Raw genomic sequence first — 56,170 nt, forward strand, 5'->3', positions numbered from 1 at the left:
CGCGATGATCGTGATCGCGAGGAGGTCGTCGACCACCGCCAGCGTGAGCAGGAAGGTCCGCAGCGCGTCGGGCAGGCACGACCCGATCAGCGCGAGCACCGAGAGGGCGAAGGCGATGTCGGTGGCGGTGGGGATCGCCCAGCCCGCGAGCCCGTCGCCGCCGGCGTTGATCGCGGTGTAGATCAGCGCGGGTGCGATCATGCCGCCGACCGCCGCCGCCACCGGCAGCAGGGCGCGCGAGGGGGACCGCAGGTCGCCGGCCACGAACTCGCGCTTGAGCTCGAGCCCCGCCACGAAGAAGAAGATCGCGAGCAGGCCGTCGGCGGCCCACGTCGCGAGCGTGAGGTCGAGGTGCAGGGACGCCGGCCCGACAGTGAGGTCCGACAGCGCCGTGTAGGCCTCGCGCCAGGGGGAGTTCGCCCAGAGCAGGGCGATCGCGGCCGCGCCGACGAGCAGGACCCCGCCGACCGTCTCGCGGCGCAGGATGTCGGCGATCCGCGCGGTCTCCGGCCACGAACGGCGGGCGAAGAGGCGGGGCGTCGACCGGGTCACGGCTCCTCCGGGGGGCAGGCGTCAACGACTGCCGACCAGACTTCCCGGCGCACCGGCGACGACCCTACGTCACCCCGGTCGTCGAGCGCTCCGTGATCGAAGTCCCGATACGGACGCTGAGTGTCTGCGACGGCACTTCGCTGACAACCCGCGCGCTAACAGGTCGTGTTCGGGGGCGGCAGGGTGCCGTCGACGAGGTAGCGGTTCACGGCGTCGTCCACGCACGGGACGCCGTTGGTGTAGACGGTGTGGCCGTCGCCCCGGTAGGTCAGCAGCGCCGAGCCCGGGAGGCGACCCGCCAGCGCGACGCTGTTCTGGTACGGCGTCGCCGGGTCGTTGGTGGTGCCCAGGATGAGCATCGGCGGGCCCGCGTAGTTCTCGAGCGGCGTGAGCGGCTCCTGCGGGGCCGGCCAGTCGGCGCAGGTCAGGCCGCTGACGAGCACGTTGCCCGAGAAGTGCGGCGCCCGCGCCTCGGTGGCGCGGGCGGACGCGAACACCTGGTCGTCCTCCGTGGGCCACGCGTTGTCCAGGCACGTCACGGCGTTGTACGTGTCGGAGTTGCTGCCGCGGAAGTAGGCGTCGGCGAGGCGGCGCATCGGGCCGGCGTCGCCCCGGTCGGCGGCCGCGATGGCCTGCGCCAGCTGCGGCCAGCTGGACTTGCTGTAGAGCGGGTAGACCACGCCGATCTCGAGCAGGCCCGCCGAGAGCGGGGTCGTGCCCGCGACGGGCATGGGCGCGGCGGTCACGCGGGCCCGCACGCGGTCGAGGGCGCCGATCGGGTCGGTGCGCACGGGGCAGGTCGGGTCGACGCGGCACGCGGTGTCGAACTGCCGCAGCGAGTTCTCGAAGCTCTCCGCCTGCGCCGAGTCGAGGCCGGGCTTGGTCACGTCGACGACCCCGTCGAGCACGATCGTGCGCAGCCGGTCGGGGAAGAGCTGCGCGTAGGTCTGGCCGATCGACGTGCCGTAGGAGAAGCCCAGGTAGCTGATGCGGTCCTGGCCCAGCGCCTCGCGGATGCGGTCCATGTCGCGGGCGACGTTGCGGGTGCCGAGGTGCGGCAGGAGGTCGGGGTAGCGCTGCCCGCACGCCGCGTCGTAGGTGTCGACCGCGGTGTTCGTGGCGGCCTCGTCGGCCGGGTCACCGGGGTCGGGGTCGCCGAGGTACGGGGTGTCGGGCCCGAGCGGGCAGTCGAGCCCCGCGCTCTGGCCGACGCCGCGCGGGTCGAAGCCGATGACGTCGAAGCGGTCGGTGACCTCGCGGGGCAGGACGCCCGCCTGCACCAGCTCGATGCCCGACCCGCCGGGTCCTCCGGGGTTCACGAGCAGCACGCCGGCCTTCGCGGCCTGGTTCGTGGCGGGGCGGCGGGCGATCGAGATCGGGATGGTGGGGCCGGCGGGGTTCGCGTAGTCGACCGGCACGGTCACCGATGCGCACTCCAGCCCGCCCTGGCAGGGGCGGAACGCCGGCCCGCCCCCGGGCCCGGACGGGGCGACGGACGGCGCCGCGGGCGTCTCCGAGCTCATCGGGATCGGCGGCACGGTCGGCTCCGGGCGCTGCGTGCAGGCGGAGAACGCCAGCAGCGCCGCGCCCAGGACGAGCACGTGACGGGCCCGGCGCCCGGCGCGGGCGGAGCGCTCCCTGCCGGGTCGCGCCCGCCGGTCGTCCCGCTGCGCCATGAGCTCTCCTGCCGTCCGCGGTCGCCCCCGGCTGCGCCGGGCGGCCCATCATGCCCGCCCGCTCGTCGCAGTCGCGCAGGGCTCCACCGGCACGCTCCGTGAACCCGGATCACACGGTCCATCTGGGTGCCGCGGGATTGGCCCGCGGTCGGGGCGACGACCCGGGGGCCATGGACGCGGGTGGGGGCTCGGGCGCCGAGCGGTCCGGGACCGCGCCGTGTCCCCGCCGCATCGTGCACGAGGTGACCCGGGATGTCGTCCGCCCCGAGGACCTGCGTGCGCTGCGCACCGAGCTCATGACCCACGTCCGCGCGGCGGCAGGGGACCCGGACGACCCGGCGGAGCGCGACGACCCCGCCCTCGCCGATCAGCTCGCCGACGTCGCGACCGCGCTGTACGAGGCGCTGACCAACGTCGTGGACCACGCCTACCCGGGCGGGGCCGGGCCCGTGCGCGTGACCGCCCGCGTCGCGGCCGGCCGGCCGGGCCGGGAGCCGGCGCGCGGGCCGGGCCCGCCGTGGCTCGAGATCGAGGTCGCCGACCACGGCGACTGGCGTCCCGCGCCGACCGATCCCGGGCACCGCGGGCGCGGCCTCGTGCTGCTCGCCCGGCTGGCCGACGGCCACGACCTGCGTACCGGACCCGCGGGCACCCGCGTGCGGCTGTGGTGGCACCGCCCGCCGTGAGCTGGCTACGGTCCCCGGCATGAGGACACCCGAGCTGGTGCTCGTGCCCGCGCTGGTCGGGCTCCCGGCGGCGCAGGCGCACGAGGTCGCCATGGCCGCGCGGGTGGTGGCCGTCGATCCCGACCCGGACACCCCGGCGACCGTCGAGGGCACGGTGACGGCGCAGCAGCCCGAGGCGGGCACGCGGGTGCCCGCCGGCGAGGCCGTGACGATCTGGGTGGAGCCCGACTCGGGCGGAGGAGGAGGCGGCGGGGGCGGCGGCAACATGCCGCGCGTCCAGCCCGACAAGCCGCTCGACGGCGCCGGGGCCAACTGAGGGCCGCACCGGCGGGGCGGTGAAGGCCGCGGGGCCGACGGGTCGGGGGTCCGCCAGCCCCGCGGGCCACCCGTGTGTCGTCCGCCGCGGCCGCGGCGTTACGCCCGCCCCGGATCGAGGGGCGCCCCGGCTGCGTCCCACGCAGCGAGGGTGACCCTCGCTCCCCGTGGGGCGGCCGGGCGCCGCCGTGGCCTCCCGTCACCGGGCCGTACCCTCGGATCACGGGGCGTGTGGGTGCCCCGTGAGGGAGGAGAACGCATGACCGCGGTGTCCGTGCCGTCGACCGAGGCCGGGAACGAGGCCGACGATCCCGGGACCCAGGCGCGGCGCCGCCGCACGTTCGCCGTCATCAGCCACCCCGACGCCGGCAAGTCCACGCTCACCGAGGCCCTGGCCCTGCACGCCGAGGTGATCTCGGCGGCGGGGGCGGTGCACGGCAAGGGCGGGCGCCGCGGGGTCACGTCCGACTGGATGGACATGGAGCGCGAGCGCGGCATCTCGGTGACGTCCGCGGTGCTCCAGTTCGCCTACCGCGACCAGGTCGTCAACCTCCTCGACACCCCCGGCCACGGCGACTTCTCGGAGGACACCTACCGGGTGCTCGCCGCCGTCGACGCCGCGGTGATGCTGCTCGACGCGGCCAAGGGCCTCGAGCCGCAGACCCTCAAGCTCTTCGACGTCTGCCGCGACCGCGGCGTACCGGTGCTGACGTTCGTCAACAAGTGGGACCGGCCGGGCCGCGAGCCGCTGGAGCTGCTCGACGAGGTCGAGCAGACGATCGGCCTGCGCCCGATGCCCATCACCTGGCCGGTCGGGATCGCCGGCGACCTGCGCGGGCTGATCGAGCGCGCCGACGGCGCGATGCACCGCTTCACCCGCGCCGCCCACGGCGCCTCCCGGGCCACCTCGGAGAGGCTCGACGCCGACCGTGCCGCCGCCGAGGAGGGCGCGGACTGGGAGCGCGCCACCGAGGAGCTCGCGCTGCTCGACGAGATCGGCGCCGGGTTCGACGACGCCGCGTTCCAGGCGGGCACCGCGACGCCGGTGATGTTCGGCTCGGCGCTGTCGAACATCGGCGTGGCCCGCCTGCTCGACGCGCTCGTGGAGCTGGCCCCGCCGCCGGGCCCGCGCCCGGACCGGAAGGGGGAGCCGCGTCCGGTCGAGGCGCCGTTCTCCGGCCTGGTGTTCAAGGTCCAGGCGTCGATGGACAAGTCGCACCGCGACCGCGTCGCCTTCGTGCGCGTGTGCTCCGGGCGTTTCGAGCGCGGCATGGTGCTCACCCACGATGCGACCGGACGCCCGTTCGCCACGAAGTACGCGCAGGCGATGTTCGGGCGCGACCGGTCGACGATCGACGAGGCGTTCCCCGGCGACATCGTCGGCCTCGTCAACGCCACCGCCCTGCGCCCGGGTGACACGCTGTGGGCCGACGAGCCGGTGACCTTCCCGACGATCCCGAGCTTCGCCCCGGAGCACTTCGCGGTGTGCCGGGTGGCCGACATGTCGAAGACGAAGCAGTTCCGCAAGGGCATCGAGCAGCTCGACTCCGAGGGCGTCACCCAGGTGCTGTCGTCGGACCTGCGCGGCGACCAGGCGCCGGTGCTGGCCGCCGTCGGGCCCCTGCAGTTCGAGGTCGTGTCCGCGCGCCTCGCCGACGAGTTCGGGGCGCCGGTGAAGCTCGACCGCCTCGAGTACCAGATCGCGCGCCGCACCGACGCCGCCGGCGTGGAGACGCTCAAGGGTGCCGTGGGCATCGAGGTGCTCACCCGTCGCCTCGACGGCGAACTGCTCGCGCTCTTCCCGCACAAGTGGCGCCTGCAGGCCGTCGCCCAGAACAACCCCGACCTGCTGCTGGCACCCCTGGTGGCGGACAGCCTGTAGACCGTCAGGCGGGCAGTCGGCGCGGCGGCAGCGCGTCGTTGATCGTCCGGCTGGTCTCCGCGGGATCGGGGACCTCGACGACCACCCGGTGGTACGGGTCGCCGCGCAGGTAGATCGCGAGCAGCTGGTCCGCGCGCCGGACCATCCAGAGCTGCCGGCGCTCGCCGACGCCGAACGACCCGGCCCGCAGCACCCGCGGCACGCTCACCCCGGGCAGGTGGACGCGTGGGCTCGCCGAGACGGCGTCACGGCGCGCCAGCGGACGGGCGAGCAGGACGCGGCTCAGCGGGAGGTACACCCCGCGACAGCAGGCCCAGACCCGGTCGCTACCGGTGAAGCGCACCACCACGCCGTCGGCGGTGATGCGGAGCTGGACCGCCATCTCTCACCTGTCTCGTGCGAACGTGCCGCGCGTCGGTGTCGGCGCGGCGGTTCGGTCCGGGCCCGGAGACCGCGCATCAGCTCATGCGGTCGTGCTTGGCCGCGGCCTCCTCGTAGGCACGCTCGGTGGCGCGCTGCGCGTCGTCGAAGCCCTTCTGGACGGCCTCCGCGCCGTCGCTGTGGGCGTCGCGGACGGCCTGCTCGGCCTCGCGGGCCGCCTGCGCGAGCGCCCGCTCGGCCTCGGCGGCGGCGTCGGCCACCGAGGACGCGTCCTCGGACGACCCGCCGGAGGAGGCGGAGGAGGGGCCCGACGACGAGGTCGACGACGGGGCCGTCGCGGTGGCGGTCGAGGTGCCCCCGGACGGAGCTGAGGAGGACGACGAGAAGGACGACGAGGCCGCGCCCCCGGTGCTCTCGGTGCTCCCGATCGATGACCCGCCGCCCGGCGTGGCGGCGGGCGTCGTCGCCTCCGGACCGGGCATGCTGGTGCCGCCGGGGACGTCGTCGCGGTCGGGGCGACGGTGCTGGGCAGACCGGTCCACGGACTGCTCGTCGGACCCGACGGGACGGTCGGCGTCGTCGGCTGCGCTCACGGCACGACCTCCGGACTCTCGCTCGGACGGCCGTGCGCCGGGCCCCGGAGGACGCGGCACCCAACCCCCCGATCGGCTTCGGTGCGCCGACCAGCATGGCAGGCGACGCCACGAACGGCCCGCGCACCCTCCCTGACCAGCACACCGAAAACGCCCGGTGAGATGCGGCTGGGCCGAGCGGAGTGCGATCTACCACCCGGACGGGGGAGCCGCCCCCGCCGATCGGTCCGCCGCCGCGACGATCCGGACGTCCGGTGCCGCCCGAACGGATCTCTGGTGATCCACACCGCGCGGATCCCGGTGTGACGGCCGGGCGCACCGCCGCACCCGGCGATGACACGATGTCGGGAACGTGGACGCCGCCGGACACGGGAGACGACGTGGACAGCACCGACCCGGGGACCGCCGCTCCCCCGGTCCCCGAGCAGGCGCGCTTCTGCGCGCGCTGCGACGGGCCCGTGGGTCGGGGCCGCTCCGGTCGGCCCGGTCCCGAGCGCGGCACGTGCCCGTGGTGCGGCGCGCCCTACGACGTCCGCCCGGATCTCCCCGCCGGTACGGAGCTCGCCGGGCGGGCGGGCCGGTACCGCGTCCGGGCGCCGATGATGCGCGGCGCCCGCGGGTGGTCCTACACCGCGACGCGCCATGGCGACGACGCGCTGATGGTGCTCGGCCGCCTCGACGGTCCCGAGGGCCCCGCGGCGGGCGAGCTGGCGGTGCGCGAGACCGAGGTCCTGCTCGCGCTCGACGTGCCGGGGCTGGTGCGGGCCCGTGACGTGGTGGCCGCCGAGGGCCGCGGTGGACCCGTGCGACTGCTGGTGCTGGACCACGTCACCGGCGAGTCGCTGGCGGCCCGCAGGCCGTGCGCGCCGGGCGAGGCCCTCGACGCCGTGCTCGGCGCGGTCGGCCCGCTCGCGGCCCTGCACTCCCACGGGCTGCTGCACGCCGACCTCAACCCGAGCAACCTGCTGACGGGTCCGGACGGCATCACGCTGATCGACCTCGGCAGCGTGCGCCGCACCGGGGACGTCCACAGCGACGTCTGGGCCACCACGGGCTTCGTGGCACCGGAGATCGAACCCGGCGGCACGGGCCCCTCGGTGGCCTCCGAGGTCTACGCGCTCGGGCGCACGCTGGCGGTGCTGCTCGCCGACTTCGACCACCAGCGCAACCACGCGATGCGCCTGCCGGACCCGGCGGGCGTGCCGGTGCTGCGCGACGACCCCGACCTGGTCGCGCTGCTCGTCCGCGCGACGGAACCCGACCCCGCGCGGCGGCACCCCGGCGTGGAGACGTTCGCGGCCGAGGCCCGCCGCGTCCGGGCCCGCTACCCGGTCGGCCCGCCGGCCCGTCCGGGGGACTCGAGCGTGGGGGTCACCGGCCCCCACGGGCCCGACCCGGAGGATGACCCCACCCGGCTCCGTGCCCACCGCGGGGACCGTGACGCCCCCGGCGCTCGCCGTGCCCGCCGCGCGGACGGCACGGGCCGTGTCGACAGTGCCCTTGACGCCCGAGGAGCGACGATCCCGTGACGGAGATGGCCGGGACCTCCCCGACGCCCGGGGCCGGGAGCAGGACCGCCGGCGACACCGGGGGCACGCCCGTGGTCGAGCGCACCGACCTGCGCGCCGACCTCGCCGAGGGCGTCGCCCCGCCCTGCCCGCACTGCGGCGACGAGGCGCCTCCGGCCCCGGACGGCGCGTGCGCGACCTGTGGGACGCACCGCCCCGCGCTGCGCGACCACGTCGAGCTGACCCTGGGCGACGCGGCGGCCGTCACCGACCGCGGGCTGCGCCGGCGACGCAACGAGGACGCGATGGAGCTCGGCCGACGGGTCGAGGGCGACGGCGAGCACCGCGTCGAGACGTGGGTCGCCGTCGTGTGCGACGGGGTCGCGTCCGCGCGTCGCGGCGACGAGGCCTCGCTCGCCGCGGTCGGCGCGGCCGTGGGCGCGGCGCTGGAGACGGCCGCGGCCCCGGCGACGCCGCCGACCGGCTTCCCGGTGGTGTCGGCCACCCACGACACCGGCCCGATCCCGGTGGTGCCGGCCGAGGCCGGCCACGCGCGGGACGCGGGCGCAGCGGGTCAGGGCCGGGCCGGCACCGGGGTCGGCGGCGAGCTCGACGCGCTGGCCACGGCGGCCTCGGCGGCGGCGGCCACCGCGGCGGCCGACCTGGGCCGCGGGGGCGGGGACAGCCCGGCGTGCACGTACGTCGCGGCCGTCGTGCGCGGCGGCGACGCGGTGGTCTCCTGGGTGGGCGACAGCCGTGCCTACTGGCTGGCCGGCGACGGCTCGTCGCGCCTGCTGAGCACCGACGACTCGTGGGCGGAGGAGATCGCGGCCGCCGGGATCATGTCGCGGGAGGAGGCGTCCCGTGACCGCCGTGCCCACGTCCTGACACGCTGGCTGGGCCGCGACGCCCCGGGCGGCCCGGCGCATGCGCGGCGGGTCCGTCTCGGCGTGCCGGGCCTGCTGCTGCTGTGCAGCGACGGGCTGTGGAACCACCTGCCCGACCCGGAGGTCCTCGCCCGTCTCGCCGCGCCCGCGCTGTCCGGGAACGGCGGCGGGCCGGGTGTCGCGGTCGGCACCGGGGTCGACATCGCCGCGGACATCACCGCCGCCGACGACGACCCGCCCTCCGAGGGCGCCCACGTCGTGCTCGCGGCGGCGACGGCACTGCTGGCCGCGGCGCTCGACGACGGCGGCCACGACAACGCCACGCTCGCGCTCGTCCCGGTGGTCCCGCCCGCCGACGCCGCCGGGCGGCCCTCCGTGGCGGTCGACGCCCGCGGGCCCGACGAGCGCACCGGCCCCATCCCGCTCGACGGGGAGGGAGTGGTCGACCGGTGAGCGACCAGGCGACCGGCGACGAGAGCACCGCCGAGAGCACCAGCGGGCCGCGCGGCTCCTGGGTCGTGACGATCGCGGCCGACCGCGACTACCACGACCAGGTCCGGGCCCGGCGGGTCGCGGACGAGCAGGCGACGGTCACGCCCGAGGACTTCCCCAGCGCTCTCGCCCCGCGCGAGGTCACGCTGTGCGGCGAGGAGGTCCGCGTGGGGCGGACCGGCGACCCGACGGGCACGGACGTGCCCGAGATCGACCTCAGCGGCCCGCCGCGCGACCCGGGTGTCTCCCACCTGCACGCCGTGCTGCTGGCCCTGCCCCGCGACCGGTGGGTCGTCATCGACGCGGGGTCGACCAACGGGACGACGCTCAACTACGCCGAGGACCCGCTGACCCCCGACACCCCGGTGCCGCTGCGGTCGGGCGACCGGATCCACGTCGGCGCCTGGACCACGCTGACCGTCGAACGCCGGTAGGTGCGCCTGCGGCGCATGTGAGCAGTTCGGAGTGCTGGGGCACTCCGAACTGCTCACTTGCCGAAGGCACCGGGCAGCGGCAGCGGCCGGGTCACGGCGTCCATCAGGGGGACGGGGCCGGTCGTCGCGCGCGGCGCGTCGCCGACGTCGGTCGGCGACGCGAGCGCCCGCGTGATGAGGAAGCGGGCGGCGAGGAAGCTCACGGGCAGCGCGAGCGCCGCCGCCACGAGCGGGGCGAGACGCTCGTCCACCCCGAGGTGCACGAGCCCGACGACCCCGACCGTCGTGGCGAGGATGTTCACCACCTGCGAGGCCGGGTAGAGCAGGAACCGCGTCCAGGTGGGCCGCACGTGGAACGTGAACCGGCAGTTCAGCAGGAACGACACCACCATCGCGACGCCGAGCCCGACGGCGTGCGCGACGAGGTAGCTCGCGTGCGGGAGGGCCAGCAGGTAGGTGCCGTAGTAGGTGGCGGCGTTGGCCAGCCCGACCAGTCCGTAGCGCACGAGTCCCGCGAGGAGCGCGCGCAGCGGTCGGGCGCGGGGAGGAGCCGGGACGGTCATGCCGGGGTGTTCGCGCGAGACGGCCGACCGGGTCAGGCCGGGACCGTCGCCGTGTAGACCGCGAGCCCCATGAGCACGACCCAGACCACGCCGAGCACCTGGAGCACCCGGTCGCCGAGGACGATCTCCTCGGGCTCGCCGCCGTTGCCGCCGTCGACGTCGACCGCGTAGCGCAGCACCGCGATGACGAAGGGGACGATCGAGACGATCGCCCAGGTCGACGGCGGGGTGGGCGCGCCGCCGGGCATCCGCGTCACGCCGATGCCGAACGCCCAGAGCCCGTAGGCCATGATCACGACCGTGGCCGAGAGCGACCACACGAACCGCAGGTACGACGCCGAGTACCGCTCGAGCGACTTGCGGATCTTCGCCCCGGTGCGCTCCGAGAGGCGCATCTCGGCGTACCGCTTGCCCGAGGCCATGAACAGCGAGCCGAACGCCATCGTCAGCAGGAACCACGGCGAGAGGTACAGCCCGGCGGCGGCACCGCCGGCGATCGCCCGCATGAGGAAGCCCGACGAGACGATGCAGATGTCGATGACCGGCTCGTGCTTGAGCCACAGGCAGTACGCCAGCTGCACGGCGATGTAGATCGCGGTGACGATCAGCAGGTCGGGGTCGGCGAGCAGGCTCACCCCGAGCGCGGCGGCGAACAGGACGATGCCCGTGATCACCGCGAGCGTCGGCGGCACGATGCCCGCCGCGATCGGCCGGTAGCGCTTCTTCGGGTGCGCCCGGTCGGCCTCGACGTCCTTGGTGTCGTTGATCAGGTAGACGCCGGAGGCGGCGAGGGAGAACGCGACGAAGGCGAGCCCCACGTACGGCAGCACCTGGAGGTCGAGCAGCTTGCCCGCCGCGAACGGCGCGGCGAGCACCAGGACGTTCTTCACCCACTGGCGCGGGCGCATGGCCTGGAGCAGGCCCAGCGGCACGGCGAGCGGGCGGGGCCGGCGCGAGGCCGTCGCGGCGGCGTCGGTGTCGTCCGTCGCCGCGGGCTCCGGCTTCTCGACGGCCGTCGAGGGGCGGTCGGCGTCCTCGTGCTCCTGGGCGGAGCTGGGCGAGTTCACGCTGGTCATGCGGTCCTCCAGCGGCCGATCGAGCCCCGGCGCACGGCACGGCGCGCGCCGAGGGCGCACGCCGTCCCGAGCACCGAGCCCGCCAGCACGTCGGTCGGGTAGTGGACGCCCAGGACCAGGCGCGAGAGCGCCATGCCGGGCACGAGGAGCGCCGCGCCGCCTCGGGAGACGGAGCGCAGCGGAGCTCGACCATCGAGACGAGGGGCGGCACCGCCGACCAGGCCGCCGTAGAGCACGGCGGCGGCGGTGGTGGACGAGGCGTGCGACGAGGGGAAGCTCAGGCGGCTGGGCGTGCCGACGTGGACGGCGACCCCGGGGTCGTGGGGCCGGCGGCGGCGCACCACGCGCTTGACGACGATCGAGGCCCCGTGCGCGGCGACGACGCCGCCGACGGCGGTGGCCCACTGGCGGCGGCGCGGCGCGTCGAGCGCGGCCCCGAGGGCGCCGAGGGCGATCCACCCGGCGGCGTGCTCCCCGAAGAACGACATCGCGCGGGCGGCCCCGACGACGGTCGGGGAACCGATGCCGTGCTGGACGGCCCGCAGGACGGCGACCTCGCCCCGGGCGGGCCCGGCGGTATCGCCGGGGCCCTCGGCACGATCGAGCACGTGGTGGTCCCTCCAGCTCGCGAGGACGTCCTGTCCGGCGTCGGATGCTACGCGGGCCTTGACAACGGCCCTGCAGTGGTCCAGTGCGCCACGCCGTGCGGCGGTCGACGCGGATCCGTGGAGATCCCCGCCGCGCGGGGGTCAGAACCACCTCTCGAGGACGGACGCCACACCGTCGTCGAGGTTGCTCGCGGCGACCTCGTCCGCGACGCAGAGCACATCGGCGTGGGCGTTCGCGACGGCGACGCCGTGCCCGGCCCACCGCAGCATGGCCAGGTCGTTGGGCATGTCCCCGAAGGCGACGACCCCGTCGGCGCCGGCTCCGTGGTGCGCGGCGGCGCGCGCCAGACCCGTCGCCTTGGTGACCCCGCGCCGGGCGCACTCGAGCAGCCCGCCGCCCGCCGAGTACGTGACGTCGACGAGGTGACCGACGGCCGGGCGGGCCGCGCGGGCCATGTCCTCGCTGGCGCGGGTCGGGTGGCGGACCAGCACCTTGGTGACGGGCTCGGCGAGCAGGTCGCCCGGCGCCACGCGGCGGTGGTCGGGGTGCGGCCACGCGTGCACGTAGGCGGCCTCGGACACGAACTGCTCCTCGCGGCGGTCGAACGCGCCGTCGCCGACGCGTTCCACGGCGAGGCCGCAGCCGGGGATCGCGGCGCGCAACCCGTCGACGACCTCGGCGAGCGCCGCGAGGTCCAGCGTCTCGGCCGCGAGCACCCGGTCGGCGGCGGCGTCGTAGAGCACCGCGCCGTTCGCGGCGACGGTCAGCGGCGCCACGCCCAGGGCGTCGCAGATCCGCGGGATCCAGCGCGGCGGGCGGCCCGTGGCCAGCACCAGCGGCACGCCGGCGTCCACCATCCGCGCGACGACCGCCCGGGTGCGCGGCGAGACCTCCTCGTCGGCGCCGAGCAGCGTCCCGTCGACGTCGGTGGCGACCAGCCGCGGCCTCTGCACCCCTCGAGACTATGACCCGGCGCGACGGGTAACCGCCGGTGATGACGACGATCGACGCGCTGCTCGACGACGCGGGCCGGACCTTCGCCGACGAGGCCGGCATCAGGCTCTCCGACGAGCCCGCCCCGCTCTACCGCCTGCTCGTGCTGAGCGTCCTGCTCTCCAGCCGCGTGCAGGCCAAGCTGGGCACCCGCGCCTGCCGCGAGCTCGTCGACTCCGGGCTCGGGACGCCGCAGAAGGTGCGCGACGCGCCGCGCGACGAGGTCCTCGGCGCACTGACCCGGGCGAAGTTCCTCAGCAAGGAACAGACCACCGACGCGCTCCAGGACGGCGCCGCCCTCGTCGCGGACCGCTGGCGCGGCGACCTGCGCCGGATGCGCTCCGAGGCCGACGGCGACCCGGCGCGCCTCGCCGAGCTCCTCACCGAGGTGCCCCGCCTCGGTCCGGTGGGCGCCGACATCTTCACGCGCGAGGTGCAGGCCGTGTGGCCCGAGTTCCGGCCGCACCTCGACGCCCGGGCCCTCGACGGCGCCGAGGCGCTGGGGCTGCCGCGCGACGCCGGGAAGCTCGCCGAGCAGGTGTCCGGCGACGACGTCGCCCGCCTCGCCGCGGCCCTCGTGCGCTCGGAGATCCAGGCTCAGCCCACGGCCCCCTGCGGTTCCACCCCGATGTAGTCCTGCCGCGCCAGCGTCGGACCGCGCTCCCACCCCGACTTCGAGCGCTCCACCGTGGTGATCCCGTAGTGGCCCACCGGCAGGTCGCGGACGACGAGGTCGACGCGCCCCCAGGGCTTGGCGGCCTGGGAGCCGGGTGCGACGGACGTCGCGAGCCGGACGTAGGTGGCGCCGACGGTGTCGAGGCGCCAGACCCCGGCGCGGTAGTCGCTGTCCTGGAGCCCGTAGTACGCCGAGGTCAGGTCCTCGTCGGCGTGGATGCGCACCGTCGAGGCCGGCGCGATGCCGTCGTGCGAGGCGACCTGGTCGACGCAGGGCCACAGCACCGCCGACATCTGGTCGACCAGCACCGGCTGGCCGGCGAGCACCGGGCCGATCGGCTGCGGACGGGCCAGGAACGGCTGGGCGACCGCGAGCCGGTCCGACCCGCGAGCGCCGGTGCTGTCGACCTGGATCCGCACGAACCTCGGGTCGCCGGGCGCGTCGACCAGCGACACGGGCCGCTGCTGCCAGGTGCGCTCGTCGGCGTGCGGGAGGTAGTCGATGCCGGTGCGTCCGAGGACGCGGGGGTTCGCCGGGTCGCCGTCGCCGAACTCGACCGACACCCGCTCGTCGGGCGGCCCGGTCTCGAGCATCGGGACGACGACGTCGGTGGCGTCGGTGCCGGGCGGGACGGGGTACCAGCCGGAGGTCACCGTGCCGCGCCCGCTGGAGTCGTCGGTGGCGTCGTGCCACACCTGCCCCAGCCCCGGGACCGGCTCGGGTGTCGGGGCGACGCTGTTGTCGACGAAGTCGCCGGTCGTGCGCGCGGGCCCCGTGGGCGCGCCGAGCGGGGCGCCGGTCGGCAGCAGCGCGGTGACGTTGTCCTCGAGCCCGCAGCCCTGCCGCACGACGTCCTTGGTGTTGCCCAGCGCCACCGTCCACCCGGGGTACTGGCGCAGCGGGGCGAGGACCATGACCGCGACCAGGCCGACGACGACGCTGACGCACGCCACGGCCAGCACGGCGGTGTCGGGGGCCGGTCGGGGCAGCCAGCGCTGCGGCCAGCGCTGGAGCGACCAGTGCGCCCACAGCGAGGCGAGCAGCGCGACCCCGATCCACACCAGCGGGTTGCGCAGGAAGATCGGGCCGAAGTGCGGGGCGAGCAGGTTCTGGCTCAGCGGCGTCGGGTAGGGGTCGGCGTGGTTGCCGAAGAACTGGCCGCGGTCGGTGTAGGGCCGCCACAGGTTCCAGCCCGCGTAGGTCACCGACGTCGCGATGACCATCACCGCGACCCCGCCGACCGTGGCCAGGGCGCGGTCGTGGCGCGGCATCGGGCCGCGCAGCAGCGCGAGTGCGATGAGCACGGTGCCCGACGCGGCGATGGCCGGGAAGTGCAGCACCCACTTCGTCGGGCTCACCGCGACGAGGACGAACGCGAGCGCCGTGGTCGCGGCGGCGTAGAGCAGCACCCGGCGCAGGGCGTCGTCCTCCGGCCCGGCGCGCCCGCTGCCCGCCGCGACCAGCAGCATCACCCCGAGGGTGATGAGGATCGGCGCGCGCTGCCCCCACGGCGTCCGGCCCGGCCCGAGCAGGGTCTGGTAGTGGACCAGCTCGTCGTACCAGGGGACGGTGTCGTAGTAGTACGCGTGCACCGCCGAGGCCTCGAGGACGTCGCCGAGCGAGGCGTCGGCGAACGCCACCGGGATCGCGACCGAGGCGGACGCGGCGAGCACGAGCAGCAGGGCGACCTGGTCGCGGCGCGGTGTCGCGACCAGGTGGGGCCAGGCCCGCGGGATCTCCACCAGCAGCGGGGCGACGGCGACGACACCGGTCGGTGAGCAGGCGATCGCGAGGGCCGCGGCCATCACCGCGCCGACGTAGAGGATCGGCGTGCCCTTGTCGCGGCCGAGCTCCACGAGCAGGAACACGACCACCGAGAGCAGCACGATCAGCGGCTCGGGCCGCAGCGTGAGCCCGAACGGCAGCCACCACAGCAGGTGCGCGGTGAGCAGCGCCCACGGCACCCAGGCCCGGCGCACCGCGGTGCGCCGGGAGATCAGCACGAAGAACGCGCGCAGCAGCGCCCACGTCGCGAGGCCGTAGAGCAGGGGCAGGCAGCGCTGCCAGACCAGTCCGAAGCCACCGATCGCGCCCCAGGCCTGCATCGCGTACTGCGAGAGCACGAAGGGGTTCTCGGTGACGTTGAACATGTAGACGGTGTTGCCGATGTAGCCGGCCTCGCCGGCGTCCCGCGCCATCAGCGGGTACCAGCTGTCGTCGAAGTTCATCGGCGCCAGCAGCACCCAGCTCCCGGAGAGCGCGACCACCGCACCGTCCGCCCACGTCAGGTGGCGGCGCACGCGCCCGCGCCAGGCCCGCGGGCCGAGCCAGCCCCGCGCCCGGCGCCACTGCCCCTGCCGGTACACGAGGACCAGGAGCACGGCGAGCGCGGCGAGGTGCAGGACGATCAGCGTCGTCTTCAGCGCGCCCGGGCCCGAGGCGTAGCGGTCGTCGGTGCGCACCGAGACCGCGAGGCCGGCGGCCGCGGGCGTGCGGTCGGTGCTGGTGGAGAGCTGGGCGATCAGCGGGGGCAGCACGTCGGTGCACGCCCCGCAGGTCAGCGCCAGCGGGGCGCCGTCCTGGGTGACCCGCAGCCCGGCCTCGTCGGCGACGACCCGCAGCCGGCAGTCGCCCGCGGGCACCGGGCCGGCCGCGACCGTCGCGCCGGACACCGTGAGGGTCGCGAAGGTCCCGGTCGAGGCCAGCACGAGCCCGCCGCCGGTGGCCGCGCCGGGGAGGGTGCGCAGGACGTCGCCGCCGCTGCGCAGGGCGGCGCAGGGCACCGTCGCGTCGAACCCGAGCGGCCGGGGCGGGTTGAGCGCCAGCTGGGTCGAGACCGTGCCACCGGCTGCGGCGGCCGGGTCCGGCCAGGTCACGGTGGTGTCCTGCGCGGTCACCGGCGCCAGCGGGACGGCGATCCCGAGCACCAGGGTGATGAGCGCCCACACGAGCACCGCGCGCCCGGACGGGCCGGGGACGGGGTCGCCCCCGTCCCCCTGGGGGGAGGTCGACCGGTCGGCGCGCACCAGCGTCGTCACCGCGCGCCCCGCGGGCGGCCGGCGGTCACGGACGGTGGTGACGGTCGGGTGTGCACTGCCGAGCAGAGTAGGTCGTGAGGACCCCGTGACGAGGTCGGGGTGGCCGCGTGTCCGCGCGGGACCCCCCGCTCAGATGATGGCGACCGCGACGACGAGGCCGAGCGCCACGTGCATCGCCCCGATCACCGCCGAGTCGGCGGTGAAGCGGTCGTCGTGCAGGCACCCGTCGACGTCGAGGCGGGCGACCGCCTCGAGCCCCCGCACCGCGAGCACCTGGGCGATGATCCCGACCAGGCCGTAGATCGAGGTGTTGAGGATGCCGGCCACGAAGCCGCCGCCGGAGATGTAGATGGCGGTGACGACGATCAGCGCCATCGACACCAGCCCCGCCGCCGACACCACCACGGCGTTGGGCCGGCCCTCGCGCACCAGCCCGCGCAGGTCGCCGGGCGTCGTGAGGTCGATGGCGAACCAGCCGATGTACATCAGCACCGCCCCGATCACGGCGTACACCGCGATGAGGCCGACGTTGACGCCCACGGTGGGCCAGAAATCGGGAGCGAGCACCTGTCAGGCCCTCCATCCGGACGAACGGGGCGCCAGACTAGCCACCACGATCAACCGACCGCGCCCTGGTACTCCACGTCCGCGTAGTCCTCCCGGGCCAGCGTCGGTCCGCGCCACCAGCCGGACCGGGAGTGCTCGGTCGTCGTCACCGCGTACCGGTCGGACGGCAGGTCGCGGACCATCATCTGCACCCGGCCCCAGGGCTTCGCGGGCACGCCGCCCGGCCGCACCGCCGTCGCGAGGCTGACGTAGGTGGCGTTGAGGTCGTCGTGGCGCCAGACGCCGCCGCGGGCGGTCCAGTCCTGGGCCTGGATGGTCGCGCCGGTGAGGTCCTCGTCCGCGGTCAGGCGGAACGCCGGCGCGGGCGCGATGCCGTCGTGCACGGCGACCTGGTCGACGCAGGGCCACAGGCTCGACGAGCTCTGGTCGGCCAGTGCCGGCGCCCCGCCCAGGAGCCCGGCCAGGGGCTCGGGGCGGACCAGGCGGGGTTCGGCGACGGCGAGCCGGTCCTCGCCCACGGTCGGGCCGGCCGTCACGACGACGCGGACGGCGTCGGTGCCGGCGGGCGCGTCGAGGAGGGAGACGGGGCGTTCCTGCCAGGTGCGTCCGTCGACGTTGGGGAGGTCGTCGAGGTCCTTGCGGCCGAGGACGCCGGTCCCGCGGCCGAACTCCACCGACGCGGTCTCGTCGGGGTCGCCCGACTCCAGCAGGGGCACGAGCACGTCGGTGGCCCCGGCCCCCGGCGGGATCGGGTACCAGCCGGTGACGAGCCCCCCGCGCCCGGACGAGCCGGGACCGTCGTCGTGCCAGATCCGCCCGAGCCCCGGCACCGCGCGGGGTGCGGCGGCCCGGGTGTCGTCGGTGTAGTCGCCGGTGGTGCGGGCCGGGGCGGTGGGCGGGCCGAACGGGACCGGTGTCGGGCGCAGCGCCGTCACGTTGCTCTCGAGCCCGCACGCGCCCTGCGCGATGTCCTTGGCGTTGCCGAGGGCCACCGTCCACCCGGGGTACTGGCGCACCGGCGCCAGCAGCATCACGCCGATCATGCCGCCGACGACCGTCAGGCACACCGCGGTGAGCACGGCCCGCTCGGGCTGGGGGCGCGGCAGGCGGCGTCCGGGCCACCGCCCGCGCGACCAGTGCGCCCACCCGGCCGCCGCGAGCGCGACGGCCACCCAGACGAGCGGGTTGCGCAGGAAGACCGGGCCGAGGTGCGGTGCGAGGAGGGTCTCGCTCAGCGGCGTCGGGTCGTTGTCGGCGTGGTTGCCGAAGGGCTGGCCCCGGTCGTTGAAGGGATGCCAGACGTTCCACCCGGCGAAGCTCACCGCCGCGGCGACGACGATCACCGCGACGCCGCCGGTCGTGGCGAGCGCGCGCTCCTGGCGCGGCATCGGGCCCCGCAGGAGCGCCACCGCCAGCATCACGGTGCCCGCCGCCGCGACCGCCGGGAAGTGCAGCACCCACTTGGTGGGGCTCGCGGCCACGAGCAGGAAGGCGACGGCCGTGGTCGCGGCGGAGTGGAGCAGGACCCGGCGCAGGGTGTCGTCGTCGGGGCCGCGGCGGGCGCTGCCGGCGGCCACCAGCGCGGTGGTGGCCAGCGTGATCAGCACCGGCGCCCGCTGCGCCCACGGCGTCTTCCCCCGCCCGAGCAGCGTCTCGTAGTGCTCGAGCTCGTCGTACCAGGGGACCGTGTCGTAGTACCAGGCGTGCACCGCCGAGGCCTCGAGGACGTCGCCCAGCGACGCGTCGGCGAACGCCACCGGGACGGCCACACTCGCCGCGGCGAGCACGACGGCGACGCCCGCCACCTGGTCGAGGCGGGTCGCCGCGACGGTTCGGGGCCAGGCCCGCGGGATCTCCACCAGCAGCGGGGCCGCGGCCACCAGTCCCGTCGGCGAGCAGGCGACCGCCAGCGCGGCGGCCATCACGGCGCCGACGTACAGGATCGGGACGTCGCGGTCGCGGGCCAGCTCGACGAGCAGCAGCACCACGACCGAGAGCAGCACGATCAGCGGCTCGGGCCGCAGCGTGAGCCCGAACGGCAGCCACCACACCAGGTGCGCCAGCAGCAGCGCCCACGGCACCCGCGCGGCGCGGACGTCGGTGCGCCGCGTGACCAGCACGAAGAACGCGCGCAGCAGCGCCCACGCCAGCAGCCCGTAGAGCAGGGGCAGGCAGCGCTGCCACACGAGGCCCCAGCCGCCGATCGCCCCCCACAGCTGGGTCACGTACTGCGACGCGACGAAGGGGTTCTCCGTCACGTTGAACATGTAGACGGCGTTGCCGATGTAGCCGGCCTCGCCGGCGTCCCGCGCCATCAGCGGGTACCAGCTGTCGTCGAAGTCGACCGGCGCGACCACCAGCCAGCCCAGCGACACCGCGGCGACCAGCGCGTCGGCGCCGGAGGCGTGCCGTCGCACGCGCTCCCATAAGCGCCCGCGCCGCCGCCGGGCCCGTGGTCGGGTCGTGCGCCGGTGCACCGTCACCAGCAGCCCGCCGAGCGCGAGCAGGTGGCCGACCAGCAGGACCGTCTTCAGCGGGCCCGGGCCGGAGGCGTAGCGGTCGTCGGTGTGCAGCGTCACCGACGGCGCCGGGGCGCCCGGCGTCGCATCGGCGCTCGTGCTCAGGCGGCTGACCTGCGGGGGCGGGACGTCGGCGCACGCCCCGCAGCGCAGGGGCAGCGGCCGCCCGTCGAGCGAGGCCCGCAGGCCCGTCGCGTCCACGGCCAGGTCGAGGCGGCAGCCGCCCGGCGGTGTCGGGGCGGTGAGCACCGTCCGCCCGGAGATGTCGACGCGCGTCGCCCCGCCACCCGCGGACACGGTCAGCCCGCCGTCGCCGCCGCCCTCGGCGGGCAGCGTCCGCAGGACGTCACCCCCGGCCCGCAGCGCGTCGCAGGGCACCGTCGCCGCGAACGACAGCGGGCGCGGCGGGCTCAGCGCGAGGGTGGTGGAGTGCGCCGTGCCGGGCGCGGCGGCCGGGTCGGGCCAGGTCACGGTCGTGTCCTTCGCCGTCACCGGCGCGAGCGGCACGGCGATCCCGAGCGCCAGCGTGACGAGCGCCCAGACGAGCATCGCGACCCCGCCGGAGCGCCGCGGGGCCTCCATCGGGGACACCTCGGCCACGGTCGCGGGTGCGGCGGCCGGAGCGGACAACGGGCGGCCACGGTAGGTCGTCCGGGCTGCGCGCCCGGGCAGGGGGGGTGGTGCGCTTCGCGCTCGTGAGCACTTCGGAGTGCTCTGGCACTCCGAAGTGCTCACATGCCGCAGGCACCTAGTCCGGGATGCGGTGCGGCACGAACGCGGCGCCGTTGTCGGTGATCAGCCCGGTGGTCTCACGGATGCCCAGGCCCGCCGAGGTGTCACCGACGATCCACGCGCCGAGCGCGGGGCGGTAGCCGTCGAACTCGGGCAGCGGGTCGAAGAGCTGGTAGACGTAGCCCTCCTCGCCGTAGACCCCGCCCGTCTCGGTCTCGTAGCCGGGGGCGACGACCTTCATGTTCGCGCCCTCGCGCCCGAGCAGCGGCTTGCGCACGTACTCGGTGAGCATCCCGGGGTCGCCGAGCGAGGCCGGGAGCAGGTTCGGGTGGCCCGGGTACATCTCCCACAGCACCGCGAGCAGCGCCTTGTTCGACAGCAGCGTCTTCCACAGCGGCTCGATCCACGCCGTCTCGGGCATGCTGCGGGCGACGTGCTTGCCGAAGTCGTCGCCCAGCACCCACTCCCACGGGTAGAGCTTGTCGACGACGGAGACCGGCGCCTCCTCGAGGTCGACGAAGCGGTCGAGCGCGGAGTCCCACCCGAGCTGCTCGATCGCCAGGCCGACGGTGTCGAGGCCCGCCTCGGCCGCGCACTCCTGCAGGTAGGCGACGGTCACGTGGTCCTCGCCGGTCGGGTCGGCCTGCGACCAGCAGAAGTGCACCTCGTTGCGGGGCAGCTTGGCCGCGACCTCGCCCCAGCGCTCGACCAGCCTCTCGTGCAGGGAGTTCCACTGGTCGTCGTCGGGGTGAACGTCCTTGAGCCAGTACCACTGGCAGATCGACGCCTCGAGCAGCGTGGTCGGGGTGTCGGCGTTGTACTCCATGAGCTTCGCCGGCCCCGAGCCGTCGTAGCGCAGGTCGAAGCGTCCGTAGACGTGCGGGTCGCCGCGGCGCCACGACGCGGCGACGGCCTCCCAGCTCCACTCGGGCAGCGCGAAGTCGCGGAACCGCTCGGTGGTGACGACGTGGTCCACGGCCTCGAGGCACATCGAGTGCAGCAGCTCGACGTCGGCCTCGAGCGAGAGGACCTCGGCCATGTCGAAGACGTAGTGCACCGACTCGTCCCAGTAGGGACGGGCGCCGTTCATCCCCATGGCCGGGGTGCCGAACACCAGCCCCTGTTCCTCGATCTTCTGCTGCCAGTCGGGGCGGGGCCTGCCGGTCGCACGCTGCACAGCCGCGATCCTGCCGTACCGGGGCCGGGCCTTCGTCTAGCTGCCCGAGGAGCTGCCGCCCGACGAGCCGCTGCTCGACCCCGACCCGCTGCTCGACCCGCTGGAGCCGCTCGAGCTGCCGCCCACCCCGAGGCCACCGCGGCTGACGGTGCCGCTGCTCGAGGTCGACCCCAGCGAGCTGCCCGAGGTGCCGCTGCGCACGCTGGTCCCGCTGGCGGGCGGCGAGGTCGACCCGCCCGAGGCGACCGTCCCCACGGGAGCCCGGGTCCCGTAGTTGTAGTGGTACTGGTTGCCGAAGCCCCCGATGAAGATCGGGACGAAGACGCCGCTGCTGTTGTAGTAGCCGCCCTGCTGCGTGCCGCCGCAGTTCTCGTCGGGCACGACGACGCCCTGCGGGTCGACGCACTGGGCGTCGACCTCGTCGGGCGCGCTGGCCGCGTAGACGACGGCGACGAGCGCGACCACGCCGACCGCGACGCCGCCGCCGACGAGCACCCGCTTGCGGATCTTCTTCTTGCGCTCCTCGGCGGCCACGGCCGCGTCGCGCTGCGCGCGTTCGCGGCGCTGGGCCTCGCGCCGGGCGCGCTGCTCGGCGACCGTGGGTTCGCGGGGCGTCGTCGTGGACGGGTCCTGGTAGCGCACCCGGCCGCGGGCGCGCTCGCCCTCGCCGCCCGAGCCCGACCCGGCGTCCGCGCCGACGGCCGCGAGCGCGCCGCTGCCGGAACCGGCGCCGGCCGCGGGGACGCCGGAGGGGGGCGTGGCGGTGTCGTCGCCGCTCGCGTCGGACCCGTCGGTCTCGTCGGCGGAGCGGTGCCAGCCGGACACCGCGGAGGTGTCGACCTTCTCGGTCGGCCGCTGGGCGTCGGCGCCGGGGAGGTCGACCTTCTCGGTGCGACGCTCCGAGGGGTCCCCGCTCCGCTCGGCGTCGGACCGCTCGTCGTCTCGTCCCGTCATGGTCCCCTCCACCCACCGTCACCGGCTCGTCACGACACCGTCCGGCGCCTGCCGGTCACCGCCGATCCTGCCCGACCCGGGTTCACCCGGCCCGGGGAATCCCGGGGTCGGCATGATGTCAGGGCCATGCTGCTCCGGGAACGTCAGTCCGGGCCGTCCGGCGAGGGCCGCCCCGACGGTGACGACGACACCGCTTTCGCCGCCGCCGGATCCAGCCGTGTGGACCGGTGGCTCGACCGTGTCCTCGGGCACGACGACGCCCGCGACCCGCGCCGCCGCGCCGCCCGCCGCGGCGTGATCGGTGTGCTGGCCGGCGCCCTCGTCATGCTCGTCGCGGCGACGGCGCTCGCCGCCACGGGGTCGGGCCCCGACGTGCTCGGGCTCTCCGGCCAGCAGGCCGGCGCCCCGGCCGCCGGCGGGTCCTCCTCCGGCGAGGACGCGCGCCCCGCGCTCACCAGCGAGCCCGGCCGGTGCCTGACCTGGAGCCGCGACGACGCCGGCGACGTCCGCGAGGTCGACTGCGGCCGCCAGCACCTCTTCGAGAGCGTCGGCGCGGTCACCGCGTCGCAGCCGCCGGGCACCCCGTTCCCGGCCGACGCGGCGTGGCAGCAGCTGGTCACCGACCAGTGCACCCCGCAGGCGACGACCTACCTGCGGGGCAAGCTCGACCCGGCCGGGCGCTACAAGGCGGGCGCGCTCAAGCCCACCCAGGCCGCCTGGGACTCCGGCGACCGCACCGTGCGCTGCGGGCTGCAGGCCCCCGGGCGCACCGGGGCGCTCTTCCCGTGGACCGGGCGGGTCACCGACGCCGACCAGGCCGTGGTCTACGACCCCGGCACGTGCCTCGCGCTCGTCGGCAAGGAGGTCTCCGACCCCGCGCCGTGCGACCAGATCCACGCCGCCGAGGTGGCCGGGACGGTCGACCTCGGGACGCAGTTCCGCGACGGCTTCCCGTCGGTCGACGACCAGGACAACTACCTGCAGCCGACCTGCCAGCGCATCGCGGAGCAGTACGTCGGCTCGGCGCAGAAGCTCACCGACTCGAAGCTCACCGTCTACTGGACGAACGTCGCCGAGGAGTCCTGGAACGCCGGCACGCGCCGGGTGAGCTGCAATCTCGGCTCGCTGCTCAGCGACAACTCCGGCTTCGCGCCGCTGACGGGCAAGGCCGCCGACGGCGTGCGCATCGGCGGGGACGCGCCCACCACGGTGCCGAACCTGCGCCCGGGTGCCCCGGCGTCGTCCACCGGCGGTGCCGCCGACGGGGGCGCCGCGACCGGCGGCACCGCCGGCCAGGCGGGCACCGGCCAGCAGGGCCAGACCGGGCAGACCGGCCAGCAGCCCGGCGTCCTGCCGAACCTGCCCGTCCCCGGGCTGGGCGGCGGCGACCAGGGCGGCGGCGGGTACTGACACCGCGGTCCTGACACTGTCGGGGTGGACGTCTCCCCCGAGCGGTTCGAGGAGCTGGTCGCCGACGCGCTCGACGACCTGCCGGAGCCGCTGACCCGCGCGATGGACAACGTCGTCGTGCTGGTCGAGGACCGCCACGGCGAGGAGCCCGAGCTGCTCGGGGTCTACGAGGGCGTCGCGCTGACCGAGCGCTACAGCGACTACGGCGGCGTCCTGCCCGACCGGATCACGCTCTACCGGGCCGCGCTCGCCGACGTGTGCGACGACGAGGACGAGCTGCGCGAGGAGGTCGCGGTCACCGTCGTCCACGAGATCGCGCACCACTTCGGCATCGACGAGGAGACCATCCACCGCCTGGGCTGGGGCTGACGTACGTGAGCGAACTCTGGGCCAATAGGCCCAAAGTTCGCTCACATACCGACTCAGCCGCCGGTCGGGTCGTGGGACTCGGGGAGGCCGCCGGGGACGGCGCTGCGCCAGGCGACGAGCTCCCAGGCGCCGCCGCGGGGGCGCAGCACCACGCGTCCGCAGTTGGCGACGTGGTCCTCGTCGCCGCCGGGGGTGCCGACGTGCTCCACGAGGTCCTGCGCGGCCAGGCGCAGCGCGGCGCCGTGGCTGACCAGCACGATCGTGCCGCCCGCCGGGTGGCGGTCGCGCAGGTCGGCGACGGCGGTCCGGTAGCGGTCGAGCACCGCGCGCCCGCTCTCCCCGCCCGGCTGCGCCACGTCCACGTCACCGGACTGCCAGCGCTCGACCACGCGGCGGAACTCCGCGATCGCCGGCTCGTCGTTGCGTCCCTCGAGGTCGCCGACCTGCGCCTCGTGCACGCCGCCGATCTCGACCGGCGCGAGGCCGAGGTGCTCGCCGACGAGCGTCGCCGTCTCCCGCGCCCGCCGCGCCCGCGAGTGGTAGAGCCCGGTGACGGTGCCGTCGTGGCCCTCGGCGAGCTCGCGGCCCAGCGCGGCGGCCTGCGCCCGGCCCAGGTCGGTCAGCGGCGGGCCGGGCAGCACCGTGTCGAGGATCCGCTCGACGTTGGCCTGCGTCTGGCCGTGCCGGGCGAGGACGAGGCGCAGGTCGCTCATGCGCCGGTCCCGTCGCGCAGCGCCTCGAGCCAGGCGGCGGCCGCGGCGTGGTCCTTCGCGGTCTGACCCGCTCCGGGCTCGGGGAGGTACCCGGCGTCGTCGTCGCTGGGCCCGAGCCGCGCCTGCGGGTAGGAGCCGAGGAAGCGCACCTCGGTGCAGCGCCGCCGCAGCGCCGCGAGCGCCTCACCCATCGCGGCGTCGGCGACGTGGCCGGTGCCGTCGAGGAAGAACCAGTACTCGCCGCGGCGGTCCTTGAGCGGGCGCGACTCGATGCGGGTGAGGTCGACCCCGCGGACCGCGATCTCGGTGAGCACCGCGAGCAGCGCGCCCGGCCGGTTCACCGTGGTCGCCGCGAGCGAGGTGCGGTCCGCCCCGGTGGGCGCGGGCAGGCCGGGCGGCCCGGGCGGGCGCACGAGCACGAACCGCGTCACCGCGTCGCCCGTGTCGTGCACGCCCGACGCCAGCTCCACGAGCCCGTGGTGGGCGGCCGCGACGGGCGCGCACACGGCGGCGTCGACCGCGCCCGCGGCCACCTGCTCGGCGGCGGCGGCCGTGGACCCGGTGAGCCGTACCTCGGCGCCGGGCAGGTGCTCGGCGATCCAGCGGCGGGTCTGGGCCTCGCCGTGCGGGTGCGAGGCGACGCTGCGAACGTCGCCGAACCCCGTGCCCGGCCGGACCAGCACCGAGAACCGCACCGGCAGCAGGATCTCGCGCACGATCACCAGCGGCGGCTGCTCGACCAGGCCGTCCATCGTGGCGGGCACCCCGCCCTCGACGGAGTTCTCCACCGGCACGCACGCCGCCTCGGCGTCGCCGCGGCGGACCGCGTCGAGCGCGAGGGTGGTGCTGGGCATCGGGAACGTCGCGGGCTCGGGGTCGCCGAGGGCGTCGCCCAGCACGGCCGGGGTCAGGGTCCGCAGGGCCTGTTCGCAGAAGGTGCCGTGCGGTCCGAGGAACGCCACCCGGAGGGCCGAGCTCCCCTGCGCGCGCTGACCGGTCACGGCACCCGACACTACGGGCCCGCGCCGGTCGCCCGTCGGTGACGTCGCTCCGGCCCCCGTGTCGCCCTACAGCAGGCCGAGACGGGCCAGCTCGCGGCCCTGCGCGGCGACGGCGGTGGAGCCGAACGACGAGAACAGCGCGCGCACCCGCACCGCCGCGTCGGGCCCGACCCCGCCCAGCTCGGCGGCGAGCGTCCCGCCGTCGGTGACCCGCAGGGCGTCGCCGATGTCGTCCTCCACGTCGGCGCCCGGGCGCGCGCCGAGCGCACGGACGGTCGCAACCAGCAGGTTCAGCCAGCCGTGGTGGGTGAAGCCGGTGTCGGGATCGGTGTGGCGCACCGCGGCCTGCAGGCCGAGGCTCGCCGTGAACGACCGCCCGGCGCCGACCGCGAGGGCCAGGAACCCGGCGACGTCGTGCACACCGGGGAACGCCCCGGCCCGGCCGCCGCCGCAGCGCAGCTTGGGCCGGCAGCCGTGGTCGACGACCCGGCGGACCCCGTCGAGCCAGTCCGACGAGCCGTCGAGGTCGGGCCGGCGCGGCTCGACGACGGCGACCACGTCCTCGGGCACGAACTCGGTGACGCGCTCGAGCCAGACGCTGTCGACGTCGTGCGGCGCGGGCATCTCGACCGTGCGCGGGTCGAGCAGGGCCGCCCGCGACGACGTCAGCGACAGCGCCTTGGGGACGCCGCCGAGCCCGGTGTCGACCGACAGCGCGACGGGCACGGGTGCCGACGGCCGGCGCTTCACGAGCACCGCGACCAGCTCGGAGAGCCGGGAGACGGGCACGACCAGCGAGCCGAGCAGACCGCCGGCGTCGGTGGCGCGGGCGGCGAGGTGCTCGTCGACGACCGTGGCCATCTCCGGGCGCGGCCCCTCGGCGACGAGCGCGGCGTCGTCGACGATCGCGCGGAGCAGCGGGGGCACACCGTCGACCGGTGCCCCGCCGGCCTGGGGGACGGTGGACACGCCCGCACGGTAGCGCTCTCCCCACGGGCGCCGGGCCACGGGCCCACAGATCCACTCGGCGCGCAGGAGGGGCTCGCGTCGGCGGGCGAAGTTTGATTAGGCTCCCCTTACTTCGCCGCATCCGAGGGAGTCCGATGGCCAGGAGCCGACCGCCGGAAACGTCGCTGCCGCCCGTCCCCCCGCCCGCCGAGCGGGCGCGGACCCTCGCCGGGCGCGCCCGGCACGCGGCCGTGATCGGGTCGTCGGACCCGGACGGCGAGCTGCGCGCCGCACCGACGCTTCACCACGTGCCGTCGACCGGGGCGGCGACGCTGCAGTTCCCGGAGGACCACCCGCTGGTGCTCCACGTCCGCGAGCGGGGCGAGGCCCTGCTGCCCGTGATGCTCGAGCTCGCCGACGTCGCCCCGGTCACCGTGCGACGACCGGTGCGCGGCCTGCTGTGGATCAGCGGGCGGCTGCGGGTGCTGCCGCTGCGGGTCGCCCGGCGTGCCGCCCTGCGGATCGCCGCCGAGCACCCCGACGAGCGCCTGCTCGACGTCGGCCACGGCGAGACGCTGCTGCGGCTGGAGCCCGCGATGGTGGTGCTCTCCGACGCCGAGGGCACCGAGGCGCTGGCACCGACCGCGATGGCCGCCGCGCCGCCGGACCCCGTCGCGACCACCGGCGACGCCTGGCTCGCGCACCTCGCCGCCGCGCACGCCGGCACGCTGTCGGCGCTGGTCCCGCAGCTGCCGCCGCACCTGCGCCGCGGCGGGCACCGACTCGCGCCCCTCGGTGTCGACCGGCTGGGCCTGCGGCTGCGGGTGGAGGGCGACGACCCCGGCCGCAGCGACCACGACGTCCGCCTGCCGTTCGCCGCGCCGCTGTCGTGCCCCGGTCAGCTGGGAGCGGCCGTGCGCGCCCTCATCGGCTGGGACGGCCAGCAGGAGCAGGGGATGCGGCCTACGACGGGACCGACTCCGCCGCGCGCAATGGGCGCGTGACCTTCCGCTCGGCGACGAACGAGACGAACGGGATCGTCCCGGCCAGCGCCACGAGCACGGCCCGGCCCACCGGCCAGCGGTCGCGGTAGGCGAGGTCGGCCGTGAGCAGCAGGTAGCCCATGTAGAGGAAGCCGTGGACGGGCCCGACGACCGCCACGACCGTGGGGTCGCCGGCGAGGTACTTCAGCGGCATCCCGATCAGGACGAGCACGAGCAGGCCGACGCCGACCACCCACGCCCCCACGCGGTAGCGCTTGAGGGCCCGCGCGATCTCCGGGGTGGGCGGGGCCACGTCGGTGCCGGTGGTCACGACGGATCGGTCTCCTTGCTCGGGGTCTCGCGGGCGGCCAGCTCCGCGTACATGAGGTTCCAGCGCGCCCTCTCGGGCGCCGGGGTGGCGTCGTCGTCCTCCGCGACGGCGTCCGCCGGCCGCGGCCCGAAGGGCGAGCCGGCGGGCATCGCCCGCACGGGCTCCGGCGCCGCCGCCGACGGCGCGGGCTCCTCGGCGCGCAGCTCCTCGAGCGCCCGCGCCTCCGCGCGCAGCATGCGCCACCACAGCGCGGCGAAGAACAGGCCGAACAGCGGCCACTGGAACGCGTAGCCGGCGTTGAGCAGCGACCCGCCGGGCGACTCGGCGCGCAGCAGCTGCCAGTAGGCCATCCCGAGGCACACGATCACCGCGGCCACGGCGAGCAGCGTCCACCCGATCCAGCGCGGGGTGACGAGCAGACGCAGCACGCCGTCGAGGTTACGTGGCGGGCAGCGCCGACGGCGCCGGGTAGTCGGGGAGCTCGATGCCTTCGGACGGCGGGCCCGTGAGCTTCTCCACGAGCCCCCCGAACACCGAGGCGAGCGAGCCGACGGCCCCCAGCACGGTGCGCTGCACCGCGAGCCCGGGCGACGAGCGAGGGTTCATCGCGCGCAGGGCCGCCGGCTTGACGTCCTGGGCCTCGGCGACGAACGGTCGCATGCGCTCCTCGTAGCGCGCGAGGGCCGCACCCACGTCCCGGTGCGCGTCCAGCTCGCCGGCCAGGACGTACGCGCCCACCAGCGCGAGGCTGGTCCCCAGGCCGAAGGGTCCGGTCGCCCAGGCGGCGTCGCCGAGGAGGACCGTGCGCCCGGTGCTCCAGCACGGCAGCCGGATCTGGGCGACCGCGTCGAAGTACATCGGGGCGTCGTCGAGCGCGGCGAGGACGCGCGGGGCCTGCCAGCCGACGTCGGCGTAGGTGCGCCGCAGCACGGTGATCTGCGCGTCCCGGTCGAGCTCGCCGAGACCCCGGACGTCCGTGAGGAACGCGAGCATCGCCCGCGTCGTGCCGAGGTTGTCGGGGCGCAGGCTCGTGCTGCGCGAGCCCGGGGCGCTGTGCCAGCGCCACCACCGGTCGTCGTCGGGCGTGCGCGGGATCGTCAGGTAGGCGACCTGCAGCCCGACGTCGCGGACCTCGGCGCCAGGCAGGACCAGGTCCCGGGTCCGCGACCGGGTGCCCTCCGCGACGACGACGAGGTCGGCGTCGATCACCTCGCCGTCGGACAAGGTGGCCGTGACGCGGTCGCCGTGGTCGGCCAGGTCGCGGATCTGCGTGCCGAAGCGGTAGTCGGCGGCGTCGGCGGTGCGCTCGTGGAGGAGGCGGGAGAGCTCCCCGCGCAGCACCTCCATCTCGGCCGTCCCGCCCGCCGTGTCGTTCTGCCCGGCCGGGAACTCGGCCACCGCCGCGCCGTCGTCGTCGACGAAGCGCAGGCCCACCTCGCCGGTGCCGGCCGCGAGGACGGCCTCCTCCAGGTCCATGCGGCGCAGCGCCTCGCGCCCGGCGCCCCGGACGTCGATGTTCTGGCCCTCATCGCGCCGTTGCGGGGCCCGCTCGACGACCGTCGTGCGCCACCCCCGCGCGGCCAGCTGGTGGGCGAGGGCGGGGCCGGCGATGCTGGCACCGGAGATCAGTGCGTGGCGGGTCACGACCTCGGATAGCCCGTGGGCCCGATCTCACTCGTGAAGCGGCGCACGGCGTCGTCGACCTCGGTCCGGCGCTCCTCCGCGGTGACGGGGCGCGCGTGCTGGGCGACGACCGTGCCGAGCAGCCACGACAGCAGCGGGCGCGGCGAGCGGCCGGGTCCGAGGAGCTCGCCGAGCAGGGCCTCGACCTCGTCGAGCATCCGCCGTGTCGGACCGGTGTCGCCGCGGCGGGCGGTCGCGATCCAGTGCTCGAACCACAGGAACGCCGCGTGCGGGCGCTCGGCGAACGTCTGCAGGTAGGCCTCGAGGACGGCCCGCAGGCGCTCGTCGGCGTCGTCGTACCGCGCGGCCAGCGTGCGCAGGCCGTCCAGCATCGCGTGCAGGTGGGCCGCCACCGCGAGGTCGACGATCTCGTCGACGTCGCGGAAGTAGTAGTGGATCGCGCTCTTCGTCAGCGGGCTCGCGTCGGCGACCGCCCGCGCGGTGCACGCCGCGATGCCCTCGCGGGCGAGCACGTCGCGGGCGGCGTCGACGATCTGCGCGCGCTTGAGCTCGGCGGCGGACGCGGCGACGACGGGGCGGCCTGTCATGGGCGGAGCCTAGCGCCGTACAGGACACGTGTCCTATCTTCAGGACACGTGTCCTGAACCGAGGAGGAGCCGTGACCGTCGCGGACAACAAGGAGCTGGTCCTGCGGATGATCGAGGAGGTGTTCAACGGCGGACGCCCCGATCGGCTGGGGGCCTACTGGGACGCGGCGATGGTCGACGAGGCCACGGGGCTGCACCGCACGTTGACCGACGCCTTCCCCGATCTCCACGTGGCCGTCGACGACATCGTCGCCGAGGACGACCGCGTCGTCGTGCGGCTCACGTTCAGCGGCACCCACGACGGCCCGTTCCACGGCCTGCCGCCGACGGGACGCCCGGTGCGCTTCGGCGCGATCCGCATCTACCGCGTCGCCGACGGGACGCTCGTCGAGACCTGGGCCCACCAGGACGCGATGGGGCTGATGGCGCAGATCCGCGCGAGCTGAGCCCGGGGGTTCTCCCCCGCCCCGGCCGGGGGCCGGCCCCATCGTCGCGCCGCGGCGCCCCGATGACGATCGAGGAGCGATCATCGGCGGCGGAGAGCAGGGCAGCGACATGGGCGGATCGACCCTGGAGGTCGTCGGCGTCACCACCGACGGCACCGTCCACCACACGACCCGGCGGACGGACGGGAGCTGGACGCCGTTCACCGACCTGACCGCGAGCCACTTCCTCAAGCCCGCGATCGACGTCGCCTGCGTGGAGCGGCTGAGCTTCCCGTTCATGACCGGACCGCTCGGCCTGTTCGTCACGGCCTGCTCCGAGACCGAGAGCCCGCGCACGGTCTTCCGGTCGTGGCGGGACGGCGCCTGGGTCGTCACCGACCTGCCCGTCCGCACCGACCCACCGTTCGACCAGCAGGTCTTCCCGCCCGGGACCCGCCACCCGAGCGCGGCGATCTCGCTCTCGGCGGCCGGGCCGTCGTACCGGTACGTCCGGCACCTCGCGGCCACCCGGGCCGACGGGTGGGTGTACGCCGCCCGCGTGCCGGACGCGGACATGTCGGGCAACGCGATCCCGCAGGTCCTGGACTTCCCGGTGGCGGTCCGCGCGACCGCGCTCCACCCCGCGAGCCCCGACGAGATCACCGGCGAGGACAGGGTCGCGCTGCTCCTCGCCGGGGCGGACGGCGTGCTCCACCAGACCCTCGGCAACGCCGACCGCTGGCGCGCGCCGCGGGTCTTCGACGTCGCCGGTCCCCTGCCGGGCGACGTCGTGGACGTCGCCGTGGCCACCAACGGGCCGATGCGGACGGCCGTCGTCGTCGTGACCGGCGACGGGCGCCTGCTCGTGACGGCGCTGACCGACGGGGGCGGCTGGGGCCGCTGGGTCGACGTCGAGACGCTGCGCGGGGACGTCGGCACGTCCGTCGCCGCGTCGGCGGCCCTGACCTACGACGGGCCGTCAGGACTCGAGCAGCTGCAGATCGTCGGGGTCACCACCGACGGCCGGCTCCTGCACATGCTGATCCGGTCGCCGTTCACGACCCTCGCGTTCCTGCCCTGGGTCAGCACCCCGTTCGGCGACGTCGAGGTCAGCGGTGTCGGGCAGGACATCGGGTACGTCACCGCGGCCCGCTGCTGCTGAGGTGCTGTCGGGGTGCTGTCGGGGTGCTGTCGAGCGCGGCCGGTGGGTGGGGCCCTTAGATTGGGCGCGATGACGGCGCGGGAGGTGTGGCGCGACTGGACGCGCCCGGCCCGTCCCGCGGCCGCTCCCCTCGACGCGCGGGAGCGGCGGCTCCTGCGCACCGAGCTGGTCGTCGTCTTCGGGGTCACCCTCGGGCTCTCCGGGGTGCGCAGCCTGATCTCGCTGATCGACGCGCTCGCGGCCCCGGCGGCGCTCGACCAACAGCAGACGACGATCGACGAGACGCTCGCGCGCAACCCCTGGGCCGATCTCGCCGCCCAGCTCGCGAGCTCGTTCGGGCTCGTCGCCTGGGGAGCGCTGGGCCTCTACCTCCTCGTCCGGGCGGGGGCCGGGCCGCGGACCGTCGGGCTCGACGGGACCCGGCCGGGCCGCGACGCCCTCGGCGCCGTCGGCCTGGCCGCGCTCATCGGCGTCCCGGGCCTGGGGCTCTACCTCGCGGCCCGCGCGCTGGGCCTGAACACCACGGTGATCCCCTCGCAGCTCTCGGCGCACTGGTGGACCCTGCCGGTGCTGGTGATCTCCGCGGTCGCCAACGCCTGGGCCGAGGAGGTCCTCGTCGTCGGCTACCTCCTGCACGCGCTGCGGCGGCTCGGGGTGTCCGAGAACCGCGCGCTGGCCGTCTCGGCCGTCCTGCGCGGGTCGTACCACCTCTACCAGGGCTTCGGCGGCGGGCTCGGCAACCTGCTCATGGGCCTCGTGTTCGGGCGGGTGTGGCAGCGCACCGGCCGGCTCTGGCCGCTGGTCGGCGCCCACGCCCTCCTCGACGTCGTCGCCTTCGTCGGCTCGGCACTGCTCGCCGGCGCGCTGCCGTTCCTGCCCGGCTGAGGTGTGTCAGCGAAGTGCCGTCACGGACACTGACCGTCCGTATCGGTACTTCGATCACTCGGTTCAGCTGATCAGCTTGTGCCGCGAGCGCGCCATCATGTTCTCCGGCGCCGGGTCGATGCCCGCGGCGTCGAACAGCTCCGCCATGCGGTCGGGGATGGCTTCGGGGTCCCAGCGGTGCCCGTCGCCGCGGATCTCCGCCACCGACGTGAACGGCTGGTAGAGCTCGACCGAGTCGCCCTGGACGCCGAAGACCTTGCCGCTGATGTGCGACGCGGAGTCCGAGGCGAGGTAGGTGACGAACGGCGCGACGTTGTCGGGGTCGAAGAAGTCGAACTCGCCGCGCTCGAGCATCTGGCGCCGGTCCTCGCGGATGTCCGGGGGCAGCAGCGCCTCGGTCATGCGGGTCAGCGCGGACGGCGCGATCGCGTTCGACGTGACGTTGTAGCGGGCCATCTCCATCGCCACGATCGTCGAGAACGCGGCGATCCCGGCCTTGGCGGCGCCGTAGTTGGACTGGCCGAAGTTCCCGAGGATCCCCGAGGTCGACGCGGTGTGCACCAGGTGCCCGGGCCGCGAGCTCTCCCGCCAGTAGCGGCAGGCCGCCCGCGTGGGGGCGAAGTGCCCGCGCAGGTGGACGCGGACCACGTCGTCCCACTCGGCGTCCGACATCTTGACCAGCGTCCGGTCCCGCAGGATGCCCGCGTTGTTGACGACGGCGTCGAGCGCCCCGAAGTTCTCGACCGCGGCGGCGACGAGCCCGTCGGCCACGTCGGCGTCGGCGACGTCGCCCGGCACCGAGACGGCGCGCCCGCCGGCGCCGACGATCTCCTTCGCGACCTCCTCGCCGGCCTCGCCGTCGAACTCGGCGACGATCACGGCCGCCCCCTGCCGCGCGCACTCCAGCGCTTCACCGCGACCGATGCCGCGCCCGGCACCGGTGACGACGACGACCTTGTCCTCGAGGAGTCCCATGGCGCGCACAGTAGATCGAGCGCCCTAGGGTCGCCGACCGTGGACTCTCCTGGACCCGGGGTCGCACCACACGTGGACTCCGAGGTCGCCCGCCTGCGCACGGTCGTGCTGCACCGGCCCGGGCCGGAGCTCGAGCGCCTGACCCCGCGCAACGCCGACCGCCTGCTCTTCGACGGCATCCCCTGGGTGGAGCGCGCGCAGATCGAGCACGACGCGTTCGCCGACCTGCTGCGCGCCGAGGGCGTGCGGGTCCTGCTGCTCGCCGACGTGCTGCGGGAGTCGCTGGCGGATCCCGCGGCGCGCGAGGCCGGGATCGTCGACGCGGTCGACGAGCGGACGCTGGGGCGCGAGCTGGCCGGGGCGGTGCGGGGGGAGCTCGGCGGTCTCGACGACGCCGCGCTGGCATCGGCCCTCATCGGCGGCCGCACGTTCGCCGAGCTCGCCGTCACCGGCCACTCGCTGGTGCGCGCGATGGCGGGCCCGCACGACTTCGCGGTCGACCCGCTGCCCAACCTCATGTTCACGCGGGACTCGTCGGTGCGGGTGGGTCCGCGCGTCGTCGCGTCCTCGATGGGGATGCCGGCCCGGCGCCGGGAGGCCTCGCTCGTCGCGCTGGCCCAGCGCCACCACCCCGAGCTCGGCGCCGTCGCCCCGACCGCGCCCCGCGACCCGTCGGCGGTCGAGGGCGGTGACGTGCTGCTGCTCGCGCCGGGGGTGCTCGCGATCGGGGTCGGCGAGCGCACCAGCCCGGCGGGCGCCGAGTCGTTCGCGCGGGCGATGTTCGCCGACGACCTCGCCCACACCGTGCTCGTCGTCCCCATCGCGCAGCGCCGGGCGACGATGCACCTCGACACCGTCGCGACGATGGTCGACGTCGACACGATGGTGATCTACCCGGGCGTGCTCGACCGGCTCGAGGCGTGGACGGTGCGCCCCGACGGGCCGTCGGGCCTCCACATCGCGGGCCCGGAACCGTTCCGGCCGGCCGCGGCACGGGCGATGGGCATCGACGAGCTCCGGGCGGTCGACACCGGTCTGGAGTCGGTGGCCGCCGAGCGCGAGCAGTGGGACGACGGCAACAACACCCTGGCCGTGGCGCCGGGCCGGGTCGTCGCCTACGAGCGCAACGTGACGACCAACGCGCGGCTGGCCGACGCGGGCATCGAGGTGCTGACGATCGCCGGGTTCGAGCTCGGCTCGGGCCGTGGTGGCCCGCGGTGCCTGTCGTGCCCGTGGGAGCGTGCCCCGCTCGGGTGAGGGCTGGCACGTTCGGCGCAGCTGCCCGTGCATCCGGCCACAGGCCGCGTCCCTCTCACTGCGGCGTTGCGGCACCCGGCCTAGCGTCCGCTTCGTGCTCAGGAAGGCGGAACGGCGCGCGCCGGTGTCCCCGCTGCGCCGGCTCTCCGGTCAGGAGTGGTCGGCCATGGAGCCGACGTGGCGCGAGGCGAAGGTCGGCGTCATCGACGCGGCGCTGTCGCGCGCGACGGCGCGGCCGTCAGGCAACTGGTACGTCGTCGGCGCGAGCCGCGACGTCCTCGCCGGGACCCCGTTCGGCACCACCGTGGCGGGCGTCGAGCTGGTGCTGTGGCGCTCCCCCGACGGGACGCTGCACGCCGGGCCGGGGGCGTGTCCCCACCTCGGGGCGGACATGGCGACGGCGGTGCAGCAGGGCTGCGAGCTGATCTGCCGGTGGCACGGGCTCGCCCTCGGGCCGTCGGGCCGCGCCGGCTGGCGGACCCTGCCGGCCCACGACGACGGCGCGCTCGTCTGGGTCCGTCTCGACGCCGTCGGCGGCGAGGAGCCCACCGACGCGCCGGTCCTGCCGGTGCGGCCTCCGCTCGACCGCAGCCTCGTGGCCGTGGCCTCGATGGTCGGCACGTGCGAGCCCGCCGACGTCATCGCCAACCGTCTCGACCCCTGGCACGGCGCCTGGTTCCACCCGCACTCGTTCGCCGACCTGCGCGTCGAGCGCGCGCCGTCCCGCGACTCCTCCGATGCCGACGACCACTTCGACCTGCGCGTGGCCTTCCGCGTGTCGAAGAACTGGGGCGTGCCGGTGCGCGCCCGCTTCACCTGCCCGGAGCCGCGCACGATCGTCATGCACATCACCGAGGGCGAAGGCGAGGGCAGCGTCGTCGAGACCCACGCGACCCCCCTGGCGCCGCACCCCGACGGGCGGCCGCGGACCGCGGTCGTCGAGGCGACGATCGCCCACTCCCCCCGTCCCGGGTTCGTGAAGGCCCGCCGTGTCGAGGGGCTCGTGCGCCCGGCGATGGAGTGGGCGGCGAAACGCCTCTGGACCGACGACATCGAGTACGCCGAACGCACCTACGCCGTCCGCGCGGCCCGTCGCCGCGGCTGAGGCAGTCGCCCACGGGGGTGTGCGAGCAATTCGGCTTTCCTGGCGCCTGACGCCAGGATCGCCACATGCTCGCCGGGGCGACACGCCGGTGAGGTTCGCCAGGCCGAGACGAGGCACGGGGTATCTCAGCCTGGCGTCCAGGCTGACGTTCAACGTGAGGAAATCACCCAGCTCGACGGCCGAGCACCGTGTGGACGATGCCGCGCTGCCAGCCGTCGACGGGACGGGTGTGGACCTCCCGGAGCCCCGCGTCGCGGAGGCGCTGCTCGAGGCGTCCCAGCCCGTCGAAGGCCAGCACGCTGCGCCACAGGTACCGATAGAGCGAGGCATCGCCCGTGACGCGCCAGCCGAGCGGGATGATCACGGCCCAGCAGACGGCGCTCCACACGGCGCGGGCGTAGGTCGAGTCGGCTACCGAGTACTCGTGCACGGCGATCGGCGCGCCCGGGGCGAGGTGCTCCACGAGCACGCCGAGGCCGGCGTCGCGGTCCGGGAGGTTGCGGACGAGGTACGCGGCGAGCAGGCCGTCGAACGGTCCCTCGCCGCCCAGCGCCGCGGTGAGGTGCTCGGCCCGCGTGTGCACGAAGCGCACGGTGTCGGGCCACGACTTCTCCCGGGCGCGGGCGAGCATCTCGGCCGAGGCGTCGACGGCGACGATCCGGGCCGCCGGGTAGGTCTCGACCAGCGCCGCCGTCGAGAGCCCCGTCCCGCACCCGACGTCGAGCAGCGTCGCTCCCGCGCCGCGGTCGGGGAGGCCGAGTCGGCGGGCCGAGAGGCGCAGGTGCTCGTGGTAGCCGGGGTTCGCCCCGACGAGGCGGTCGTAGGACGCGGCGTCCTGGTCGAACTGCGCCGACACCCCGGCCGCCGCCGACGCCCGGTCGAACCCCGGCCCGCGCCGGCGCACCGAACGCCACACCGGTCGGACGAGCGCCACGGTCCCCGCAGCGAGCGCGAGCACGGCCGGGGTGCGCAGACGGGGGGAGATCACGCGCGGCATCCTGCCCGGTAGGGGGCTGCACGGCGCGAGATGGGGGATTTCCTGACGTTGAACGCCAGCGTGGACGCCACGCTGACACACCCCGTGCGTCGGCCCCGGACCGTCCCGGCGTGTCGTGCGAGCGAGGCTGTGGCGATCCTGGCGTCACACGCCAGGAAAGCCGCATTGCTCGAACACCCCGTGGTCGACAGCCCCAACCCCGCGCCTCGCGCACCGCTCGGCGCGCCCCCACACGGGAACCTGAGAGGTGCCGGGAGCAGACGGAGCACGTATTCGCCCGATCGGGGGTATCGACCGTGCCTGGGCGCGCGGTGAGCGCCCGTCGTCGCGCCACGGACGGGTGGGCTCTCAGACGCGCCGGGGTGCTGATCTCCGCTGCCTACCGTCGCCGCCGTGCCCGACAAGCTGACCCGCGCGCTGTGGACGGCCGTGCTCGCGGCCCTCGTGGTGGTCCCGGTGGTCCTCATGGCCGCCCGGTCCGGCGGCACGTCGGTGACCGGGATGCTCTCCGTGGGCCTGGGGCTGCTGGCCCTGAGCCTGCTCGTGGTCGTCGTGGTCGTGCCCTCGCGGGTGCGGTCGATGACGCGGGCGTTCGGGGTGGAGAAGGTCATCGGCCTGCACCGCTGGCTGGGCATCCTCGCGATCGTCCTGGTCGGCCTGCACCTCACGGTCGCGATCGTGAAGCACCCGACCCTGCTCAACCCCCTCACGGCGACGACCCCCGCCAAGGCCGGCTGGACGTCGGCCGCCGCCCTGCTGCTCGTCGGCTTCGTGGCGGCGCGCGGTCGCCGGCCGGGGGCGCGCTACGAGATCTGGGCCCGGATGCACGTGCTGCTCGCCGGCGCCGCCCTCGTGCTCGCCGCCCTGCACGTCTGGTGGCTGCAGAACCTCGTCACCGACCCGGTCATGCGCCTCGTGCTGTCCGCGCTCGTGCTCGTGCTGATCGGGGTGCTCGCCCACCGCTGGGTGTGGCGCCCGCTGTTCTCCCGCCAGGGCGCCTACGTGGTCTACGGCGTGCGCCGCGAGAGCCCGACGGTGAGCACGCTGGTGCTCGCGCCGGTGCACCTGCGCCGCGGTGGCCTGCGGTTCGCACCCGGGCAGTTCGTCTGGTTGCGGCTCAAGCGCGGTGTCGTCGGCACCGAGGAGCACCCGTTCACGATCGCCTCCAGCGCGCGGGTCACCGGGCGGCTCGAGCTGACCGTCCGCGACCAGGGCGACTTCTCCGGGCTCCTCTCGACGCTGCGCACCGGCAGCAAGGTCTGGCTCGACGGGCCGCACGGCTCGTTCACCGCCGAGAGCGCCGAGGGCTCCCCCGGCCTCGTGCTGCTCGCCGGCGGGGTCGGCATCACCCCGATGATGAGCATGCTGCGCACGCTCGCCGACCGCAGCGACCCCCGCACGCACCGCCTCGTCGTCGCCGAGCGCGGCACCGAGCCGCTGTTCGCCGACGAGCTCACCGCCCTCGCCCGCCGGCTCGACCTCCGGGTCACGCGCACCGAGGGCCGCCGCATCGACGCCGCGCTGCTCGCCGAGGTCGTGCCCGCCGGCGAGATCCGCGTGCTCGACTACTTCGTCTGCGGCTCGCCCTCGGTGCTCACCGGCTCGCTCGCCGCGTTGGAGCAGCTCGGCGTCCCCCCGGCCCGCGTCCACACCGAGCAGTTCGGCTGGTCGGGTGCCATCCCGGTGTCGGGCCCCTCGGACGGGGGAGGGACGTCGACGGCGCTGCCCGAACCGCGCCGAGGCTCCCGTCACGGGCGACGTTCCGTGCGCACCTGACGGCAGGGCCCTCGCCTACCATCGTGGGATGAGCGCTCCTGGGTCGTCGAAGTTCCACGAACTGCTGCGCGCGCAGATCCGCAACGAGTTCACCGCGTCGCAGCAGTACACGGCCGTCGCGGTCTACTGCGACGACGAGGACCTGCCCCAGCTCGCGGCGCACTTCTACGCGCAGGCGCTCGAGGAGCGCAACCACGCCATGGGCATGGTGCAGTACATGCTCGACAACGACCTGCCGGTCACCATCCCGGGCATCGACGACGTCCGCACCGAGTTCTCGGGGCTCGAGGAGGTCGTCGAGCTCGTGCTGCGCCAGGAGCAGACGGTCACCGAGCAGATCGCGACGCTCGCCCGCACCGCCCGGGACGAGGGCGACTACCTCGGCGAGCAGTTCATGCAGTGGTACCTCAAGGAGCAGGTCGAGGAGGTCGCCTCCATGACGACGCTCCTGCGCATCGTGCGCCGGGCCGGCGACAACCTCTTCCACGTCGAGGACTTCGTCGCCCGCGAGATGTCACCCGACGTCGGCGCCGACCCCACGGCCCCGCCCGCCGCCGGCGGCAACGCCGTCCTCGGCGGCGCCTGACCCCGCATCCGGCTCCTCGTCGGCGTCGGACGCCGACTCCCGCCCCACCGACACCACCGACTCCCGTCCCGCCGGTCGCAGCTCCGGGGCGAGCAGCTCGGTGAGGTGGGTGACGACGCGGACGGTCGCCCACGCGGCGACCCCGGCGGCCACGTCGGCGAGCGCGTGCAGCAGCACGGCGTCGGCCATGGCCTGCGTGCTCGGCCCGAGGCCGCGCAGCACGGCGGCGACGCCGAGCACGACACTCGCGTCCCACGCCAGCCACCACCGGACCACCGGGCGGCTCGGGTGCGGCCGGGTGTCGGCGGGCAGGCCCGAGGCCGCGTGCTCGACCTCGGTGAGCGCCGCGCCCGGCACCGTGAGGTTGGGCCCCGGCAGCACCGAGCCGAGCACGACCGCCCACGTCCGCCGGGCCGGGCGGGTGCCCGAGATCGTGGCCGCGATCTCGCGGGACAGGGCGAGCCACCGCAGGAACAGGGCGCCGGTGGCCAGCGCCGCCACGGGCGCCAGCAGCCCGACGAGGGTGACGAAGGCGTCGGAGAACGCGAGCGGCGCGGGTGACAGCGCGGCGCTGCGGCTCGCGACGAGCAGGCCGTAGCGCCACGCCTCGGCCACCGCCGCCAGCACCGCGAGCACCGCGGTGACCCGGGCGAGACGCCCGAGCAGCCCGGCGGTGCGGCGCAGCACCTCGTCGGGTGTGCGCGGGACGGGGCCGGGCAGCGGCCCCTCGGCACCCGGCAGGGGCGCCGGCATCCAGGTCCGCAGGCTCCAGCGGGGCGTCGCCGCGTACCGCGGGGGCCCGGCGTAGGGCCGCCGCCGACGGCGGGGTTCGCGGGGCCGCAGCGCGTCCGGGGGCAGCGCCACCCACCGCACGCCGGTGAGGACACGGCCGCAGTGCACGCAGTACCGGGTCGCGCCCGCGCGGGGCGCGCCCGGGGCGTCCGACGGCGGCTGGGGCCGCCCGCACCGCGGACAGGTCACGGGACCGGGGTCACCACCTCAGACCACCTCAGACCACGGCCGCGGGGCCGGCGCCCTCGCTCGTCATCGGTCGCCCCTCGGCCTCCCAGGCCAGCATGCCGCCGCTGACGTTGACCACCTCGTGGCCGCGCTGGGCGAGGAACGCCGTGACCTGGGCCGAGCGGCCGCCGACCTTGCAGACCACGGCCAGCGGCCCGGCCGGGACCTCGTCGAGACGGGCGGTGAGCTGCGACATCGGCAGGTGCACGGCCTCGGGCGCGTGTCCCGCGACCCACTCGTCGTCCTCGCGCACGTCCAGCAGCGTCGACCCGGCCGGGATCTCACCGGGGCCGACCGAGGGCAGTCCTGGGTGGCTCACGACCACCATCACATCACGTCGCCGTGGGATGGCCATGAGGCGGCACGACGGAGCCCGCCTCCCCCGAGGGGGAGACGGGCTCCGTGGGCCTGGCGAGCGGGTCCGCTCAGTGGTCGACGGCCGTGCGGGACGAACCCGCCCCGGTCATCGAGCGCACCTCCATCTCCGCGTACTTGGCCTCGTCGTCGGGCTGGCCGCCGCCGACGTAGGTGCCGACGATCCCGAGGATGAACGACAGCGGGATCGAGACGAGGCCCGGGTTCTCCAGCGGGAACAGGGCGAAGTCGGTGCTCTCGCCGAAGATCGCGGTGGAGGACCCCGAGACGACCGGCGAGAAGATGATCAGCACGATGCAGACCCCCAGGCCGCCGTACATGCTCCAGAGCGCGCCCGTGGTGTTGAAGCGCCTCCAGAACAGCGAGTACAGCAGCGTCGGGAGGTTCGCCGACGCCGCGACCGCGAAGGCCAGCGACACGAGGAACGCCACGTTCTGACCGTTGGCGAGGATGCCGCCGAGGATGGCGACGACGCCGACGACCAGCGCCGTCCGACGCGCCACCTTGACCTCCATGCCCGGCTCGGGCTTGCCGCCCTTCATCACGTTCGCGTAGATGTCGTGCGCGAACGAGGCGGCGGAGGTGATCGTCAGCCCGGCCACCACGGCGAGGATCGTCGCGAAGGCGATCGCCGAGATGATGCCGAGCAGCAGCGTGCCGCCGATCTGGTAGGCCAGCAGCGGGGCCGCGTCGTTGACGTTGTTCTTCTGCGCCGAGACGGTCCCCTTCGGCAGCAGCGCCGCAGCGCCGTACCCGATCACCAGGGTGAACAGGTAGAAGATGCCGATGATCCAGATCGCCCACTGCACCGAGCGACGCGCCTCCTTGGCGGTCGGCACGGTGTAGAAGCGCATGAGGATGTGCGGCAGGCCCGCGGTCCCCAGCACCAGCGCGACGGCCAGCGACAGGAAGTTCATCTGCTTGGTGAGCGTCGAGCCGTACTGGTTGCCGGCGTCCTGCAGCGGCTTGCCGGCGTTCGCGCTCGCCTGGCCGATGAGCTCGGACAGGTTGAACCCGACGAGGCCGAGCACCCAGACCGTGATCACCGCGGCGCCGATGACCAGCAGCGTCGCCTTGATGATCTGCACCCAGGTGGTGCCGCGCATCCCGCCGTAGAGCACGTAGACGACCATGAGGATGCCGACGACGGCGATGACCAGCGACTGGCCGTCGAACGGCGTCCCCGGGGTGTTCTTGACGCCGAGCAGCAGCGAGATCAGGCCGCCGGCGCCGGCCATCTGGGCCAGCAGGTAGAAGAACGACACGAGCAACGTCGACACCGCGGCCGCCGCCCGCACCGGGCGCTGGCGCATCCGGAAGCTCAGGACGTCGCCCATGGTGAAGCGGCCGACGTTGCGCAGGAGCTCGGCCACCAGCAGCAGCGCGGTCAGCCACGCGACGAGGAAGCCGATCGAGTACAGGAAGCCGTCGTAGCCGTAGACGGCGATGGCGCCGGCGATGCCGAGGAACGACGCCGCGGAGAGGTAGTCCCCGGAGATCGCGATGCCGTTCTGCGGGCCGGTGAACGAGCTGCCGGCGGCGTAGTAGTCCGACGCGCTGTCCGACGAGCGGCTGACCCGGTAGACGATCAGCAGGGTCACGACGACGAACAGCGCGAAGATGCCGATGTTGAGCGCGGGGCTCCCGACCGAACTGGTCACAGCTTCTCCTCCACGCGGTGGCGCAGCGCCTCGGCGTCGGGGTCGAGGTTCTTGTCGGCGAACCGCACGTACAACGTCGTGATCACGAAGGTCGACACGAACTGCAGCAGCCCCAGCACGAGGCCGACCGTGAAGTTGGTGCCGCCGATGGTCGTGTTCACGAAGCCGTGGGCGAAGTCCGACAGCAGGACGTAGACGAGGAACCAGGCCAGGAAGAGCCCGCTCATCAGGAAGATGTAGCCGCGCCAGCGGCGCCGCAGCGAGCTGAACTCCGGGGAGCGCTGCATCTCCTCGTAGGGCGTCGGGGTGTCGAGAGCGCTCGACCCTCCCGGCGTTTCGTCGGTGGCACTCACGAGGTCTCCGCGGGTTTGTCCGTCGCTGTCACGATCGGGGCGAACCTTAATCTGCCGGGCATCACACTTATTACTCCTTTCGTGTGACTACTCACAGCGACTTCACGTGCTGCTCCGCCGCGAGCCCCCACCCGACTTCGTCCCGCCCGTCCGGTTCATCCCGAAAGTCACGGTCCGTGCCGACTGTGCACGCAGCGTCGCCGGGAGGCTACGGGACGGGGTCGGTCGCCCGGGCTCCGGTGGGGGTGTGTCGCGCTCAGGAGGACGAGCGCGTGCCGCGCCGGGCGTCGCCCAGACCCAGGCGCTCGGGCGCGTGCAGGCGCAGCAGCGTGCGCCCGGTGTTGGCGGGGACGCGGTGCGGCGTCGAGCGGCTCACGAGCACCATGACCAGGAACGTCAGGGGGACCGTGACGAGCGCGGGCCGGGCGAGCAGGACCCCGACCCAGCCGCCCGGGGCCACCCCCGCGAGGGTCGATCCGACCGCGAGCGTCGCCAGGCCGCCCCCCACGAGCATGCCCACGACGGCGCCCCGGTCGGTGAGGCCCTTCCACCAGATGCCGAGCACGAGCAGGGGACAGAACGTCGACGCCGCGAGGGCGAAGGCCAGGGAGACGGTCAGCGAGAAGTCGAGACGCGTGGCGCCGAGGGCCGCCACGATCGGCACCGCGCCGGCCACGTGGGCGGCGATCCGGAAGTCACCCAATCGGCGGGGCAGCAGGTCGGTGGAGAGCACACCGGCCACGGAGAGCAACAGACCGGAGGAGGTGGAGAGGAACGCGGCGAACGCGCCGGCCGCGACGAGGGCCGCGAGGGCGATCCCGGTCCACCCCGGCAGGGCCGCGGTCGGGATCAGGAGGACCGCCGCATCGGTCTGTCCGGTGACCAGCAACTGGGGCACGTAGAACCGCGACAGGGCCCCGAGCAGCACCGGCAGCAGGTAGAACCCGCCGAGCATCGCGAGCACCACCACGGTGGTGCGGCGCGCGGCCCGCCCGTCGGGATTCGTGTAGAAGCGCACGAGCACGTGCGGCAGACCCATCGTGCCCAGCAGCAGCGCCAGGACGAGCGAGTAGGTCGCGAGCAGCGAGTGCCCCTCGCCCGTGCCGGTCAGCGGCGCCGACCACGAGGCCTGGTCCGGGTCGGCGTCGGAGACCACGGGGACCGCCGCGCCCGCGGGGAAGCGCAGGGTCGTGCCGGTGTCGACGCGGTGCGGGCCGGGCGCCCACGAGACCTGCCCGTTGATCCTCGTCCCGTCCACCTCGCCCCGCACGCCGACCTCGACCGGCGCGCCGACCTGCAGCGTCACCGGGGTGCTGACGTCCACGGTGGTGGCGTCGGTGAACACGGGCGGCGCGGGCGCGGCGTCACGCGTGGGACCGAGGACGAACACCCCGAGCACCACCAGGGCGGGGACGGCGAGCGCGGTGAGCTTGAGCCAGTACTGGAAGGCCTGGACGAACGTCATCGAGCGCATCCCGCCGAAGGTGACGCTCGCGGTGACGACGAGCCCGACCGCGACGACGCCGACCCACGTCGGCGCCGTGGTCAGCACGGTCAGCGCGAGCCCGGCGGCCTGCAGCTGCGGGAGCAGGTAGAGCCAGCCGATGAGCACGACGAACCAGGTGGTGACGGTGCGCAGGAGCGTCGAGTCGAGCCGGACCTCGGCGAAGTCGGGCACCGTGTAGGCGCCCGAGCGGCGCAGCGGGGCGGCGACGAAGAACAGCAGCGCGAGGTAGCCCGCGGTGAAGCCGACCGGGTACCAGAGCCCGTCGACACCGTCCTTGAGGACGATCCCCGCGATGCCCAGGAACGACGCCGCGGAGAGGTACTGCCCGGAGATGGCCGCGGCGTTCGCCCGGGTGCCGACGGTGCGCGACGCGGCCAGGAAGTCGTCCGTGGTGCGGGCGACCCGCACGCCCAGCGAGCCGATGACGATCGTGACGACACCGACCAGCACGATCGCGACGAGCGCGACGATCCCCGCGATGCCCACTGTCCGCTCAGTCCTCGACGTTGTCGGCGAAGTCGAGCTCGTTGCTCTCCGCGGTGCGGGTGTACAGCCAGGCCAGGGCCAGCATGAACGGGTAGGGCAGCACGCCCAGCACGAGCCAGGGCAGCGTCACCCCGGCGATCTCGACCGTGCCCGCGCGCGGCACGACGAGGAACAGGATCGGCAGCGCACCCAACACGAACACGGCGACCAGGCCCAGGCGCAGGCCGAGCGCGAGCTGCGCGCGCAGGAGGTTGCGCAGCAGCAGCTCGCCGGTCTCGGTCTGCTGCTCGATCTCGGCGACGGTGCGCACCGCCCGCGTCGGCACGCGGCGCTCGGCGAGGACCACCCGCACGCGGTCGGACTGGCCCTCCGCGGTGTCCGGGAGCGGCGGGACCACCACGCCGGGGCCGGTGTGCAGCGCCGTGCTGGCGGTCCCGTGGAGGTCCGGCACCGAGGCGGCGCCTGCGCCCGCGCGCTCGGCCTCGACGCCCGCCGTCAACGGCATCGGCCCGATCCCGCCGGGGCCGGTGACAGGTGTCGCCGCGAACTGCTCGGTCTCGGCATCGGGCGCGGCGTGGCGGGGGCGGTAGCCCGAGGGCGGGGTGTGGACCGAGGCGCCGACGCGCTCGGGCCGCGCGTGCCGTCCGTGCCGCCGCGCGACCCCCGGCGGCGGCTGCCCGGCGGAGGGGAAGGTCGGCGGCACCGGCCGGCGGGGCGGCTCGGCGGGGCCGGACGGCGCGCCGCCGGCGGCCGGGTCGCCCGTGCCGTCGGGCGGGGCGCTCGTCAGGAGGCCCGCGGTCGGGCCGGTGGCCGCGTTCATCGGGCTCGGCGGCGTGGGGACCCCGACGCCCGCCCGTGGGGACCGCGACGGCCGCGAGCGGCGGACCGTCCCGGTGTCGGGGCCGCTGCCCGGCCAGGAGCCGTCCCCCTCCCCTGCGGAGGGGGCGGGGTCGGGCGCGGAGGTGGGCTCGGGATCGGGCCCGTCGGTGCCGTCGGTGCCGTCGGTGGGTTCCGGGCCCCCGGTGCCGTCGGTGCCGTCGGTGCCCGCCGGACCGTCGGGGACCGGGCGCAGCGTGTCGGCGGCGACCGCCGGCCCGGAGGTGTCCCCGTCGGTGGAGCTGTCCGTCCCGGCGGCCCCCGGGACGGGGCCCGAGGCCCGCGCCGGACCGCCGGGAGAGGTCATCGTCGGCCCCAGGCCTGTTTCGTCGACCGGACGAGACGGTCCTTCAGCTCGCGGGTGTGCCGGCGGCTGACGGGCAGCTCCGCGACGTCGCCGCCGGTGCCCAGGCGCACGACGTAGCCGGACCCGGCGAGGCGCAGCTCGGTGATCAGCGGCAGCGCGACGAGGTACGAGCGGTGGATGCGCACGAACCCGGCGTCCGACCACCGCTCCTCGAGCACCGAGAGCGGGATGCGCACGAGGTGGCTGCCCTCGGTGGTGTGCAGGCGCGCGTAGTCGCCCTGCGCCTCCACCCAGCGCACGGTCGAGCGCTGCACCAGCTTGGTGGTGCCCGCGAGCTCGACGGGGATCACCTCGTCGTCGCTCTCCTCGTCGGCGGCGGGCTCCACCGGCACGGTGGTGCCGCGCGAGGACAGGATGCGCGACAACGACGCGTAGAGGCGCTCGGGACGCAGCGGCTTGAGCAGGTAGTCGACCGCGCCCACGTCGAAGGCCTCCACCGCGCGGTCGTCGTGCGCGGTGACGAACACGACCGACGGCGGGATGACGTAGCGGGAGAGCACGTTCGCGAGCTCCAGGCCGTCGAGACCCGGCATGCGGATGTCGAGGAAGAGCACGTCGACGTCCGACTGCTTGGCGGGCGCCGGCAGCCCGGTGGGCGGCGTGCCCCCCGAGAAGCCGCCGAGGTCCACCCGGTCGCCGCCGGTCAGGATCCGCAGCGCGGAGATCGAGTCGGAGGCCCGCAGCACGGTGCCCACCCGCTGGTCCTGCTCCAGCAGATAGGCGAGCTCCATGAGCGCCGGTTCTTCGTCGTCGACGGCGAGTACTACGAGGCCGTCGTTCTCACTCGTGTTCACTGCCACGCCATCCTGCCCAGCCGGGGTTCGCACGTCCACGATAGGACCCGATCGGCTCGCCACCCTGCCGTGCCCCTCCGTGTGTGCACGGCGTGGCGCGGATCGCTCGGGGTGTCGCCGGGACGGATCACTCGATCGGGGGGTCGGCGCTGCTCCGGGCGAGGTCGGAGCGGGGGCTCACGGGGTCGTCGGACCGGGGTCGGCGCCCGGTTCCGCCCGGTAGGTCGCGGCGGCTCCGGCATCCGTGTGCTCCCACGCGGCGGCGCTCTCGCGCACGGCGCGGCGCAGCTCGCCGAGCTCGTCGGCGAGGGCCCGGGCCGCGGGCACCGTGTCGGACGTCACGAGCTCGCGGTACCAGGCGGCGATGGCCGCGTTGTCCTCCCCGGAGCCCACGGCCAGGGACTCGGCGCCCAGGCCGTCGAGCGCCGCCTGCGCCTCCGCGACGCCGTGGGAGAGGGCGTCGACCTTGCCGGCGAAGGCCCGCGCCTCGTCGGGCCGCATGGCGGCCTCGCCGCCACGACCGCCACCACGACCGCCACCGCCACCATCACCGGTCGGTGGCCCCGACCCCGGCGACGCGCTCATGCGGTGCTCCTTCCCGGCGGACGCGGCACGACCGCGTCGGCCAGCACGGTACGGACGTCGGCCAGCAGTTGTCCGCCGGTCGCCGGAACCAGCAGCGCCGGACGCGGCGCCCGGTTCGGGGGCGCGGGCGGGCGCAGGACGTGCCGCCCGCGCGGCCCGTCGAGCCAGCACAGGGGCGCGGCGATCCGGCGGGGCGTGCCGTCACGGCGCTCGGCGACGCCCACCTGGGAGACGGCGGTGACGGTCGCGAGCAGGTCCTCGGCGACGTCGCGGGCGCGTGCCGCGCGCCGCGTGGCGGGGAGGTCGGCCGGGACCGTGCCGTCCGGGACGGGCACGGCGGGCCCCGCACCGGGCGGGACGGCGGGGACGAGGGCGAAGACCGCCTCGGCCAGCCCGTCCGGCGCGCACGGCGTCACCCGCACCGGCGCGGCCGCGTGCTCCGGCGAGTCGAGCACGGCCGCGGTCCTCCCGTCGGTCAGCGCCACGGCCGCGCGCGGGTCGGCCGGATCGCGCCGGACCAGGTCGACGGCGAGCACCCAGCCGGCCGCGGCCTGCCCGGCGTCGAGCAGCATCCGCGCCGGGGCCGGCTCGAGCAGGCCGCGGGCGCGCAGGGCCTGCTCGGTGGCGTGGCGGTGGCGCCGGACCTCCTCGTCGGTCTCGGCCGACCAGTGCGCCGGGCGCAGCGGGTAGGGCCACCCCGCGCCGCACTGCTCGAGGACCCAGAGCAGCTCGTGGCGGTCGAGCACGACACCGGTCATCCGCCACCCGGATCTCGGCTGTCCTGCTCCCCGATCACCGGGGGCGTGACGAGACGGCGGTCGTCCGGGTCGTCGGCGGGGTCGCGCCAGGGGTCGGCGTCGACGAGGTACTCGGGGTGGCGCACGCCCGAGGGACCCGCACCGGCGGCTGTGCCGGCCGGTGTACCGGCGACCGGCGGCACGAGCGGCACGTCGCCGCCCGGGTGCGCGGGACCGGCCGGGGTGACGGCTCCCCCGGTGTGCCCGGGCGCCGTGGGCGAGGGCCCGGCGGGGTCCGCCGCGCCGACCGTCGCGCCGCCCCCGAGTGCGGGTGCGGTGCCGGGCCGGTCGGAGTCGTGCGTGTCCGGCGACGGGGACCTCGCGGCGCCGTGCCCGCCGGTCTCGTCGCTCTCACCAGGCCCATCAGGCCCACCAGGCCCGCCGCTCTCGCTGCTCTCGCCGGTCCGGCCGGGCGCCAGATCGTCGGACCGCCCGCGACGGTCGTCCCGCGGGTCGCGCGGACCGGCGCCCCCACGGACCGGGCCGCCGACGAGGCGGTCGGCGGCGGTCGGCGCGGGGGCCGCGACCGGGGCCCCGGGCCCGCGGGACGCCGCGCCGGCGGCACCGCGCGGGCCGGCGGTGCCCGGCTCCGTCGGACCCCCGGAGCCGCCCGGGCCCCGGGCCGCCGCGCCGGGAGGTGTGCCGCCGGGGCCGGCGGGACCACCCCCCGGACCGGCCGCGGCGCCCGCACCCGGTCCCCCGCCGAGCAGCCGCGAGACGAAGCGGCCCACCGCGCCGGGACGGGCCCCGGGATCGCCAGCTCCCGCCGGACGGGCACCACCGGGACCGCCGGGCACGGCACCGCCGCGCCCGGCCGGGCCCCCGCCCGGCGGCAGCGGACCGGCGCGCCCGGCCCCCGGCGTGCCCGCCGGTCCCGCCGCCCGGGCGAGGACCCCGCCGCGCGGCCCGGCCGCGCCCTCCGGGCGCATCGCGGTCGCGGGCGGGCCGGCGCGGGCGACGGGTGGCTGCGGGCCGGCGCCGACCGTCGCCCGCCCCGCGAGCCCGTCGACCGCCGACGGCGCCCGGCGCGCCGCCTGCCCGGTCTCGGCGAGGTAGGCCCGGTACGCGTCCTGGGCGGATCGCTCCTCGGCCTGCGCGGCCTGGAAGGCCCCGAAGCCGTCCGCGGGCCCGCCACCGGCGAGGGCGCCCGCGAGGCCGGGCGTCGCGGGTGAGGCACCCAGCACGGGCACGGCGGGCGGGCGCGGCGGCCCCACGAGCGACTGGACGCGCGCGAGGGCGTCACGGACCCCTTGCAGGCTCCCGGCCTGTCCGGTGACGGCGTCCCCGAGCCGGCTCATCCGCGCGACGAGCGTGCGCACGTGCGAGGCCGCGGCGTCGGCGTCCCGACCCCGCCAGGACGCCCCCAGCTGCCCGTGGGCGCGCTCCAAACGCTGCGCGGCGGCCCGGAGCTCCTCGCCGCGCGCGGCGTGCCGCTGCCGCGCCGAGTCGAGCGCGGCGGGGTCGGCGCCGTCGTGGATCCAGCGGTGGATCAGCTCGTGGCTGAGCACCGACGTGTCGCGCCCGCCCCACGGGACGCCGGGGACCGGCACGGTCCACCACCTCCCGACCCGACCTCCTCCGACGGCCTGACCCCGGGGAGCCTAGGTCGGACCGGGTGACGGTGGCGACCGGTTCGTGGTGGGTCAGAGCCCGAAGCGGCTCCACAGCGACCGGTGCTCGACCCACTCCAGGGCCGCGCCGAGCGGGTCGGTCAGGGTGGTGGCGGGGGCGCTCGCCGGGCCCAGGACGCCCCCGATCCCCAGGCGGGCCAGCAGCGGGCGGCGGGGCTCGACGGTCACCGGCTCGGCGTCGGGGAAGCGGCGGGCGAGGACGTCGCGGGCCGTGCCGAGGTCGTCGATCAGCCCGAGCTCCTTGGCCCGCCGACCGGTCCAGACCTCGCCGGTGAACAGGTCCGCGTCCTCGGCGAGGGTCGTCCCGCGCCGCGAGCGCACCCACTCGATGAACAGCTCGTGCAGCTCGCCCTGCATGCCGAGCAGCCACTCGACGTCCTCGGTCTTCTCGGGCTGGAACGGGTCGAGCCGCGCCTTGTTCGCACCCGCGGTGTGCAGGCGGCGCTCGATGCCGTAGCGCTCGATGAGCCCGGTGAGCCCGAACCCGCCCGAGACGACGCCGATCGAGCCGACGAGCGAGGTCGGGTGCGCGTAGATCTCGTCGGCGGCGCAGGCGAGCCAGTACCCGCCAGAGGCCGCCACGTCCTCGCAGAACGCCAGGACCGGGACCTCGTGCTCCTGGGCGAGGCCCCGGATGCGGTCGGCGACGAGCGCGGACTGCGTGGCCGAGCCGCCCGGCGAGTTGATCGCCAGGGCCACCGCCTGGACCCGGTCGGCCGTGAAGGCGCGGCGCAGGGCGTCCTCGACCGCGGTGATGTTGATGACGGCGCGCGGCACCGGGCCGGTCGTCGCGGCGATCACGCCCTGGAGCCGCACCACGCTGATCGTGGGTGAGCCGGTCGCCGCCGCGAGGGGACCGGGCAGGACCGAGGACAGGGCCGAGCCGAACCGCAGGTTCATGAGCTCGAGGCTAGTCAGACCCGGACACCGGCGCGGAACTTGGGCACGCGCAGGATGATCTTCGTGCCGGCGCCGCGCTCGGTCTCCACGATGAGCCCGTAGTCCGGCCCGAACGCCGAGCGCATGCGGTCGTCGACGTTGCCGAGGCCCACGTGCGCGCCCGAGAGGTGCGCGTCGCGGTTCTCCTCCTTGAGCGCCTTCGGGTCCATGCCGACGCCGTCGTCCTCGACGATGATCGTGCACTCGGCGCCGGAGTCCTCGGCGGTCAGCGTCACGGTGCCGCCGCCGGGCTTGCCGGACAGGCCGTGGCGCACCGCGTTCTCCACCAGCGGCTGCAGCGCGAGGAACGGCAGCACCACCGAGAGCACCTCGGGCGCGACCTGGACCTTCACCGTGAGCCGGTTGCCGAACCGGGCGTGCTCCAGGGCCAGGTAGCGGTCGATGTTCTTGAGCTCGTCGGCGAGCGTCGTGTACTCGCCGGCCTGCCGGAACGAGTAGCGGGTGAAGTCGGCGAACTCCATGAGCAGCTCGCGGGCCCGCTCGGGGTCGGTGCGGATGAACGAGGCGACGGTGTTGAGCGCGTTGTAGATGAAGTGCGGCGAGATCTGCGCGCGCAGCGCCCGGACCTCGGCGCGGTTGAGGCGGGCGCGGGACTCGTCGAGGTCGGCGAGCTCGAGCTGGCTCGAGACGTAGCGGGCGACCTCGGCCGAGGCCCGCAGCAGCACGGGCCCGGGGGTCTCCGCGCTGACCGCGGCCAGCGTGCCCGCGACGTTGCCGTCGACCTCGAGGGGCACGACGACGATGCCGCGCACCGGGCAGTCCTGCGAGCCGCACTCGATGTCCTTGCGGCTGGCCACCTGCTGGCGGCCGGTGCGCATGACCTTCTCGGCGTACTGGCGCACGTCGAGGCTGTGGTGCTCGGCCTCGCCGTCCCAGGCCAGCGGCACGCAGTCGGAGCCGGTCATCGACAGGGCCTCGGTGTCCAGCAGCGTCCGCAGGTAGGGCACGGCGAACTGCGCCGACCCCTCCGACAGACCCTCGCGCAGCGCGGGGGCCGCCAGCGACACCGTGTGCAGCGTCGAGAACGTCGCCCGCTCCAGGGGCGAGGCGAACTGGTTGCGCCGCTTCACCCGCCGGTAGATCAGCACGGCGACGACCAGCGCGACGACCACCGCCACGGCGGCGATCAGGCGCACGTCGGTCAACCAGCTGGGCACGGCCCTATTTGACCAGACGGGAGAGGCGGCGGTCCGCCAGCGCGCGGCCCTGTGTCTGACAGGTGGGGCAGTACTGGAAGGACCGTTCGGCGTACGACACCTCGCGGACCGTGTCGCCGCAGACGGGACACGGCAGCCCGGTGCGCGCGTGGACGCGCATCCCGGACCGCTTCTCGCCCTTGAGCCGCGCGGCGTCCTGCCCCACCGCGCGCTCGACGGCCTCGGAGAGCACGCCGACCATCGCGGCGTGCAGGCGGTCGACGGCCTCGGCGTCGAGCTTGCCCGCGGCGGCGAACGGCGAGAGCTTCGCGACGTGGAGGATCTCGTCGGAGTAGGCGTTGCCGATGCCGGCGAGCACCTGCTGGTCGACGATCAGCGTCTTGAGCCGCTCGGTGCGCCCCGCCAGCAGCTCCCCGAACTCCGCCCGGGAGATCGTCAGCGCGTCCGGGCCGAGCTTGGCCACACCCGGGACCTGCTGCGGGTCGTCCACGAGGTACACCGCGAGCCGCTTCTGCGTGCCGGCCTCGGTGAGGTCGAAGCCCGGACCGCCGACGGTCTCGAGGTGCACGCGGAACTCGAGCGGGCCCTTGCCGGGCTTCGGCGGGGTGGCCGACGCCTGGTCGTGCCAGCGCAGCCAGCCCGCCCGCGACAGATGGATCACGAGGTGGAGCCCGTCGAGCTCCACGTCCAGGAACTTCCCGTGCCGCGACGCTCCGGTGACGAGCCGCCCGACCAGCGCGGACACCGGCGGGTCGAACGTCTTGAGCACGGTCATGCTCGCGAGGTCGACGCGCGCCACGGGCCGGGCGAGCGCGTGGGTGCGCAGGTGCTCGGCGAGGGCCTCGACCTCGGGCAGCTCGGGCACGGCTAGCTCACCGGCTGCAGGGGACTGTCGGGGGACGCGGGCGTCGCCCGGGTCTCGAGGCTGCGGATGGTCTGGGTCATCTCCTCGCGCGCGGCGGCCGTGCCGCGCACCCAGCCGACCCAGCGCTCGGGCGCGGAGCCGTCGGACCCGCCGGGGGTCTCGGCGACGAGCGTGCGCGGCCGTCGCAGCACCCACCGGCCCGGGAAGAACGCCGCGAGCGCGAGCAGGATCAGCCAGACCCACCACGGCACGACGACGCCCTGGCTGCCCGTGAACCACCACGCCAGCAGGGCGACCCAGAGCAGACCCATGATCGAGACGATGCCGATGGCCGCGAGCCGGCCGCCCTGCATGTCGTGCTCGAAGTCCTCGCCCGTGGCGGGGTCGACCCACTCGAGCTTCTGGCGCACCATCCACTGCCGTCCGTCGGCGGCGCGCACGATGCGGATCCGGGCCATGGGAGCCAGCCTAGCGCCGCTCGGGGCCCTGCTCACGGCGCCAGACGGGCGCGCCCAGGCTTCCGTCCCCACCCAGCTGGTCGCGCAGCTCGCGCTTGAGCACCTTGCCCGCCGCGGACACCGGCAGGGCGTCGGTGACGTGCACCGCGCGCAGCCGCTTGTAGGGGGCGACGTGCTCGTCCAGCGCGGCCGCCAGGGCCGCCCCGAGATCGGGGCTCGCCTCCTGGCCGGCCGCGAGCACGACGACGGCGACCGGCTCCTCCCCGACGACGGGGTCGGGTCGCCCGACCACCGCGGCCGACGCGACCTCGGGCCGCGCGACCAGCAGCTCCTCGAGCTCGCGCGGGTACACGTTGTAGCCCTTGTAGAGCAGCATGTCCTTGGCGCGGTCGACGATCTCGAGCTGGCCGTCCTCGCCGACCACGCCGACGTCACCGGTGCGCAGCCACCCGTCGACGAGCGTCTCGGCCGTGGCGTCCGGGCGGTCCAGGTAGCCCGCCATCACCTGCGGGCCGCGCGCCCACACCTCCCCGGCCTCACCGGGCGCCACGGGCTCCTCGGGCGTGCCGAGCCGGATCTCGGTGTCGGGCACCGGGACGCCGACCGTCCCGACCCGGCGGTGCGCCGAGCGCGCGGTCGCGCCCATCGTGAGCCCCATCGTCGCCTCGGTCATGCCGTAGCCCTCGACGATCACGGCCTCGGGCATGCGCTCGGCGATCCGGTGCGCGAGCGCCAGCGGCATCGGCGCGGCCCCCGAGGTCACCGTGCGCACCGAGGTGAGGTCGCGGTCCGCGGCCTCGGGGTGGGTGAGCACGGCGTGGAACAGCGGCGGCGCGCCGGAGATCGTCGTCGCCCGGTGTGTCTCCACGTCGGCGAGGAGGCGGGCGGGGTCGAAGCGCTCGTGGACGACGCTCGTCGCGCCCGAGACCACCGCGACGCCGATCCCGCCGATGGTGCCCATCGCGTGGAACCACGGCGCCACCGCGATCCCGAGGCCCTCGCCGAGCCGGACCGGCCACTCCTCGGACGGTCCGATCTGCTCGAGCCCCACGTCGCCGGCGACCCCCGGCACGGGCCGCGAGCCGCTGCCGTGACAGGCGTACTGCAGGACGTTGGTGACGACGTTGGCGTGGGTGAGGACGACGCCCTTGGGGCTGCCGGTCGTCCCGCCGGTGTAGGCGAGGTGGGCGCGGGCGACAGTCGGGTCGAGGTCGACGACGGGCGGGGTGTCGGCGTCCTCGACCCCCGCGAACCCGATCCCGTCCGTGGCGAGCAGCGGGACGCCGGCGCCGGTGTCCTGCAGCCCGATCACGAGGACGGCCCCCGCGTCGGCCAGCTGGCCCGCGACGCCCTCGGCCGGCAGCTGCGGGCTCACGGGCGTGAACGTCGCACCGGCCAGCAGGATCCCGTAGTAGGCGATCGGGTACGAGAGCACGTTGGGCAGGTGCACCCCGACGACGTCGCCAGGTGCGACGCCGCGGGAGTGCAGGTGGTGCGCGAGGCCGCAGGCCGACCGCCAGAGCCCGGTGAAGGTGATCTCCCGGTCGTGGTGGCGGAACGCCACCCGCTTCCCGTAGCGCCGGGCGGCGCCGTCGAGCAGGGCCCCGACGGGGACCTCCGGGTAGGTCAGGTGTTCGGGGACCCAGGTGCGCCAGCCGGCCGTCGTGGTCACCGGCCGGACATTGCCTGAACAGTCGTTCAGCTGTCCAGGAGCTCAGCTGTCCAGGAGCTCAGCTGTCCAGGAAGTCCTCGACCACCGGGCCCAGCTCACGGGGGCGCGTGAGGATGCCGACGTGGCCGCCGGGGTGCAGGTGCACGGTGGCGCGGGGCAGCAGCGCGCCCATGATCCGGGCGTTGACCACGGGGATCACCGGGTCGCGCCGCCCGGCGAGCACGAGCGTCGGTGCCGCGATGAACGGCAGCACCGGCAGGCTCGTCCACGTCAGGAGCGCGGTCAGCTGGTAGACGTAGCCGCGCGCGGACACCCGCCGGGCCCGGTCGAAGACGGCGTCCACCGCCTCCTGGTCCTCCCCCACGTAGATCTCCGCGCCGGCGTCGTGCCGGTATCCGCGGTCGTTGTAGCGCCGCGGGGTCAGCATCTTGGCCAGCACCGACAGCCGCGCGGGCACCATCATCGCGCCGGTGCCGGTGCTCACCAGCGCCAGCCGCCCCGTCCGGTCGGGGTGCTGGAGCGCGAACTGCTGGGCGATCCCGCCGCCCCAGGACAGGCCGAGGACGTCCGCCCGCGCGTACCCGAGCTGGTCGAGCAGCCCCGCCAGCAGGGCGGCGAGGCCGGCCATGGGCAGCGGGGCCCACGGCACCGGCGAGCCACCGATGCCGGGCACGTCGAAGCGCACGACGGGACGGTCCGGGTCGAGGACGTCGACGAGCGGGTCGAGGAACTCGAGGCTCGCGCCGATGCCGTTGACCAGCACCAGCGGGCGCCGGCCGGGCGGGCCCGGCCGGTGCGCGACGTGCACGCGGTACCCGGCGACCACGAGGTCGGTGACGACCTCCGGCGCGGGGCCCGGGGCGGGGTCGGGGACGGCGGCGAGGGCGCTCACGAGATCGCTCCGGTGTCGGGCGTCCCCGCGGTGTAGCTGCGGTACACGGAGATCAGTGCCTCCTTCTGGGCGTCCGAGAGCCGGGGGTCGGCACGGATCGCCCGTTCGGTGGACGTGTCCGGCGCGACCCCGGCGGCTCCGGCCGCCTGTTCACGGACCAGGCCCGCCTGCAGGAGCAGGGTCTCGGCCGAGATGTCGAGGGCCTCCGCGATCGCGTGCAGCACGCGGACCGACGGCTCGTGCAGCCCCC

The 56,170-nt window shown here is 75.6% G+C and carries 56 protein-coding genes (2 of these 56 only partly in view); 17 read left to right on the forward strand and 39 right to left on the reverse strand.

Going from position 1 to position 56,170, the window contains the following annotated elements:
* Both nhaA and ACR9E3_RS23215 read right to left on the reverse strand, forming a co-directional pair.
* Positions 1-552, reverse strand: the beginning of a protein-coding gene (gene nhaA / locus ACR9E3_RS23210) for a Na+/H+ antiporter NhaA (RefSeq protein ID WP_460382952.1). The gene continues 744 nt to the left of window position 1, outside the view; only the first 552 of its 1,296 coding nucleotides appear in the window; the start codon lies at positions 550-552; the stop codon falls past the left edge of the window.
* 155 nt (positions 553-707) lie between these two features.
* A complete protein-coding gene (locus ACR9E3_RS23215) occupies positions 708-2,228 on the reverse strand; it encodes an alpha/beta hydrolase (protein ID WP_460382954.1) in 1,521 nt (506 codons plus the stop codon).
* Positions 2,229-2,470: 242 nt separating this feature from the next.
* On the opposite strand from ACR9E3_RS23215, the gene ACR9E3_RS23220 reads away from it, so the two are divergent.
* The 3 genes from ACR9E3_RS23220 (at position 2,471) to ACR9E3_RS23230 (ending at position 5,111) form a co-directional block, all read left to right on the forward strand.
* Positions 2,471-2,914 carry an ATP-binding protein gene (locus tag ACR9E3_RS23220; protein ID WP_460382956.1) on the forward strand — a complete coding sequence of 148 codons (444 nt, stop codon included), beginning with the start codon at positions 2,471-2,473 and terminating at the stop codon, positions 2,912-2,914.
* 19 nt (positions 2,915-2,933) lie between these two features.
* A complete protein-coding gene (locus tag ACR9E3_RS23225; RefSeq protein WP_460382958.1) occupies positions 2,934-3,230 on the forward strand; it encodes a PASTA domain-containing protein in 297 nt (98 codons plus the stop codon).
* Positions 3,231-3,488: 258 nt separating this feature from the next.
* Positions 3,489-5,111, forward strand: coding sequence for a peptide chain release factor 3 (locus tag ACR9E3_RS23230; RefSeq protein ID WP_460382959.1), 1,623 nt, complete (start codon positions 3,489-3,491; stop codon positions 5,109-5,111).
* 4 nt (positions 5,112-5,115) lie between these two features.
* Here ACR9E3_RS23230 and ACR9E3_RS23235 read toward each other — a convergent pair whose 3' ends face one another.
* Positions 5,116-5,493: a hypothetical protein gene (locus tag ACR9E3_RS23235; protein ID WP_285652752.1), complete on the reverse strand. Its 378-nt coding sequence runs from the start codon at positions 5,491-5,493 to the stop codon at positions 5,116-5,118.
* Between the two features lie 76 nt (positions 5,494-5,569).
* Positions 5,570-6,085: a hypothetical protein gene (locus ACR9E3_RS23240; protein WP_460382961.1), complete on the reverse strand. Its 516-nt coding sequence runs from the start codon at positions 6,083-6,085 to the stop codon at positions 5,570-5,572.
* A gap of 380 nt (positions 6,086-6,465) precedes the next feature.
* Between ACR9E3_RS23240 and ACR9E3_RS23245 the strand changes: the two genes are divergently transcribed.
* Genes ACR9E3_RS23245 through ACR9E3_RS23255 form a run of 3 tightly spaced genes read left to right on the forward strand, consistent with a single transcriptional unit; the run spans position 6,466 to position 9,406 of the window.
* Positions 6,466-7,614, forward strand: coding sequence for a protein kinase domain-containing protein (locus ACR9E3_RS23245; protein WP_460382962.1), 1,149 nt, complete (start codon positions 6,466-6,468; stop codon positions 7,612-7,614).
* A gap of 5 nt (positions 7,615-7,619) precedes the next feature.
* Complete coding sequence (locus tag ACR9E3_RS23250) at positions 7,620-8,933, forward strand: PP2C family protein-serine/threonine phosphatase (protein WP_460383039.1); 1,314 nt, start codon at positions 7,620-7,622, stop codon at positions 8,931-8,933.
* The gene (locus ACR9E3_RS23255; RefSeq protein ID WP_460382964.1) at positions 8,930-9,406 is read left to right on the forward strand and encodes an FHA domain-containing protein; all 477 of its coding nucleotides are present in this window, start codon (positions 8,930-8,932) and stop codon (positions 9,404-9,406) included. The genes ACR9E3_RS23250 and ACR9E3_RS23255 overlap by 4 nt, the downstream gene beginning before the upstream one ends.
* Before the next feature lie 53 nt (positions 9,407-9,459).
* On the opposite strand, the gene ACR9E3_RS23260 is transcribed toward ACR9E3_RS23255, so the two are convergent.
* From ACR9E3_RS23260 to ACR9E3_RS23275, 4 genes are all read right to left on the reverse strand, one after another.
* The gene (locus ACR9E3_RS23260; protein ID WP_460382965.1) at positions 9,460-9,969 is read right to left on the reverse strand and encodes a GtrA family protein; all 510 of its coding nucleotides are present in this window, start codon (positions 9,967-9,969) and stop codon (positions 9,460-9,462) included.
* Positions 9,970-10,001: 32 nt separating this feature from the next.
* Positions 10,002-11,045, reverse strand: a complete 1,044-nt coding sequence (locus ACR9E3_RS23265) for a decaprenyl-phosphate phosphoribosyltransferase (protein ID WP_460382966.1) — start codon at positions 11,043-11,045, stop codon at positions 10,002-10,004.
* Positions 11,042-11,653 (reverse strand): phosphatase PAP2 family protein, encoded by a 612-nt coding sequence (locus tag ACR9E3_RS23270; protein ID WP_460382967.1) that lies wholly within the window; start codon positions 11,651-11,653, stop codon positions 11,042-11,044. The genes ACR9E3_RS23265 and ACR9E3_RS23270 overlap by 4 nt, the downstream gene beginning before the upstream one ends.
* Before the next feature lie 141 nt (positions 11,654-11,794).
* Positions 11,795-12,607 carry an HAD family hydrolase gene (locus tag ACR9E3_RS23275; RefSeq protein ID WP_460382968.1) on the reverse strand — a complete coding sequence of 271 codons (813 nt, stop codon included), beginning with the start codon at positions 12,605-12,607 and terminating at the stop codon, positions 11,795-11,797.
* 41 nt (positions 12,608-12,648) lie between these two features.
* On the opposite strand from ACR9E3_RS23275, the gene ACR9E3_RS23280 reads away from it, so the two are divergent.
* On the forward strand, positions 12,649-13,281 hold the full coding sequence (locus ACR9E3_RS23280; protein ID WP_460382969.1) for an endonuclease: 633 nt from the start codon (positions 12,649-12,651) through the stop codon (positions 13,279-13,281).
* Here ACR9E3_RS23280 and ACR9E3_RS23285 read toward each other — a convergent pair.
* From ACR9E3_RS23285 to ACR9E3_RS23305, 5 genes are all read right to left on the reverse strand, one after another.
* Positions 13,245-16,361 carry an arabinosyltransferase domain-containing protein gene (locus ACR9E3_RS23285; RefSeq protein WP_460382970.1) on the reverse strand — a complete coding sequence of 1,039 codons (3,117 nt, stop codon included), beginning with the start codon at positions 16,359-16,361 and terminating at the stop codon, positions 13,245-13,247. The genes ACR9E3_RS23280 and ACR9E3_RS23285 overlap by 37 nt on opposite strands.
* Before the next feature lie 129 nt (positions 16,362-16,490).
* A complete protein-coding gene (locus ACR9E3_RS23290) occupies positions 16,491-16,928 on the reverse strand; it encodes a DUF350 domain-containing protein (RefSeq protein ID WP_460382971.1) in 438 nt (145 codons plus the stop codon).
* Positions 16,929-16,978: 50 nt separating this feature from the next.
* Positions 16,979-20,029, reverse strand: coding sequence for an arabinosyltransferase domain-containing protein (locus tag ACR9E3_RS23295; RefSeq protein ID WP_460382972.1), 3,051 nt, complete (start codon positions 20,027-20,029; stop codon positions 16,979-16,981).
* 166 nt (positions 20,030-20,195) lie between these two features.
* Positions 20,196-21,356 carry a glutathionylspermidine synthase family protein gene (locus ACR9E3_RS23300; RefSeq protein WP_460382974.1) on the reverse strand — a complete coding sequence of 387 codons (1,161 nt, stop codon included), beginning with the start codon at positions 21,354-21,356 and terminating at the stop codon, positions 20,196-20,198.
* Between the two features lie 36 nt (positions 21,357-21,392).
* On the reverse strand, positions 21,393-22,310 hold the full coding sequence (locus tag ACR9E3_RS23305; RefSeq protein WP_460382975.1) for a hypothetical protein: 918 nt from the start codon (positions 22,308-22,310) through the stop codon (positions 21,393-21,395).
* 126 nt (positions 22,311-22,436) lie between these two features.
* Here ACR9E3_RS23305 and ACR9E3_RS23310 point away from each other — a divergent pair, with 126 nt between their 5' ends.
* Both ACR9E3_RS23310 and ACR9E3_RS23315 read left to right on the forward strand, forming a co-directional pair.
* Positions 22,437-23,720, forward strand: coding sequence for a septum formation family protein (locus ACR9E3_RS23310; RefSeq protein WP_460382977.1), 1,284 nt, complete (start codon positions 22,437-22,439; stop codon positions 23,718-23,720).
* A gap of 24 nt (positions 23,721-23,744) precedes the next feature.
* Positions 23,745-24,089, forward strand: a complete 345-nt coding sequence (locus ACR9E3_RS23315; protein ID WP_460382978.1) for a metallopeptidase family protein — start codon at positions 23,745-23,747, stop codon at positions 24,087-24,089.
* Between the two features lie 53 nt (positions 24,090-24,142).
* On the opposite strand, the gene ACR9E3_RS23320 is transcribed toward ACR9E3_RS23315, so the two are convergent.
* The 3 genes from ACR9E3_RS23320 to ACR9E3_RS23330 all read right to left on the reverse strand — a co-directional run bounded on the left by ACR9E3_RS23320 (position 24,143) and on the right by ACR9E3_RS23330 (position 26,772).
* The gene (locus ACR9E3_RS23320) at positions 24,143-24,802 is read right to left on the reverse strand and encodes a histidine phosphatase family protein (RefSeq protein WP_460382980.1); all 660 of its coding nucleotides are present in this window, start codon (positions 24,800-24,802) and stop codon (positions 24,143-24,145) included.
* Positions 24,799-25,803: a prephenate dehydratase gene (gene pheA, locus ACR9E3_RS23325; protein ID WP_460382981.1), complete on the reverse strand. Its 1,005-nt coding sequence runs from the start codon at positions 25,801-25,803 to the stop codon at positions 24,799-24,801. Before pheA ends, ACR9E3_RS23320 begins: the two co-directional genes overlap by 4 nt.
* 66 nt (positions 25,804-25,869) lie before the next feature.
* On the reverse strand, positions 25,870-26,772 hold the full coding sequence (locus ACR9E3_RS23330) for a hypothetical protein (RefSeq protein ID WP_460382982.1): 903 nt from the start codon (positions 26,770-26,772) through the stop codon (positions 25,870-25,872).
* 134 nt (positions 26,773-26,906) lie between these two features.
* On the opposite strand from ACR9E3_RS23330, the gene ACR9E3_RS23335 reads away from it, so the two are divergent.
* A complete protein-coding gene (locus ACR9E3_RS23335; protein WP_460382984.1) occupies positions 26,907-27,755 on the forward strand; it encodes a DUF2470 domain-containing protein in 849 nt (282 codons plus the stop codon).
* On the opposite strand, the gene ACR9E3_RS23340 is transcribed toward ACR9E3_RS23335, so the two are convergent.
* From ACR9E3_RS23340 to ACR9E3_RS23355, 4 genes are read right to left on the reverse strand one after another with little or no spacing between them, the layout of a single operon-like run.
* Positions 27,715-28,065, reverse strand: coding sequence for a DUF3817 domain-containing protein (locus ACR9E3_RS23340; RefSeq protein ID WP_460382985.1), 351 nt, complete (start codon positions 28,063-28,065; stop codon positions 27,715-27,717). The genes ACR9E3_RS23335 and ACR9E3_RS23340 overlap by 41 nt on opposite strands.
* Positions 28,062-28,493, reverse strand: coding sequence for a hypothetical protein (locus tag ACR9E3_RS23345; protein WP_460382986.1), 432 nt, complete (start codon positions 28,491-28,493; stop codon positions 28,062-28,064). Before ACR9E3_RS23345 ends, ACR9E3_RS23340 begins: the two co-directional genes overlap by 4 nt.
* Positions 28,494-28,503: 10 nt before the next feature.
* Positions 28,504-29,709: an FAD-dependent monooxygenase gene (locus ACR9E3_RS23350; protein ID WP_460382987.1), complete on the reverse strand. Its 1,206-nt coding sequence runs from the start codon at positions 29,707-29,709 to the stop codon at positions 28,504-28,506.
* Positions 29,706-30,296 (reverse strand): TetR/AcrR family transcriptional regulator, encoded by a 591-nt coding sequence (locus ACR9E3_RS23355; RefSeq protein ID WP_460382988.1) that lies wholly within the window; start codon positions 30,294-30,296, stop codon positions 29,706-29,708. Before ACR9E3_RS23355 ends, ACR9E3_RS23350 begins: the two co-directional genes overlap by 4 nt.
* A gap of 71 nt (positions 30,297-30,367) precedes the next feature.
* Here ACR9E3_RS23355 and ACR9E3_RS23360 point away from each other — a divergent pair, with 71 nt between their 5' ends.
* The 3 genes from ACR9E3_RS23360 to ACR9E3_RS23370 all read left to right on the forward strand — a co-directional run bounded on the left by ACR9E3_RS23360 (position 30,368) and on the right by ACR9E3_RS23370 (position 32,768).
* Positions 30,368-30,742 (forward strand): ester cyclase, encoded by a 375-nt coding sequence (locus ACR9E3_RS23360; RefSeq protein ID WP_460382990.1) that lies wholly within the window; start codon positions 30,368-30,370, stop codon positions 30,740-30,742.
* 109 nt (positions 30,743-30,851) lie between these two features.
* Positions 30,852-31,883 carry a hypothetical protein gene (locus tag ACR9E3_RS23365; RefSeq protein WP_460382991.1) on the forward strand — a complete coding sequence of 344 codons (1,032 nt, stop codon included), beginning with the start codon at positions 30,852-30,854 and terminating at the stop codon, positions 31,881-31,883.
* 69 nt (positions 31,884-31,952) lie between these two features.
* Positions 31,953-32,768, forward strand: coding sequence for a CPBP family intramembrane glutamic endopeptidase (locus ACR9E3_RS23370; protein WP_460382993.1), 816 nt, complete (start codon positions 31,953-31,955; stop codon positions 32,766-32,768).
* Between the two features lie 63 nt (positions 32,769-32,831).
* On the opposite strand, the gene ACR9E3_RS23375 is transcribed toward ACR9E3_RS23370, so the two are convergent.
* Positions 32,832-33,743, reverse strand: coding sequence for an SDR family NAD(P)-dependent oxidoreductase (locus ACR9E3_RS23375; protein WP_460382995.1), 912 nt, complete (start codon positions 33,741-33,743; stop codon positions 32,832-32,834).
* Between the two features lie 72 nt (positions 33,744-33,815).
* On the opposite strand from ACR9E3_RS23375, the gene ACR9E3_RS23380 reads away from it, so the two are divergent.
* Complete coding sequence (locus ACR9E3_RS23380; protein ID WP_460382997.1) at positions 33,816-35,000, forward strand: arginine deiminase; 1,185 nt, start codon at positions 33,816-33,818, stop codon at positions 34,998-35,000.
* A gap of 166 nt (positions 35,001-35,166) precedes the next feature.
* Positions 35,167-36,105, forward strand: coding sequence for a DUF5914 domain-containing protein (locus ACR9E3_RS23385; protein WP_460383040.1), 939 nt, complete (start codon positions 35,167-35,169; stop codon positions 36,103-36,105).
* Positions 36,106-36,268: 163 nt separating this feature from the next.
* On the opposite strand, the gene ACR9E3_RS23390 is transcribed toward ACR9E3_RS23385, so the two are convergent.
* A complete protein-coding gene (locus ACR9E3_RS23390) occupies positions 36,269-37,009 on the reverse strand; it encodes a class I SAM-dependent methyltransferase (protein WP_460383042.1) in 741 nt (246 codons plus the stop codon).
* A gap of 486 nt (positions 37,010-37,495) precedes the next feature.
* Here ACR9E3_RS23390 and ACR9E3_RS23395 point away from each other — a divergent pair, with 486 nt between their 5' ends.
* Positions 37,496-38,878, forward strand: a complete 1,383-nt coding sequence (locus ACR9E3_RS23395; RefSeq protein WP_460382999.1) for a ferredoxin reductase family protein — start codon at positions 37,496-37,498, stop codon at positions 38,876-38,878.
* Between the two features lie 28 nt (positions 38,879-38,906).
* Positions 38,907-39,464 carry a ferritin gene (locus ACR9E3_RS23400; RefSeq protein ID WP_460383000.1) on the forward strand — a complete coding sequence of 186 codons (558 nt, stop codon included), beginning with the start codon at positions 38,907-38,909 and terminating at the stop codon, positions 39,462-39,464.
* On the opposite strand, the gene ACR9E3_RS23405 is transcribed toward ACR9E3_RS23400, so the two are convergent.
* The 17 genes from ACR9E3_RS23405 to ACR9E3_RS23485 form a co-directional block, all read right to left on the reverse strand.
* Entirely contained in the window at positions 39,393-40,445 is a 1,053-nt protein-coding gene (locus ACR9E3_RS23405) for a DUF4328 domain-containing protein (protein WP_460383001.1), read from the reverse strand. The two genes, ACR9E3_RS23400 and ACR9E3_RS23405, sit on opposite strands and share 72 nt — an antisense overlap.
* Before the next feature lie 28 nt (positions 40,446-40,473).
* Positions 40,474-40,812, reverse strand: coding sequence for a rhodanese-like domain-containing protein (locus tag ACR9E3_RS23410; protein WP_460383002.1), 339 nt, complete (start codon positions 40,810-40,812; stop codon positions 40,474-40,476).
* Positions 40,813-40,909: 97 nt separating this feature from the next.
* Positions 40,910-42,520: a solute symporter family protein gene (locus ACR9E3_RS23415; RefSeq protein WP_460383004.1), complete on the reverse strand. Its 1,611-nt coding sequence runs from the start codon at positions 42,518-42,520 to the stop codon at positions 40,910-40,912.
* Positions 42,517-42,873, reverse strand: coding sequence for a DUF485 domain-containing protein (locus ACR9E3_RS23420; protein ID WP_460383005.1), 357 nt, complete (start codon positions 42,871-42,873; stop codon positions 42,517-42,519). Before ACR9E3_RS23420 ends, ACR9E3_RS23415 begins: the two co-directional genes overlap by 4 nt.
* Before the next feature lie 256 nt (positions 42,874-43,129).
* Entirely contained in the window at positions 43,130-44,866 is a 1,737-nt protein-coding gene (locus ACR9E3_RS23425) for a sodium/solute symporter (RefSeq protein ID WP_460383006.1), read from the reverse strand.
* A 7-nt stretch (positions 44,867-44,873) separates the two neighbouring features.
* Positions 44,874-46,049, reverse strand: coding sequence for a hypothetical protein (locus tag ACR9E3_RS23430; RefSeq protein WP_460383007.1), 1,176 nt, complete (start codon positions 46,047-46,049; stop codon positions 44,874-44,876).
* Positions 46,046-46,903 (reverse strand): LytR/AlgR family response regulator transcription factor, encoded by an 858-nt coding sequence (locus ACR9E3_RS23435; protein WP_460383008.1) that lies wholly within the window; start codon positions 46,901-46,903, stop codon positions 46,046-46,048. The genes ACR9E3_RS23430 and ACR9E3_RS23435 overlap by 4 nt, the downstream gene beginning before the upstream one ends.
* Before the next feature lie 177 nt (positions 46,904-47,080).
* Positions 47,081-47,488 carry a hypothetical protein gene (locus ACR9E3_RS23440; RefSeq protein ID WP_460383009.1) on the reverse strand — a complete coding sequence of 136 codons (408 nt, stop codon included), beginning with the start codon at positions 47,486-47,488 and terminating at the stop codon, positions 47,081-47,083.
* On the reverse strand, positions 47,485-48,246 hold the full coding sequence (locus ACR9E3_RS23445) for an ESX secretion-associated protein EspG (protein WP_460383010.1): 762 nt from the start codon (positions 48,244-48,246) through the stop codon (positions 47,485-47,487). The genes ACR9E3_RS23440 and ACR9E3_RS23445 overlap by 4 nt, the downstream gene beginning before the upstream one ends.
* A complete protein-coding gene (locus ACR9E3_RS23450; RefSeq protein ID WP_460383011.1) occupies positions 48,243-49,835 on the reverse strand; it encodes a hypothetical protein in 1,593 nt (530 codons plus the stop codon). The genes ACR9E3_RS23445 and ACR9E3_RS23450 overlap by 4 nt, the downstream gene beginning before the upstream one ends.
* A gap of 93 nt (positions 49,836-49,928) precedes the next feature.
* Complete coding sequence (locus ACR9E3_RS23455; RefSeq protein WP_460383043.1) at positions 49,929-50,810, reverse strand: S49 family peptidase; 882 nt, start codon at positions 50,808-50,810, stop codon at positions 49,929-49,931.
* Between the two features lie 20 nt (positions 50,811-50,830).
* Positions 50,831-52,033, reverse strand: coding sequence for a histidine kinase (locus ACR9E3_RS23460; RefSeq protein ID WP_460383012.1), 1,203 nt, complete (start codon positions 52,031-52,033; stop codon positions 50,831-50,833).
* A gap of 4 nt (positions 52,034-52,037) precedes the next feature.
* Complete coding sequence (locus ACR9E3_RS23465) at positions 52,038-52,898, reverse strand: Fpg/Nei family DNA glycosylase (RefSeq protein ID WP_460383013.1); 861 nt, start codon at positions 52,896-52,898, stop codon at positions 52,038-52,040.
* Between the two features lie 2 nt (positions 52,899-52,900).
* A complete protein-coding gene (locus ACR9E3_RS23470; RefSeq protein ID WP_285652634.1) occupies positions 52,901-53,356 on the reverse strand; it encodes a hypothetical protein in 456 nt (151 codons plus the stop codon).
* 10 nt (positions 53,357-53,366) lie between these two features.
* Positions 53,367-55,028, reverse strand: a complete 1,662-nt coding sequence (locus tag ACR9E3_RS23475; protein ID WP_460383014.1) for a class I adenylate-forming enzyme family protein — start codon at positions 55,026-55,028, stop codon at positions 53,367-53,369.
* 58 nt (positions 55,029-55,086) lie between these two features.
* Positions 55,087-55,920 (reverse strand): alpha/beta fold hydrolase, encoded by an 834-nt coding sequence (locus ACR9E3_RS23480; protein WP_460383015.1) that lies wholly within the window; start codon positions 55,918-55,920, stop codon positions 55,087-55,089.
* Positions 55,917-56,170 carry the 3' portion of a helix-turn-helix domain-containing protein gene (locus ACR9E3_RS23485; protein ID WP_460383016.1) on the reverse strand. The gene runs 145 nt beyond the window's last position, so only the last 254 of its 399 coding nucleotides appear in the window; its start codon lies beyond the right edge, outside the window — the gene reads right to left on this strand; the stop codon is at positions 55,917-55,919. The genes ACR9E3_RS23480 and ACR9E3_RS23485 overlap by 4 nt, the downstream gene beginning before the upstream one ends.

It is taken from the genome of Actinomycetospora sp. C-140 (assembly GCF_054796175.1).

Coding starts and splice junctions, on each gene's coding strand:
- ACR9E3_RS23335 (WP_460382984.1), top strand. CDS start 26,907: ATGGCCAGGAGCCGACCGCCGGAAACGTCGCTGCCGCCCGTCCCCCCG.
- ACR9E3_RS23260 (WP_460382965.1), bottom strand. CDS start 9,969: ATGACCGTCCCGGCTCCTCCCCGCGCCCGACCGCTGCGCGCGCTCCTC.
- ACR9E3_RS23235 (WP_285652752.1), bottom strand. CDS start 5,493: ATGGCGGTCCAGCTCCGCATCACCGCCGACGGCGTGGTGGTGCGCTTC.
- ACR9E3_RS23280 (WP_460382969.1), top strand. CDS start 12,649: ATGACGACGATCGACGCGCTGCTCGACGACGCGGGCCGGACCTTCGCC.
- ACR9E3_RS23470 (WP_285652634.1), bottom strand. CDS start 53,356: ATGGCCCGGATCCGCATCGTGCGCGCCGCCGACGGACGGCAGTGGATG.
- ACR9E3_RS23375 (WP_460382995.1), bottom strand. CDS start 33,743: ATGGGACTCCTCGAGGACAAGGTCGTCGTCGTCACCGGTGCCGGGCGC.
- ACR9E3_RS23355 (WP_460382988.1), bottom strand. CDS start 30,296: ATGACAGGCCGCCCCGTCGTCGCCGCGTCCGCCGCCGAGCTCAAGCGC.
- ACR9E3_RS23410 (WP_460383002.1), bottom strand. CDS start 40,812: ATGGTGGTCGTGAGCCACCCAGGACTGCCCTCGGTCGGCCCCGGTGAG.
- ACR9E3_RS23430 (WP_460383007.1), bottom strand. CDS start 46,049: ATGACCTCTCCCGGCGGTCCGGCGCGGGCCTCGGGCCCCGTCCCGGGG.
- ACR9E3_RS23230 (WP_460382959.1), top strand. CDS start 3,489: ATGACCGCGGTGTCCGTGCCGTCGACCGAGGCCGGGAACGAGGCCGAC.
- ACR9E3_RS23400 (WP_460383000.1), top strand. CDS start 38,907: ATGAGCGCTCCTGGGTCGTCGAAGTTCCACGAACTGCTGCGCGCGCAG.
- ACR9E3_RS23310 (WP_460382977.1), top strand. CDS start 22,437: ATGCTGCTCCGGGAACGTCAGTCCGGGCCGTCCGGCGAGGGCCGCCCC.
- ACR9E3_RS23250 (WP_460383039.1), top strand. CDS start 7,620: ATGGCCGGGACCTCCCCGACGCCCGGGGCCGGGAGCAGGACCGCCGGC.
- ACR9E3_RS23305 (WP_460382975.1), bottom strand. CDS start 22,310: ATGACGGGACGAGACGACGAGCGGTCCGACGCCGAGCGGAGCGGGGAC.
- ACR9E3_RS23365 (WP_460382991.1), top strand. CDS start 30,852: ATGGGCGGATCGACCCTGGAGGTCGTCGGCGTCACCACCGACGGCACC.
- ACR9E3_RS23440 (WP_460383009.1), bottom strand. CDS start 47,488: ATGAGCGCGTCGCCGGGGTCGGGGCCACCGACCGGTGATGGTGGCGGT.
- ACR9E3_RS23265 (WP_460382966.1), bottom strand. CDS start 11,045: ATGACCAGCGTGAACTCGCCCAGCTCCGCCCAGGAGCACGAGGACGCC.
- ACR9E3_RS23215 (WP_460382954.1), bottom strand. CDS start 2,228: ATGGCGCAGCGGGACGACCGGCGGGCGCGACCCGGCAGGGAGCGCTCC.
- ACR9E3_RS23385 (WP_460383040.1), top strand. CDS start 35,167: ATGGAGCCGACGTGGCGCGAGGCGAAGGTCGGCGTCATCGACGCGGCG.
- ACR9E3_RS23445 (WP_460383010.1), bottom strand. CDS start 48,246: ATGACCGGTGTCGTGCTCGACCGCCACGAGCTGCTCTGGGTCCTCGAG.
- ACR9E3_RS23370 (WP_460382993.1), top strand. CDS start 31,953: ATGACGGCGCGGGAGGTGTGGCGCGACTGGACGCGCCCGGCCCGTCCC.
- ACR9E3_RS23320 (WP_460382980.1), bottom strand. CDS start 24,802: ATGAGCGACCTGCGCCTCGTCCTCGCCCGGCACGGCCAGACGCAGGCC.
- ACR9E3_RS23225 (WP_460382958.1), top strand. CDS start 2,934: ATGAGGACACCCGAGCTGGTGCTCGTGCCCGCGCTGGTCGGGCTCCCG.
- ACR9E3_RS23295 (WP_460382972.1), bottom strand. CDS start 20,029: ATGGAGGCCCCGCGGCGCTCCGGCGGGGTCGCGATGCTCGTCTGGGCG.